Consider the following 54152-nt stretch of genomic DNA (forward strand, 5'->3'; position numbering starts at 1 on the left):
ACCCCGGTTACCGCCGTGAAAGGGCGATGTCCTAGGCCTCTAGACGATGGGGACTGAATTTTGGTGGAGGTAAGCGGGATCGAACCGCTGACCTCTTGCATGCCATGCAAGCGCTCTCCCAACTGAGCTATACCCCCACAGATACTGCACCCTTCCGGGCTTCTCTCGGGACCCTTCGGTCTCGACAGGAAGCGAACTATACCTAGGCTTTTCCGGCCGCGCAAGGTTTTTTGAAAAATATTTTCAGAGCCCGGCGGCGGGAAGAATGCGCCTTTGGACGATTCCGAGAATATCCGGCCTGAAAACGGCGTTTTTTGATTTTTTCCTGTTTGCGGACAGCCATCCTCGCCGATGTTTCGCCCCAATCATCGCGGGGCGATGGGCGCGCGCTAGGCCAGCGCATTTTTCTTGGAAAAATAAGGATTTTCCTATTCCAAGTCATTGGGGAGTAAAGGATAAAATAATCAAAAACAGTTCAGGCCCGATATTCGCACAAAGTTTTAGTGCATGGACGGGCGTTAATGTCTGCTGAAAAGCGGCTGCAACGATGTATGGCGTAGACATGGGCTTGCAATGACAACAGCCGGCTGGAGAAGGCCGGCGGCTTGGCATGCTTAAGGAGGTGTTATGGATAAGAAGGTGCTGATCAACGAGGAACTGCTGGTTTCATGCTCGGACCAAACGCTGAAGGACGCGGCGGTTTTTCTGTTGAATACGCTGACGGATCGCATTCAGCTGCGCCAGCAAAAAGGCATAGAGGAAATCGAACGGCTGGCCACGGCTTACGGCTTGATTCTGCCCAAGCTGTACGCCAAGAACGGCGTGACGCCCAAGTATCAGAACCCGGCGATGCCGCATCAGACCTGGTCCGGCCGCGGCCGGCCGCCGGTTTGGCTGGTCGAGGCGGAAGCGCGCGGCGAGGATAGGGAAAAATTCGCCATCAAAAGGCAGAAAAAAATCAACGCCGGCTAAGCCGCGGATCACGATACGCTGCGCGTCGCGAATTGTGGCGCGGTGAGTGCGGCTTTGAATGCTCCGCCGCCGCATCTGGTCTCGCGCTGGCTCGCGAGAGCGCCAGTGCCCGCTGAGCCGTTGCATATCCCGCCGCGGGCGGGGCGACTTTGAACCGGCTCCAAGCGGCGTGGGCGGTTCTCGCTTGTGTCCTGAACTAAGCGCCTGTTCAAAGTCTCGCGAGCAAGAGCGAGACATGGCGTTGCGGCTGAGAAAGCGGAATGTACACGTGGTAGATGAGCCTTTCGAAGCGGTACTCACCGTGCCACGTCTCACGAAGCGCAGCAGACTATGAACAGGTTCTAAGGGCGGTTGGCCGGGGGCTTGGATTTCTCGCTCAGGGCAGGTCCAGCTGTTCCAGGCGCAGCCGCGCCTTGGCGTCGCGCTCGGCCTGCCGCTGCTGCGTGCGCAGCGTGGTGGCGACGAAGTCCAGATGGGTTTCCACCGCCTGTTGCGCGGCGTCCGGCTGTTTTTCGCGAATGGCCTCCCAGATGGCCAAATGCTGAGCGCGCAGTTCTTCCGCCACTTCGCCCACCGCGAACAAGTCGGCGATATTGTCCTTGACGTGCCGGTGCAGCATGGCCAGCAGGCTGCCGCTCAGGTGGGCGAACAACACATTGTGCGAAGCCTCGGCCACTGCCTGGTGAAAACGCACATCGGCCTGCGCCTGCTGGGCCAGGTCGCCGCCATCGTAGGCGTTCTGCAATTGGTCCACGCAATGTTCCAGGCGCAGTAGATCGGCCGGCGTGGCGCGGGTGGCCGCGCCGCGCGCCGCCGCGCCTTCCAGTACCCGTCTGAACTCCAACAAGTCTCCGTGCAAGTCCTGATGCTGGTTCAGCAGTTTTTCCCAGGGGTCGGAAAACGCGGTTTCCAGCCGATCCGTCACCCAGGTGCCGCCGCCCTGGCGGCTGCTGAGCAGGCCGCGCGACGCCAGTTGCTGAATCGCCTCGCGCAGCGAGGGACGGGACACGCCGAATTCCTCGGCCAGCTGCCGTTCCGGCGGCAGGCGGTCTCCCGGCTTGAGCACACCGTCCAGGATGCGTTTTTCCAGTTGTTCGACGATGACGTCGGAGAGCTTGGGGATGTTCAGTTTGGGATAGGCCATGGCGCCGGGCTTGTCGCTTCGGAAAAATTGGTCAGACCAGAGTGAGTGCAGCTTACCACAGCCGGCGCGGGAATCCGCGCTGTCATATTGACGGATTCAAGCAATCACTCTAGAGTTGTTTTGATAAAAATAATTGGTCTTACCAATTTACAAAGGAAACCGGATGAAGCCTGCCAACGTTTATTTGTTCGGCACCTGCCTGCTCGACCTGTTTTTGCCTCAGGCCGGTGTCGATGCCATCGCCTTGCTGGAAGGGCTGGGCTTGCGGGTGCACTTTCCGCAGCAGCAGAGCTGTTGCGGCCAGCCGGCCTATACCAGTGGCCATCCGGCGGAGGCGCTGGCGGTGGCGCGGGCGCAGCTGGACTGTTTCGCCGAGGATTGGCCCATCGTGGTGCCGTCCGGTTCCTGCGGCGGCATGATCAAGCACCATTGGCCCAAGCTGTTCGCCGGCCAGCCAGACGAGGCGCGCGCCTGCGCGGTGGCCGCGCGAGTGGTGGAGTTCAGCGATTTCCTGCTCAACCATCTGGACTGGCGGCCGCAAGACCAGGGGCCCAAGGTGAAGGTGGCGGTGCATACCTCCTGTTCCGCCCGCCGCGAAATGAATGTGCATCTGTCCTGTTGGGCCTTGCTGGAGCGGCTGGCCAATGTGGAACGGGTGGTGCACGACCATGAATCCGAGTGCTGCGGTTTCGGCGGCACTTTTTCGATCAAGCATCCTGACATCGCCGGGGCGATGGTGACGGACAAGGCCGCCGCGCTGCGGGATAGCGGCGCGGTGGAGTTCATCACCGCGGACGGCGGCTGTCTGCTCAATATCAACGGTAAGCTGGCCAAGGAGGGCAGGGCGTTTCAGGGCCGGCATCTGGCCAGCTTTCTGCTGGAGCGGGTGGGGGGCAAGGCATGAGCGCCCGCGACGCCATCCTGGCCAAGTTGCGCGCCGCGCCGCGCGAGGAGCTGCCGCGGCCGGAGCTGGACGCGCATTTCCGGCGCTTCGCGCCGCCTCAGCACAGCCTGGATGCCTTGCGCGGCTGGGCACGGGCGATGCGGGCGGTGAAGACCGAGGTGCTGTGGGTGCGCGCCGACGACTGGCACACCCGGCTGGCGGTGTGGATCGCGCAGCGGCGGCCGGTCTCCATGCTGTTGTCCGACACTGCGCACGGCCGCCGCGCCGAGGCGGCGCTGCAAGGCTTGCCGACGCCGCCGGCGCTGCGTTTCTTCGACCGCGCCGTCGACGACTGGAAGGCCGAGCTGTTCCAGATCGAGGCCGCGTTCACCACGGCGCGCTGCGGCATCGCCGCCACCGGCACCCTGGTGTTGTGGCCGGACGCTCAGGAGCCGCGAACCATGAGCCTGGTGCCGCCGCTGCACATCGTCCTGTTCGACACCGCCACGCTTTATCCCGATTTCTATAGCGCGATGCGTTGCGAAAACTGGCAGGACGGCATGCCCAGCAACGCCTTGCTGATTTCCGGCCCGTCCAAGACCGCCGACATCCAGCTGACGTTGGCCTATGGCGCGCACGGCCCGCGCGAACTGCTGGTGCTGGCGCAACTGCCCGAGCACATCGATCCGGCGCAGCTGGAGCAGATGGAGGTTCGGCCATGAGCGAGCACAAGATCGAGCTTTATCCGTCGCGCCAATTCAAGCAGCAGGCGCGCGCGGCGCTGGCCGACGGCGAACTGCGCCACAGCCTGCGCGGGGCGATGGATTTCCTGATGGCCAAGCGCTTGTCTGCCTTCGACGATCCGGCGGAACTGGACGCATTGCGCGCGCTGGGAGAAGCCATTCGCCAGCGTTGTCTGTCGCGGCTGCCGGACTTGCTGGAGCAGTTGGAGGCGCGGCTGAGCGCCAACGGCGTGCAAGTGCATTGGGCCGAAACCGCGGACGAGGCCAATCGCATCATCCACGGCTTGGTAGAGGCGCGTTCCGGCCGCTTGATGGTCAAGGGCAAGTCCATGGTCAGCGAGGAGATCGAACTCAACCATTATCTGGAAGCGCGCGGCGTCACCGCGGTGGAAAGCGATATGGGCGAGTACATCGTGCAACTGGCCGGCGAAAAGCCCACCCACATCATCATGCCGGCGATACACAAGACCAAGGCCGACATCGCGCGCTTATTCCACGACAAGCTGCCGGACACGCCCTACACCGAGGACGTGGACGAGCTGATACAGATAGGCCGCGGCGCGCTGCGTCGGCTCTATCTGGACGCCGACGTCGGCTTGTCCGGCGTCAACTTCGCGGTGGCGGAAACCGGCACGCTGTGCCTGGTGGAGAACGAGGGCAACGGTCGCATGTGCACCACGGTGCCGGACTTGCACATCGCCATCACCGGCATCGAGAAAGTGGTGGAGAAGCTGGCCGACGTGCCGCCCTTGTACAGCCTGCTGACCCGCTCCGCCATCGGCCAGCCCATCACCACCTATTTCAATATGATCAGCGGTCCGCGCCGCGCCGGCGAAAAAGACGGCCCGCGCGAAGTGCATCTGGTGCTGCTGGACAACGGCCGCAGCCAGGCCTACGCCGACGCGCAATTGCGCAAGACGCTGCAATGCATACGCTGCGGCGCCTGCATGAATCATTGCCCGGTCTACGCCCGCATCGGCGGCCACGCTTACGGCACCACCTATCCGGGGCCGATAGGCGAAATCATCTCGCCGCATCTGCTGGGCCTGGAAAACACCCGCGATCTGCCCACCGCCTCCAGCTTGTGCGGCGCTTGCGGCGAGGTCTGCCCGGTGAAGATCCCCATCCCCGAGATGCTGATGCGGCTGCGCGAGGAGAGCCAGCGCCCGGCTGAGGAGGCGGTCAGCCATCCGCTGCGCGGCCAGGGCGCGGCGGCGAGCGCGGCGGAGCGGATGGCCTGGAAGGGCTGGCGCCAGGTCAACGCCTCGCCGCGGCTATACCGCTGGTTCGGCTGGGGCGCCACCCGGCTGCGCAAGCTCGCGGTCGGCGGCCAGTTGGGCTGGACCCAGAACCACGCGCCGCTGACGCCGGCGCCCAAGACCCTGCACGAACTGGTGCGCGAACGCGAAGCGCGCCGCGCCGCCGGGGAGCGGCCATGAGCATGAGCCCGGCGCATCAGGCTTTCCATCAGGATTTGCTGGCGGCGATGCCGGCGGCGCGCATTTACACCGATCCGCTGTCCACGCTGGCTTACGGCACCGACGCCAGTTTCTACCGGCTGCGGCCGCAAATCGTCGCCCGCGTCGACAGCGAGGCGGAAGTGGCGGCCATCCTGGCGCTGGCGCGCCGTCACCGGGTGGCGCTGACCTTCCGCGCCGCCGGCACCAGCTTGTCCGGCCAGGCGGTCAGCGATTCGGTGCTGGTCTTGCTGGGCGATGGCTTCAACCATGGCCAGGTCTTGGACGACGGCGCGCGCGTCCGGCTGGGGCCGGCGATGATAGGCAGCCACGCCAACGCGCTGCTGGCGCCTTACGGCCGCAAGATCGGCCCGGACCCGGCGTCGATCAATAGCGCCAAGATCGGCGGCATCGCCGCCAACAACTCCAGCGGCATGTGCTGCGGCACCCGCGACAACAGTTATCACACGCTGGCGGCGATGCGTCTGTTGCTGCTGGACGGCGCGGCGCTGGATACCGGCGACGCCGCCAGCGTGGCGGCTTTCCGCCAGTCCCACGCCGCGCTGCTGGCCGGCTTGTCCGGCCTGGCGGCCGAATTGCGCGCCGACGCGGCGCTGGCCGAGCGGGTGCGCCGCAAATACCGGCTGAAGAACACCACCGGCTACGGCATCAACGCCTTGCTGGATTTCGACGACCCGGTGGACATGCTCAGCCATGTGCTGATCGGCTCCGAGGGCACGCTGGGCTTCATCAGCGAAATCACTTTTCACAGTGTGATCGAGCATCCGCACAAGGCCTCGGCCTTGCTGCTGTTCGACGCGCTGGAACCCTGTTGCCGAGCGGTGTCGGCGCTGAGCGCGGCCGCGGACGCCCACGGCGTGGCGGCGGTGGAGCTGATAGACAGCCGCAGCCTGCGCGCCTTGCACGGCAAGCCGGGGCTGCCGGATTTCCTGGCGCGGCCGTTTGGTCCGGAGGAGGCCTGTTTGCTGATCGAGGCGCGCGCCGGTTCCGAGGCGGAACTGGAGCGCCATTGCGCGGCGATAGACCAGCTGCTGGTCGGTTTCGCGCCGCGCCTGTCCAGCGGCTTCAGCCGCGAGGCCGCGGTCTGCGACAGCTATTGGGCCTTGCGCAAGGGCCTGTTTCCGGCGGTGGGCGCGGTGCGGCCGCTGGGCAGCACCGTGGTGATAGAGGACGTAGCGTTTCCGATTCCGCAGCTGGCCGACGGCGTGGCCAGGCTGACCGTCTTGTTCGATCGCCACGGTTATCACGAGGCCTTGTTGTTCGGCCACGCCTTGGACGGCAATCTGCATTTCGTGTTCGCGCCCAGTTTCGACAGCGAGCGCGAGGTGGCGCGCTACGACGCTTTCATGCAGGACGTCAGCGCGCTGGTGGCCGGCGAATACGACGGCTCGCTGAAGGCCGAGCACGGCACCGGCCGCAATGTAGCGCCCTTTGTGCGCCAGGAGTGGGGCGACGCCGCCTGGAACATCATGCGCCGCATCAAGGCCTTGTTCGACCCGGACGGCCTGCTCAATCCCGGCGTGATCATCACCGACAACGAGCGGCTGCACCTGGAAAACCTCAAGCCCTTGCCGGCGGCCGATCCCCTCGTCGACCGCTGCATCGAATGCGGCTTTTGCGAGGCGGCCTGTCCGTCGCACGGGCTGACGTTGAGCCCGCGCCAGCGCATCGTCGCCTGGCGCCGCATCCAGCAATTGAGCCGCGACGGCGGCGCGGCGGAGGAGTTGGCCGCGCTGCGCGCCGATTTCCGCTACCGCGCCATCGACACCTGCGCCGCCACCGGCATGTGCGCGACGCGCTGTCCGGTGGGCATCAATACCGGCGAATTGATGAAGCGCTTGCAAGGCCCGTCGCCGCGGCCGCGCGCCGCGCGTTTCGCCGCTGGTCACATCGGCGCCGCCGCGTCCGCCGTCCGCGTCGGCCTGGCGCTGGCGCATCTATTCGGTCCGGAGCGGCTGCATCGCATCAGCTTGCGGCTGCGCCGCCGCCACAAGGTGATTCCCTTGCTGCCCGTGCAGCTGCCGCGGCCGGCCGGCCGTCTGCCCGCCGCCGGCGGCGATGGCGAGCCGGTGGTGCTGTTTCTCAGCTGCGTCAACCGCGCGCTGGCCGCGGACGCCGACGGCGGCAACGCCGCCGCGCCCACGCTGGCGCTGCTGCGCCGCGCCGGTTTCAGCCCTCGCTATCCGTCCGGCCAGGATGGCTTGTGCTGCGGCCAGCCCTTCGCCTCGGCCAATGCCGCGGAGGCGTTGGATATCAGCCAGAACGCGCTGAACCTGGCCTTGCTGGCCGCCAGCGAAGACGGCCGCCATCCGGTCTACCTGGACAACGGGCCGTGCGCGGCGCGCATCCTGTCCGCTCAGCGCCAAGGCCGGCTGGACGCGCGCCTGCGCCTGTTCGACGCGGCTCGTTTCCTGGACGCCTTCGTCGCGCCGCGGCTGGCGGTGACGCGCAAGCTGGCGCAACTAGCGCTGCATATTCCCTGCAGCGCCGCCGAGATGGGCGCGGCGGACGCGCTCAAGCGGCTGGCTGGCCGCTGCGCCGAGCGGCTGACCGTGCCGGATATCGCCTGCTGCGGCTTCGCCGGCGACAAGGGTTTCACCGTGCCGGAACTGAACGCGCACAGTCTGCGGCGCTTGCCTCCGGCCTTGCCCCAGGGTTGTCGCCACGGCGTGTCGATGAGCCGAACTTGCCAGATCGGCCTGAGCGAACACGCCGGCTTTGAATACCGCAGCATCGAAGCGTTGCTGGATTTTTGCACCACCCCTGGAAGCGGCCCGCTATGAAGGCCGCATCGTTGGCGCCGCCGCCCGGGCGGCCGGCGCCGAGTTGAAACGCCCGTAAACATCCTTCCCTGAACGCATTCCGTCCACACGGCCGCGGCTAGCCCGCCGCCGCGCGGATGTTTGTGCGCGCAAGAAGAAGGAGAGACTGCAGAGGAGACATCATGATCTGGACCCAAAACTACTTCCCTTCCGGCGGCATGGCGCTGTCGGCGCTGATGGCGGCGCTGCCCATCATTTTCTTTTTCCTGGCGCTGGCGGTGTTCCGGCTCAAGGGCCATGTCGCCGGCAGCCTGACCGTGCTGCTGGCGCTGCTGGTGGCGATCTTGTTCTACGGCATGCCGGCGGGCATGGCGCTGGCCGCCGCCGGTTTCGGCTTCGCCTACGGTCTGTGGCCCATCGCCTGGATCATCATCGCCGCGGTGTTCCTGTACAAGATCACCGTCAAGACCGGGCAGTTCGACATCATCCGCGCCTCGGTGTTGTCGGTGACCGAGGATCAGCGCCTGCAGATGCTGCTGGTCGGCTTCTCCTTTGGCGCCTTCCTGGAGGGGGCCGCCGGCTTCGGCGCGCCGGTGGCCATCACCGCCGCGCTGCTGGTGGGCCTGGGTTTCAATCCGCTGTACGCGGCCGGCCTGTGCCTGATCGCCAATACCGCGCCGGTGGCTTTCGGCGCGATGGGCATCCCCATCATCGTCGCCGGCCAGGTGACCGGGCTGGATCCCTTCGCCATCGGCGCCAAGGCCGGACATCAGCTGCCGTTTCTGTCGGTGCTGGTGCCGTTCTGGCTGGTGATGATGATGGACGGCCTCAAGGGCGTGCGTCAGACCTGGCCGGCGGTGCTGGTGGCCGGCGGCTCCTTCGCCGTCACTCAGTATTTCACCTCCAACTACATCGGGCCGGAGCTGCCGGACATCACTTCGGCCCTGGTCAGCCTGGTGTGTCTGACGCTGTTCCTGAAAGTGTGGCAGCCGCGCGAGATCTTCACCTTCGCCGGCCGCCGCGCGCCCAGCCCGCGCCGGCCTTCCGGCTTCGGCCTGGGCCGGATCGCCCGCGCCTGGGGGCCGTTCCTGATCCTGACCGCGCTGGTGACGCTGTGGAGCCTGAAACCGTTCAAGGCCTTGTTCGCCAAGGGCGGCGCGCTGGAGCACTGGGTGCTGAAGTTTCATGTGCCCCACCTGGACAATCTGGTGATCAAGACCGCGCCCATCGTGGCCGCGGACAAGCCTTACGAGGCGCTGTACAAGCTGGACCTGCTGTCCGCCGTGGGCACCGCCATTTTTGTCGCGGCCTTGCTGTCCATCGTGTTGCTGCGCTTCCGGCCGGCGCAGGCCGCCGCCGCCTTCGGCGAAACCCTGCTTGAACTGAAGCGGCCCATTCTGTCCATCGGCATGGTGCTGGCCTTCGCCTTTGTCGCCAATTATTCCGGCATGTCCAGCACGCTGGCCTTGTGCCTGGCCAACACCGGCAAGGCCTTTCCCTTCTTCTCGCCCTTCCTGGGCTGGCTGGGGGTGTTCCTGACCGGTTCCGACACCTCGTCCAATGCCTTGTTCTCGGCGCTGCAGGCGTCCACCGCGCATCAACTGGGCGTGTCGGACATCCTGCTGGTGGCGGCCAACACCACCGGCGGCGTGACCGGCAAGATGATTTCGCCGCAGTCCATCGCCGTGGCCTGCGCGGCGGTGGGGCTGGTGGGCAAGGAGGCGGATCTGTTCCGCTTCACCCTCAAGCACAGTCTGATCTTTTGCAGCATGGTGGGGGCGATGACTTACGCGATGGCGTATTTCTGAGAACCTGTTTACGACCTGCTGCGCTGCGGCGATACGGCGTTGAAAACGACTTCGAAATGCTCATGTACCATATGTACATTCCGCTTTCTCAGCCGTTTTCGCCTTGTCTCGCTCTTGCTAGCGAGATCGTAAACAGGTTCTGATAGTCCGGCTCAAGGCCCGGCGGCGCGGACGCGCCGGGCCGGGCTCACAGGATTTCCTGGGTTTCGCAGAAGAAGCTGATCGAGTCGAAGTTGACCTGGGTGACGTGCCGGGTCACCGGCACCATATTGATCAGGTGGCGGGTGCCGATGTCGAAGATATGGTATTCGCTGGCCAGGCTGCCGTACTCGGACGGCGACTTGGTCTTCTTGACGATGGTGACCGCGTTGGCTTCGCCGTTCCAGCCGTAACTGGTGTTGAATTGCAGCAGGCGGTTGATGTAATCGCCGGTGGGCGAATGCAGAAAGAAATGGATGGTCTCGTTCTTCATGTCCAGGTCGATGAAACCGCTGGTGGTGGCGATTTCGCCGCTGTGGCGCGGGAAACGTAGCTCGGAAATGCGCGCGGTGCACAGGGTGCGGCTGTCCATGATGTAGTTGTGGCCGGCATAGCCCAGGTAAAGCGTGAGCAGGAACAGGCCGAGCACGATCAGAACACGATTTTGTTTTTGCAATTGAGATCGCTCCCGTATTTTTTATCGCACAGATAGCTGGCGGTGCATTTGCCGCTCTTGATGAAAAACGCGTCGCCGCCGCTTTCCGGCAGCTTGGGCGCGTCGCGGTAGACATTGCCCACCACGAACAGGCTGCGCGCGCCATCGGGCATTTTGTGGATATTCATCTGCGGGATCAGCCAGGACAAATGCCAGCCGGCCACCAGGCCCAGCGCCGCCGCGCCGGCGCAGCAGGCGGCCAGCCCGCGGCCGATGCGGAAAACCGGCCATCGGCGCGGCCGCTGCGGCGGGCAGGGGATGGCGGGGGGCTGCTCGGCGGGCGCGGCGGCGTCCTCGGCCGGGGGCGTGTCGTTGTCGGCTGTGGCCGGGGCATCGTCCAGCGGCGTGAAGACGCCGACGAACTGGCAGCCGCGGCGTGGAATGGTCTTGACGATCTTGGGGTCCAGCCCGCTTTTTTCCAACTGCGCGCGCAGGTCGAACACCAGCTTGTGATAGCTGGAGTCGGTGACGACGGTCTTGCCCCACACCTTGTCTATCAGCTCGTTCTTCTCGAACAGACCGGACAACAGCAGTTTCAACAACTGCGCCTCATTGTATTTCAGGATGATTTTTTCCTGATCGCCGGGCTGCAGGCTGCCCGCGTCGGGATCGAATATCACCTTGTCCTCGATATGAAATCTCATTCTTATAATCTTTCTTATTTACGCCAGGCTTAAACCTTCAAAGCCGGCGCGCCGCTGTCCCGGCGGCCGCGCCGATGGCGCTTGATTTGGCGATATTTTAAATGGCTCGCTAGATAATTTGCTCTAGATGGATTATAGGCGGCAACATTCCGCTGCCAAGCAGCGCCTTGCAAAGTGGAGTTGCGTGAATCCGGGAAGATGAGCGGAAAATGACAAGAGCGCTGGACGCGCTCTTGATTTGATGCGGTTCATTCTCCAACAGAATGTGGCCAGGTTCAAGAGGATGGCGCTGCCGCGCGCCGACTGCGGTGGCGGACAAAATGCGGGCTTGGCGCTGGAGTTCAGGCCTGACTTGGGCTGCAGCGCTGAATGAGGTACCGGGGGGGCCTGGAAAACCGCCGTTGTCTGAGCGCAACGAGGAGGGGAAATCCGGGCTTAAGCTGGCCGGATCGGAGCTTATTTCAACGCCGCCGGAATTGTAGCAAGCCGATTACAGCGTCGGAACGAGGGCGATGAATGCCATCGGGGCAGGATTGAATCCGGCGAACGGCCGGCGGCAAAACCCATGGGGAATGGATGGGCGCCGGCCGTATTGGCTTGCCGGGGAAGAAAACCGTGCGGCGCTTTAATGCGTGGAGCGCAAATTCTGAATTTCCCGCCTGGCGGTTTCCAATTCCTGTTCTATGGCATTGATTTGCTTGTCCCTGCTTTTCAACTCGCTCAATAACTGCTCGCTCAATAACTGTGCCTGGTCCAGGCACATCAGCAAGGCGGATAGTTTTGCGGTATTGGCGATGGAGTCGAGCATGGATGCGCCGGCCTGGTTTTGGTCTTTGTTTTTATATTGCATGCGTATGATGATGTGGTGTTGTTGTTCAATACACGGATTGGAAGCGGTCTGTCGCCGTTCCAGTGCTACCGAGGCGAAATCATAGCATGCCGCTTGGATGGCAGGGGCTGTCAGCCCGGTAAATTAAGCTTTTGGACAGGGGCGATAAGGAATGGTAATGATTGCCGCGCGCCGCGACGCATGGCGGCGTATGGCTTTCCTGGCCGTTGCGGATGCTTGGATGCGGGGCAAACGATAATCATTTCTAATAAAACGCAAAGAATTGTTCTTATTTAGATAAAGACTTTCAGTATCAATGCCGGATAGGATGGCCTTCAATTATTTTTGGAGCAAAAAGTCATGCCGGCAGCGAGCGGTTCGAGAATTTTGGAAAGCCTGGCGCGAGGGAGCGCGGTGGTTTGGTCGCGCGATTTGGAAAGTCTGGCTATTTATATTGAAAACCTGATTCGCAAAACCAGCGCAATGGGCGCGGTGGTGCCCAGCTTATATAGAGCCTTGAGAATATGCAGCGTGGCGTTGAAAAGCAGTAGCGCCGGCGGCAAGGTGTATTTGACGCGCAAAGAGCGGCTGGATATTTATTGGGCGGTGAAGTCGGAGTCATTTTCGGTGTAGTTTGGCGTAGTGGTCGATTCTTATTGCTGAATGGAAGTCGATAAATAATGTCTTTGGTCAGTTTTGTTTGTTATCGGGTATTGAGCATTGCTCTGTTCTGGTGCGTGATGAAAACGCTGGGTATCGGTGTTTTGCTGCTGCTATTGCATTTAGGCAAGGAAGGCGCGCAGCAAGCGCTGTCGCAGCGCAGCTGATGGCAGGCGCGCGGCTTGTGGCAGCACGCCGCGCGCGGTCGATGGAGAATAAAGAGTCAGCGATTTTGGAATGGGAAATGCAAACAGGGCCGCGTTGCGATAACGCGGCCCTTTGCATGGATGATGCTCAGAGCCTGTTCAAAGTCTCGCGAGCAAGAGCGAGACAAGGCGAAAACGAGCGAAAAAGCGGAATGTACAGGTGGTACATGAGCATTTTGAGCTCGTTTTCAACGCCGTATCGCCGAAGCGTAGCAGACTTTGAACAGCTTCTCAGAATACGCGCCGGCCGGCGTTCCACACTTGGCGCACCAAAGGGATGCCGTCATGCTCGCGCGCCTGGACCAGATCGGCGCGCTGGCCGACGGCGATGGCGCCGCGATCCGCCAGCCCCACCGCCCGCGCCGGATTGACGCTGACGGTGGCGATGGCGCGGCTCAGGCCCCAGTCCGGCTGGCGGCCCAGCAAGTAGGCCGCGTGCAAGAGGCTGGCCGGCACATAGTCCGAGGACAGGATGTCCAGCAGGCCGTGGCCGGCCAGCTCCAAGGCGGCGACATTGCCGGAGTGGGAGCCGCCGCGCACGATGTTGGGCGCGCCCATCACCGTCATCAGGCCCTGTTCGCGCGCGGCGCGCGCGGCGGCCAGCGTGGTGGGGAATTCCGACATGGCCACGCCGTCGCGCACCGCTTCGTCGATATGACCGAGTTCGGTGTCGTCATGGCTGGCCAGCGCGATGCCGCGCGCGCGCGCCAGTTCCACCACCGCCTGGCGATGGCGTCCGGCGTACTGCCGCTGCTTGAGCTTGCGCTGCTCCACCGCGGCGAGGAAGGTGTCATCGTTCCAGCTGACGTTCTTCTTGGCGTAATACTTGCGGTATTGCGCCAGGTCGCGGTACTGGCGTTGGCCGGGGGTGTGGTCCATCAAGGACACCAGGCGCACCGCCGGGTGGTCGAGCAGGGGCGCGAGCGCGTCCAGCAGCGTCGGATAGGCCAGCTCGCAGCGCAGGTGGAACAGGTGTTCGGCGCGGAACACGCGCTGGCGCATGCCGGCGTCTATCGCGTCGAAGGCGCTTTGCAAGGTGTCCAGCCGCACGCTGTCGCCTTCCAGATCGCCCACCGACAGCGCGTCCAGCACCGTGGTGATGCCGGCGGCCACGCATTGCGCGTCATGGGTGACCACGGCCGGCAGTGTCGGCCACAGCACGCCGTTGCGCGGCATCAGGTGTTTTTCCAGATTGTCGGTGTGCACTTCCACCAGGCCGGGCAGCAGATCGTCGCCGTCCAGGTCTTCGCTGTGCGGCGGCGGCGCGCTCAGCGCCTGGGCATGGACGGCGGCGATCACGCCGTTGTCGATTTCCAGCGCGCCGCGCTCGACGACGCCATCGGCCAGGATCAGCCGGGCATTGTTCAGGATTCGTTTCATGCTTGGTGTTCCGGTTTGTTTGCCAGCGGTACTTCGAACACGCGGTCGGCGACGGCGTCGCGGGTGGGCTCGTCGTGGAAAATGCCCACCAGCGCCGCGCCGCGCGCCAGCGCTTCGCGCATCAATTCAATCACTACCGCGCGGTTGGCGGCGTCCAGCGAGGCGGTGGGCTCGTCCAGCAGCAGGATGGGCTGCGGCGCTATCATGCCGCGCGCGATATTGACCCGCTGCTGCTCGCCGCCGGAAAAAGTGGCCGGCGGCAGCCGCCACAGCCGTTCCGGGATGTTCAGCCGCGCGAGCCAAGCGCCGGCCTCGCGTCGCGCCGCATCGGCGTCCATGCCCCATTCGCACAGCGGCTCGGCGACGATGTCCAGCGCCGCCACCCGCGGGATGGCGCGCAGGAATTGGCTGACATAGCCCAGGGTGTGGCGGCGGACGTCGGCGATCTCGTGCGGCAAGGCGGCGGCCATGTCCAGCCAGGCGTCGCGGTGGCGGATGCGGATGCTGCCGCCTTGCACCAGGTAGTTGGCGTACAGCGCCTTGAGCAGGGTGCTCTTGCCGGCGCCGGAAGGACCTGCCAGCGCCACGCATTCGCCGGCGGCCACTTGCAGCGAAACATCGTCGAGCACCGGCAGTGCCAGGCTGTCCTGCTGGTGCAGGGTGAAGGTTTTGCTCAAACGGCTAGCGTCTATCAACAAGTTCATCGCGTTCAGGCCTGCAGAATGGAGGATACCAGCAGCTGGGTATAAGGGTGCTGCGGATCGTCCAGGATTTGATCGGTGAGGCCGGCTTCCACCACCCGGCCGCGCTGCATCACCAGCGTGCGCTGCGCCAGCAGCCGCGCCACGCCCAGGTCGTGGGTGACCATGATGACGGCGATGCCGCTGTCGCGCACCAGTCTTCGGGTCAGGTCCAGGAAACGGGCCTGCACCGAGACATCGAGGCCGCCGGTGGGTTCGTCCATGAACACCAGCCGCGGATGGGTGGCCAGGCTGCGGGCGATCTGCAGCCGCTGCTGCATGCCGCCGGAAAAGGCGCTCGGTGCGTCGTCCAGCCGCTCGCGGCCGATTTCCACCCGCTCCAGCCAGTCGCCGGCGGTCTGGCGCAGCCGGCCGTAGTGACGCTGGCCCAGCGCCATCAGCCGCTCGCTGATATTGGCGCCGGCGGAGACGTCCATGCGCAGGCCGTCGCGGGCGTGCTGGGACACGAAGCCCCATTCGCTGCGCGCCAGCCGGCGGCGCTCGGATTCGGCGATGGCGGTGAGTTCGTGCTCGCGGCCGTCGCGGTCGCGGAAGCGCGCGCTGCCGGCGTCGGCGGCCAGCTTGCCGGCCAGCGCGGCCAGCAGCGTGGATTTGCCGGAGCCGGATTCGCCGACCACGCACAGCACTTCGCCGGCGTAGAGCTCGAAATCGACGCCGAAGCAGCCATTGCCGTTGCCGTAGTCCTTGCCGAGGCCGCGGACGCTGAGTAGGGGCGGATTCATTGCGGGCTTTCCTGTGTGTCGCGGCGCTGCCGGCAGTGGTCGCTGTCGGAGCAGACGTATTGGCGCGCGCCGGCGTCGTCGGTGATGATTTCGTCCAGATAGCTGTCGCCGGCGCCGCACAGCGCGCAGGCCTGTTCCCAGCGCTGTACCTGGAACGGATGGTCGTCGAAAGCCAGGCTTTCCACCCGGGTGTGCGGCGGGATCGCGTACAGCCTTTTTTCGCGGCCGGCGCCGAACAGCAGCAGCGCCGGACTCAGGTGCAGCTTGGGGTTGTCGAATTTGGGGATGGGCGAGGGCGAAGCCAGGTAGCGGCCGTTGACCAGCACCGGGTAGTCGTAGCTGGCGGCGATGTGGCCGTAGCGGGCGATGTCCTCGTACAGCTTGACGTGCATCAGGCCGTATTCCTGGTGGGCGTGCAGCTTGCGGGTTTCCTGCTCGCTGGCTTCCAGCGTGCGCAGCGGCTCCGGTTCCGGCACCTGGAACACCAGCACCTGGCCGGCGCGCAGCGGGGTTTCCGGGATGCGGTGCCGGGTCTGGATCAGGCTGGCTTCGGCGCTGCGGGTGGTGGTGGCCACGCCGGCGACGCGGGCGAAGAAGCGGCGGATATTGACCGCGTTGGTGGTGTCGTCCGCGCCCTGGTCTATGACCTTGAGCACGTCGTCGCGGCCGATCACGCTGGCGGTCAGCTGGATGCCGCCGGTGCCCCAGCCGTAGGGCAAGGGCATTTCGCGGCTGCCGAACGGCACCTGGTAGCCGGGGATGGCCACCGCCTTGAGCAGCGCGCGGCGCAGCATGCGCTTGGTGTTTTCATCGAGGAAGCCGAAGTTGTACGCCCATTGCGTGGCGGTGCTCATGCCTGTTTCTCCTTGTCGGCGGCGTGCTCGCGGCGCAGCTGGCGTATCAGCGACAGCTCGGCCTGGAAATCGACGTAGTGCGGCAGCTTGAGGTGCTGGACGAAGCCGGAGGCTTCGACGTTGTCGCTGTGGCACAGCGCGAATTCCGGCTGCTGCGCCGGCGCGTGCGCCGTTTCGCCCAGCTCGGCGGCGCGCAGGCTGCGGTCCACCAGCGCCATCGCCATCGCCTTGCGCTCGGCTTCGCCGAAGCTCAGGCCGTAGCCGCGGGTGAATTGCGGCGGCGCGCTGCGGCTGCCGGCGAACTGGTTGATCATCTGGCATTCGGTCAGCGTGATTTCGCCGATATCGATATCGAAGCCCAGTTCTTCCGGGCAGACCGTCACGCTGACTTCGCCCATGCGGATTTCGCCGGCGAAGGGGTGGCTTTCGGCGTAGCCGCGCTGGGTGGAATAGGCCAGGCCCAGCAGCCAGCCCTCGTCGCCGCGCGCCAGGTTTTGCAGCCGGGCGGCGCGGCCGGCCGGGAACAGCAGCGGCTCGCGCGTCAGGTCGGCCGGTTCCGGATCGCCCGGCGGCGGCGTTTCCGGCTCGATCAGGCCTTCCTGCGCCAGAGTGTCCAGTACGCAGGGCAGCCGTTCCGGCAGCGGCGCGTCCGCCAGCGTCGGCAGCGGCGGCTCGCCGGCCTGGGCCAGGTCAAAGTCCAGCAGCCGCTGGGTGTAATCTGCGGTGGGGCCCAGCACTTGGCCGCCGGGCACATCCTTGAAGGTGCCGGACACGCGGCGGCGCACCCGCATCGCCGCGGTGTCCAGCGGCCGGCTGGCGGCGAAGCGCGGCAGGGTGGTGCGGAAGGCGCGCAGCAGGAAGACCGCTTCCACGCAATCGCCGGCCGCCTGCTTCAGCGCCAGTGCCGCCAGTTCCTCGTCGTACAGCGAGCCTTCCTGCATCACCCTGGCCAGCGCCAGCCGCAATTGGCCGCGGATCTGCGCGAGGCTCAGTTCCGGCGTCGCCGCGTCGCCGCGGCGCTTGGCGGCCAGCAAGTCCCAGGAGCGGGCGATGGCGGTTTCTCCGCCTTTGACGGCTACATACATATCAACCCTCCTTGACGCGGGTGCTGCGCGGCAGGCCGGCCACGCGCTCGCCGCTGATCAGCAAGATGTCCACGCCCAGCGGAAAGCGGGCGTGATTGTCCCGCCATTGCCGCCAGAAATCGTCCGGCGCGCCATTCATGCCGAAGCGGCGCGGCGCGGCGAAACCCGGGCCGCAGGCTTCCACCTGCTCGGCGTTGAAGCCGGCGGTTTCCAGCAGCACGGTGGCGGAGCGGTCGGGGTATTCGGGCTCGCCGGCCTTGAGCGCGGCCAGCGGCGGCAGCGGCGCGCCCAGCGGCAGCACCACGAAGTCGGCCTGTTCCGGCGCGGTGGCCAGGCGCAGGCCGGTATGAAAGCGCAGGCTGGCCAGGGTGTCCGCCGGCAGCGGCGGCAGCCAGACGCTGACGTCCTGATCCAGCAAGGTGTAGAGCAGGGCGGCGGTGGCCGGCATCAGGCCCGGCAGTTCGGCCGGCAGCGCCGGCAGCGTCTGCGGTTGCAGGGGTTCGGCCAGCGCGGCCAGCGTGGCGCGGAAGCAGCGTTGGCTGTCGTGAACCGGATCGGCGAAGGCGGCGCGCATTTCGTTCATCTTATTCCCCCCTGACCATGGTGAAGAACTCCACCTTGCTGGCGGCGGCTTCGCGCGCCGCCTGTTCGCGGCGCTCGGCGCGCTCGGCGCGCAAGGGCGCGATCCATTGCGCCAGCAGTTGTTCTTGCCGCGCCGGGTCTTGCAGCAGCGCGTCGGCCTGGGCGATCAGTTCGGCGTGTTCGCCATTGCTGCCCAGCGTCCAGCCGTGGCCCAGGCGGCCGTCTATCCGGCAACTGGCGCGGCTGACGCTAGCCTCGCCCAGGTTGAAGCGGGCGCCGCTGCCGCCGGCGCGGCCTTGCAGCATGATGAGTCCGGTTTCGGCGCGGCGCAGCCATTCCACCCGCGGCGCCGGCGGCAGCAGCGGGGTCAGCAGCCGGCGCAGCCGCGGCGGCGGAGTGTGGGCCAGCAGGCTGAGCCAGTCTTGCCTGGTCGAGGTTTCCATATCGGGTATCGCCCTATGTGGTTTCAACAAAAATTCATATAAACGTATAGACGTATCCATGATAATGGCCTGTGACTAAGCGCAAACAGCATGCGGCGATGAAGGTTTTGTGACGATTGGGTGGCGGCGCTAGACCTTGGCCGCCGCGGGAGAGAAAGGGCTTGAAAGATGATTGAACGCGGTTCCGGCGTCGCCGTCTGGCGGCAGATAGAAAACAGTCTGGCCGAGCAGATCGCCGTCGGCGCCTTGCGCGCTGGCGAGCGGCTGCCCACCGAGCTGCAACTGGCGGAGCGCTTCTGCGTCAACCGCCATACCATCAGGCGCGCGGTGGCCACGCTGGTGGAGCGCGGCCTGCTGCGGGTGGAGCAGGGACGCGGCACCTTCGTGCAGGACAATGCGATCGACTACGCGATCAGCAAGCGCACCCGCTTCTCCCAGAACATGGCCAGCCAGAACCTGAACTCGGACATCGATATCCTGGCCAGCGATACGGTGCCGGCCAATGCCGAACTGGCCGACTTGCTGCAAGTGGCGGTGGGCGAGCCGCTGCTGCGCATCAAGACCCTGAGCCGGGTGGAACTGCGGGTGGTGGACTGGGCGACGCTGTTCTTTCCGGCGGCGCGTTTTCCCGGCCTGCCGGAAATCTACCGGCGCGAGCGCTCGGTGACGCGCGCGTTGGCGCATTTCGGCATCGACGATTACACCCGGCGTTTTTCCCGCGTCACCGCGCGGCTGCCGGACAGCGAAACGGTGGACTACCTGGGCATTCCCAAGAACCGGCCGGTGCTGCATGTGAAGTCCTTGAACGTCGATACCGAGGGGCGGCCGGTGCAGTACGGCGTCACCTGTTTCAACGGCGACCTGGTGCAACTGGTGATGGAGGACGCTTGATGCGCTACGCCCTGTATTACGCGCCGCGCCCGGACAGCGCCTTCTGGCGCGCCGGCAGCGGCTGGCTGGGCCAGGACGCGCACAGCGGCCTGCAAGTGTTGCAGCCGCACGCGCCGGGCATGGATGCCGAGGCCCTGGCGGAACTGACGACGGAGCCTGCACGCTATGGATTTCACGCCACCTTGAAAGCGCCGTTCGCCTTGCGCGCCGGGGTGGAGGAGGCGGCGCTGCTGGAGCGCACCTCGGCGCTGGCGCAACGCTTCCAGCCCTTCGAGCTGGAGCTGGAGGTGGGCTGGCTGGCGGATTTTCTGGCGCTGCGGCCGGCGGAGCCGCCGCCGGAACTGGCCGAGCTGGCCGCCGCCTGTGTGATCGAGCTGGACGCGCTGGCCGACCGCGAGCGGCCGCTAAAGGCGCGCGCCGGGCTGGACCCGCGCCAGGAGCGCTTGAACCTGCGTTGGGGCTATCCCTATGTATTCGAACAGTACCGTTTTCACCTGACGCTGAGCGGCCGGCTGGCGCCGGACAGCGCGGCGGGACGAGCGCTGGAGCAGGCGGCACGGCGGCAGTTCGCCGTTTTTTCCCACGCGCGGGTGGACGGCGTGGCGCTGTTCGCGGAGCCGGCGGCGGGCCAGGCCTTCCGCTATCTGGCGTACTGCGGTTTCGACGGGCAGGTGGCGCGCTATGAAGTCTGAGCCCGGAGTGCTGTGGTATGTGATCGGCCCGTCCGGCGCCGGCAAGGACAGCCTGCTCGCCTATGTGCGGGCGCGGTTGCCGGCCTCCGGGCGGCTGGTGTTCGCGCATCGCTACATTACCCGGCCGGCCGACGCCGGCGGCGAGAACCATGTGGCGCTGAGCCGGGAGGAGTTTGAACAGCGCGAACAGGGCGGCTGTTTCGCCTTGAGCTGGCGGCGGCATGACCTGGCCTATGGCCTGGGCGTGGAGGTGGCGCTGTGGCTGGAGCAGGGCCTGGACGTGGTGGTCAATGGCTCGCGTTCGGCGCTGCCGCTGGCGGCGCGGCGCTTTCCCGGCTTGCGCCCGGTGTGGATAGTCGCCAGCCCCGAGGTGCTGGCGGCGCGGCTGGCCGGCCGCGGCCGCGAATCGGCCGAGCGCATCGCCGCGCGGCTGGAAGAAGCGGCGGCGCTGCAAGCGCCGCCGGGCGCGGCGGTGTTGCGCAACGACGGCGAATTGGCCGAGGCCGGCGAGCGGCTGCTGCGGCTACTGACGGACAGTTTAAGTGAGAACTGTACTTAATGATGGGAAAACGGCGGCGGCGTCAGCGCCGCCGCTTGCTATAACCGGGGCAGTTCGCCGGCAGCGTCGCGGCGGACCGCGCACCGGTCCCGCCGCGGAACGCCTGGGCCGGCGCAGCCGCTCTAGCGCGTTCCGCCATTGGCTGGAGAATGGACATGGCTTTGCAATCAAGAAACTGGCATGCCTGGCTGAACGCGATGCCGGGCCACCCCAAGAGCTTGCACGTGCTGGGCGACGTGGTGGTGGCCAATCCCGGGGTGGACGCGGTGCTGACCATGCGCGAGCCGCAGGGCATCAACCCCGCCATCCTGATGCTGGACCTGCACCTGGTGCAGAAACCCGGCATGTGGCCGCAGGTGCTGGCGGTGGCGCACGCTCGTTACGACAGGGTATTGCCGCCGGGCGCGCCGCCGTACAAATCGGTGGAAGTGCTGCACAATAATGAGCGGGTGGCCTTTATCGAGCACATCCCGGAAATCGTGTAGCCACGGCTTGTTCCGGTGGCCTGGCAGGACCGCCGGGTGCTTAGAACCTGTTTACGATCTGCTGCGCGTCGGCGGGATGGATAGAAATGGGCGTTGAAACCAAGCTCAAAATGCTCATGTACCACTTGTACATTCCGCTTTTTCGCCCGTTTTCGCCTTGTCTCGCCTTAGCTCGCGAGATCGTAAACTGGTTCTTACAGAGTGATGGTTTCGCAGCCGCTGCGGCCGGACTTCTTGGCCCGATACATCGCCTGATCCGCCGCCTGCAGCAGGCTGTCCGCGCTGCTGGCGCCGCCGCCCAGCGCAATGCCGATGGAGATGCCCAGCTGACGCTGTTCTCCGACGATGTCGAACGGCTCCTGCATCGCCTCCAGGCATTTGGCGGCGACGATGCGCGCCACGTCCTCCGCATCCGCGCCCAGGTCGCCTATCAGCAATACGAACTCGTCACCGCCGATGCGCGCCAGCGTATCGGTCTGGCGCACGATGCCGCTCAGCCGCTGCGCCGCCTGCCACAACACCTTGTCGCCGGCCTTGTGGCCATAGTTGTCGTTGATCAGCTTGAAACCGTCCAGGTCCAGGAACAACAGGCCCAGCTTTCTCTCATTGCGCTGCGCGCGCGCCAGCGCCATGTTCAGGCGGTCCGACAGCAGCGCGCGGTTGGGCAAGCCGGTCAGCGCGTCGTGGTGGGCCATGCGCGCCAGCTCGGTCTGTTGCTGGTTGAGTTTGTTCAACAGCCGGTTGAAGGCGGCGATCAAATGGCCAACCTCGTCGTTGCGCGTTAGCGGCAGTGGCTCCAGCGGCAGCTCGCCGCGGGTCATGCGATCGGCGTGGCTGGCGGCGCGGAACAGCGGGCGGAACAGTAAATAGAGGCCGATGCCGGCCGCCACGCCGAAGATCAGGATGGCGATCACCGCGTTTTTCAGCAGAAAGGCTTGCGCCCTGCCCACGGTGGCGAAGGCCTCGCTGCTCGGCAGCCGCGCCACCACGAACCAGCCGGTGCTGGGCACCGAGGCGATGGCGGACACTTCCTCGCGTCCCTTGGCGTTGATGGTGATGCCCACGCCGCGGAAGCCGGCCATCGCCCGATCATGCAAGGGATTGATGCCCGCCGGCGGCGTGGGTTTGAGCACCATGTCCGGTTGCGAGGAGGCGACGAACAGCTTGTCCTGCGGCGAGATCAGCAAAAAGCCGCTATTCGGCCTGCCGATGTGGGAAGCCAGCAGCAAATCCATGAAGCCCGGCGCGGCCAGCGCGGTGATGCCGGCCAACGCGCCTTGCGGGCGGCCATCGCGCCACGGCAAGGCCGCGGCCATGGGCAGCACCGGTTTTTTGCTGGCGCGGCCGATGACGGGGCGGCCGATGACGATGCGGTCCAGCCTGGCCGGGGCGGACAGCGCGGCGCTGATATAGTCGCGGTCGGAAAAGTCGCTGCCGACACGGCCGGGCAAGGGCGGGTAATCGGCGATGGCGCGGCCCTCCTGCGTCACCACGAACAAGCCCTGAGAGAACGGGCACTGGAAATCGCAATGCAGGCGCAGCCAGGCCTGCAGCTCGGCCGGCCGTTGCAGCAGCGCGGCGGGCAGCGAGCTCGCCAGGCGCCGCAGCAGCGCCTGGCGCTGTTCTATCTTGAAGTCCACGTCGCGGGCGACATAGCTGGCCAGCGCCATCTGCTGATTCTGCACCACCGTGCTCAGATCTTCGCGCAGGAAATGGCTGAGCGCGTAGTAACGCGCCACCGCGCCCAGGGTCACGATGCACAGCGCCAGCAGCAGCAGGCGGGTCACGATGCTAGAGAAGATGCGGCGCAGATTCATGGTCGCAAAATATGGCAGTCATTAGCATAGTCTAGACAAGACTTTGCGTTTTGTATGTTGGACATGCGCCGCTGGCGATCAGCGCGGCAGCAGGCCGGCGCAGCACAAGGCCACCGCCGCGCGGGTGCGCGCGCCCAGATCGCTGTCCGGTAGCGGCGGGGTCAGGCCCAGCGCCATCTGGCGCAGCGGTTCGGCGATGGTCAGCGCCAGCAGCAGTTCGGCGGTCTGCATCGGGTCCGGGCAGCGGATCAGGCCGCGCGCGGCCTGTTGCTCCAGCCAGCCGGCCAGCAAGGCGGCGCAGCGCCGCACGCCGTGCTCGGCGTATTGTTCCAGCGCCCGCTCCTTGCCGGGAAAATCGCCCACCAATAAGCGGAACAGTCCCACCGCTTCGCGCGACAGCACCTTGGCCGCCACTGTGTTCAGCAAGGCTTCCAGCGCTTGCGGCAGATCGGCGGCGTCCGTCAGCGGCGCCTGCATCGGCGCGACGAAGTCATCGGTCCAGCCGTGGATCACCGCGCCCAGCAATTGCTCGCTGTTGTCGGCGAAACGGTACACCGTTTTCTTGGCCACGCCGGCCCGCTGCGCCACCGCCGCCATGGTGGCGGCCTGATAGCCCTGGTTCAGCAAGAGTTCAGTGGCGGCGTCCAGCACCTGTTGGCGCAATTCCTGTTCCGGCACGGCGGGGCGGCCGCGCGAGCGCGGCGCCTGGTCCTGGCTTGACATCTGAATGAGCTTTCCTTAATATGGAAACGCATAACGTTTCTTAATTTGTGGAGGCGCGTCGCCGCGCCATGGTCTTTACCTGTCCAAGGAGTGTACTGTGAATCAGACTACGGAAACACGCCCGCGCCATGCGGGCATTTACGATGAATTGCTGCAGCCGGGCCCGCTGGCCCTGGAAACCGGCGTGCGCCGGCTGGACGACGGCAGGCTGTTGGTGGCGGTGCGTACCGAGCTGCCCGGCTGCGCCGGCCGCATGTTCGACTGGTGGTTTAACTTCTTCGACACCACCCAGCATATCCGCTGGTGGCATCCGCACGATCATGTGCAATTGCACGGCTGGAGCGAGTCGCGCCGGCAGAGCGGCGGCTATGTCGGCGCCACGGTGCGTGCGGTGGAGGCCTTGGGCGAGATCCCGCCGGTGTCGGCGGTGCTGAAATTCCACCCGGCGGAAAGCTTTTTCGGCGCCGGCCTGCTCAAGGCGGCGCGCGCTTGCGGCGATGTTTCTGCCGCGGTGTGTGCGCGCATCGCCTTTGGCGACGAGCCGCGGCTCAGCGCCGATGGTGATCCGCTGGACGGGGAGATGGTGCATCTGACGCGCGACACCGCCCATGGCGCGGTGCTGCGCAGCCGCTTTCTGCTGGGCGCGGCCGATGGCTGCGGCGAAGCGGTGCCGGAACAACTGGGCCTGGAGCTGATGCGCCATTGCTACAACGAGTTCAGCTGCCTGGCGCGGCTCTTGCCATCGCTGTATTACGGCGAGCACGCCAACGGCGAGAAAGGACCGCTGGCCTGGTAGGCCGCTTGCCGGCGGCAGGACATCCAGCTGCGCAAGACAAGCTTCACCCGGCCGTCACCGCGCTGTCATCGACGCGTCGTAAGGTGGCGGCTGATTCACGGATGGTGTGCGGACCATAAGGTCTATACATCTAAACCCATTGGAGCGATGTCGATGAAACAGCAGATTGTCCTGGCCGCCGGCCTGGCCTTGTCCAGCCTGATGGCCCCGCTGGCGCAGGCCGCCACCACCCTGACCGTGTACACCGCGCTGGAAGCGGACCAGGTCAAGGAATACAAGGAGGCTTTCGAGAAGGCCAACCCGGACATCGAGATCCGCTTCGTGCGCGAATCCACCGGCATCATCACCGCCAAGCTGCTGTCCGAAAAAAACAATCCGCAGGCCGACGCGGTGTGGGGCCTGGCCGCCACCAGTCTGATGATCCTGGACCAGCAGGGCATGCTGCAGCCGTACGCGCCCAAGGGCGTGGAAAAGCTGAGCCCGGCCTTCGTGGACAAGGCCAAGCCGCCCAAGTGGACCGGCATGGACGTGTGGGCGGCCACCATCTGTTTCAACACCGTGGAAGCGGCCAAGAAGAACCTGCCCAAGCCCGAGAGCTGGGCGGATCTGACCAAGCCGGCCTATAAGGGCCAGATCGTGATGCCGCACCCGGCGTCCTCCGGCACCGGCTATCTGGACGTGTCCGCCTGGCTGCAGATGATGGGCGAGAAAAAAGGCTGGGATTATATGGACAAGCTGCACGCCAATATGGCCCAGTACGTCCACTCCGGCTCCAAGCCGTGCAAGATGGCCGCCGCCGGCGAGTACCCGATAGGCATCTCCTTCGAATACCGCGGCGCCCAACTGAAGGAAAAGGGCGCGCCGATAGACCTGATCTACCCGAAGGAAGGCCTGGGCTGGGACCTGGAGGCCACCGCCATCCTCAAGGGCAGCAAGAAGCTGGCTGCCGCGCAAAAGCTGGCGGACTTCTCGGTCAGCCTGCCGGCGATGCGCCTGTATGAAAAGAACTATGCGGTGCTGGCCATGCCCGGCGTGGCCAAGCCCAATCCCTTCATCCCCGCCGACTACGCCAAGCGCCTGAGCAAGAACAACTTCGCCTGGGCCGCCAAGCAGCGCGAGGCCATCCTGCAGGAATGGTCGCGCCGCTATGAAAGCAAGGCCGAACCCAAGAGCTGATCCGGCTTCCTCTGTCACGCCGCCCGTCCGCCGGGCGGCGTCGTCCCATTGCAAGACATCCTGGAGTTGCGCATGAAACCGGCCGATAGCCTCAGCGGCTTGTCCGAACACCTGTCCGTCCGCGGCCTCAGCCGCCGTTTTGGCGGCTTCACCGCGCTGGACGGCGTATCGCTGTCCATACGCAAGGGCGAATTCGTCTGCCTGCTGGGCCCGTCCGGCTGCGGCAAGACCACCTTGCTACGCCTGATCGCCGGGCTGGACCAGCCGGACGCCGGCAGCGTTCATCTGCTGGAGCGTGACATCACCCGCGAACCGCCGGCGCGCCGCGATTACGGCATCGTGTTCCAGAGCTATGCGCTGTTCCCCAATCTCAATGTCGCCGACAATATCGCCTACGGCCTCAAGCCGCGCGGCGGCGGCGCGCGCCACGCTCGCCGCGTGCGCGAACTCCTGGACCTGGTGGGCCTGCCCGGCGCCGAGGACAAATACCCGGCCCAGCTGTCCGGCGGCCAGCAGCAGCGGGTGGCGCTGGCGCGCGCGCTGGCCACCTCGCCCGGCCTGCTGCTGCTGGACGAACCGCTGTCCGCCTTGGACGCGCGGGTGCGCGACAAGCTGCGCGACGAACTCAAGGGCCTGCAAAAGCGCCTGGGCGTCACCACCTTGATGGTGACCCATGACCAGGCCGAGGCGCTGGCCATCGCCGACCGGGTGGTGGTGATGAACGCCGGCGGCATCGAGCAGATCGGCACGCCGGCCGAAATCTACCGCCGGCCGGCCAGCCGCTTCGTCGCCGAATTCGTCGGCGCCGCCAACTGGCTGCCGGCGCGGCGGCGGGACGCGCACAGCGCCGCCGTCGGCAATTGCCTGCTGCGGCTGGACGCGCCGCTGCCGCACAGCGAGGCGCTGACCCTGTTTCTGCGGCCGGAAGACATCATCGTCAAGGCGCGCTGGGACGGCGCGCCCAACACCTTGCTGGCGCGGGTGGACGACGTCAGCTTCGGCGGCGCGATGACCCGGCTGCGCCTGCAGCCGGAAGCCATGCCCGGCCTGGTGTTGCATGCCGAAATCTGCCCATCCATGCTGCAGCGCCAGCCGCTGGCGCCGGGCGAAGTGGTGCCGGTGGAACTGCCGTCCGCCTTGTTGCGGGCCTATGCCGGGGAGGGCGCATGCTGACCCGCGCCTTGAACGGATGGCGCGCCGCGCCGGCCGGCGCCGCCAATGGCGAACGGCGGCTGGCTTCCGCGCTGGTGTGGACGTTGGCGGCGCTGCTGGCGCTGGCCTTGGGCCTGCCGCTGCTGTTCATCTTCGGCAAATCGGTGTTGGACATGGACGACGGCTTCGTTGGCCTGGCCAACTTCGTCCAGGTGCTGGACAGCCCCGGCCTGATGCGCGCCGCCCGCCACAGCCTGTGGCTGGCGCTGACCGTCACCGCGCTGGTGCTGCCGCTGGCTTTCGCCTTCGCCTGGGGGCTGAGCCGCAGCCGCGTTTGGGGCGGCGGGGTGTTCCGCCAGATCGCCCTGTCGCCGCTGTTGGCACCGTCGCTGATGCCGGCCATCTCGCTGGTGTATTTGTTCGGCAACCAGGGCCTGCTCAAATCCTGGCTGGCCGGCGCCAGCATTTACGGCTTCTGGGGCATGGTGCTGGGCGAAGCCTTCTACACCTTTCCGCACGCGCTGCTGATCCTGCTGACCGCGCTGTCGGCATCGGACGCGCGCTTGTACGAGGCCGGCCGCGCGCTGGGCGCCGGCGCGCTGCGCCGCTTCCTCACCATTACCCTGCCGGGCGCGCGTTATGGGCTGGTGTCGGCGGGCCTGGTGGTGTTCACCCTGGTGATCACCGACTTCGGCGTGCCCAAGGTGGTGGGCGGCGACTACAATGTGCTGGCGGTGGAAGCCTTCAAGCAAGTGGTGGGGCAGCAGAACTTCCCGCGCGGCGCGGTGGTGGGCCTGATGCTGCTGCTGCCGGCGGTGTTTTCCTTCTTCATCGAACGGCGCATGGCGCGCCGCCAGCAGGCGGCGCTGAGCGCGCGCGCGGTGCCGTTTTCGCCGGGCCGCGGCTTATGGCGCGACCTGGCCGCCTGGCTGCTGCTGGCGGTGATCTCGCTGCCGCTGCTGGCCTTGCTCGGCGTCGGCATCGTCGCCTCCTTCATCAAATACTGGCCCTACGATTTGAGCCTGACGCTGGCGCACTACCAGTTCGACAGCGTAGACGGCGGCGGCTGGAGCGCCTATTTCAACAGCTTGAAGCTGGCCGCCATCACCGCCGGCATCGGCAGCCTGCTGGTGTTCGCCGGCGCCTACGCCTGCGAGAAGCTGCCGGCGGCGCCGCTGGGCCGCGCGCTGTTGCGCTTCTTCGCCATGCTGCCGATGGCGGTGCCCGGCCTGGTGCTGGGCCTGGGTTATGTGTTCTTCTTCAATCATCCGGCCAATCCGTTGCATGTGCTCTACGGCGGCATGACGCTAATGGCGGCCTGCACCATCGCCCACTTCTACACCACCGCCCACCTGACCATGAGCACCGCGCTCAAGCAGCTGGACGGCGAATTCGAAGCGGTGGCCGCCTCGCTCAAAGTGCCGTTCTGGGTGACGCTGCGGCGGGTGACGCTGCCGGTGTGCCTGCCGGCGCTGCTGGACGTGATGCGCTATCTATTCGTGTCGGCGATGACCACGTTGTCGGCGCTGATCTTCATCGCCAGCCCGGACAACAGCCTGGCCGCGGTGGCCATCGTCACCATGGACGATGCCGGCGACACCGCGGCGGCGGCGGCGATGGCCAGCTTGATCGCCTTGAGCTCGGCCGCGGTGTCGCTGCTGTTGCTGGGGCTGGAACGAGTGCTGGGCCGGCGCGGCCAGCGCTGGCGCGGCCGCGCTTGACGGCACTGGGCTTTGGCGTGACGATGTCATTTCATTTTCCGCCAGAGCGAGGAGACGCCGCATGGGATGTCCGCAAGTATGCATGGGCGCGATGCTGCAATGCAGTTTCGGCGTCGCCCCCAGCAGCCTGGTGGTGTTGCCGGTTAATCGAGTGATGGCCGGCGGCGTGCCGGCGGCCAATATCATGGACCACGTGCCCATGCTCAACATCATGCCCTTCGGCATGTGCCAAAGCCCGGCCAACCCTATGGTGGCGGCCGCCACCGCCGCCGCGATGGGCGTGCTGACGCCCATGCCCTGCATCCCGGTCACCGCCGCGCCATGGACCCCGGGCGCGCCCACGGTGCTGATCGCCAATATGCCGGCGCTGGACAGCAACAGCATGCTGATGTGCAACTGGGGCGGGGTGATCAAGATCAACGCGCCCGGCCAGTTCACGGTGATGATTCCCTGAGAGCCTGTTCAAAGCCCGCTGCGCTTCGTGAGATTCGATACGGTAAGCTCCGCTTCGGAATGCTTATGTACCACTTGCAGATTCCGCTTCTTCAGCCGCAAGGCCTTGTCTTGTTCTTGCTCATGGTCGTGCGCGTCGGCGCCGACAGCTGACGCTTGTGCATCAGCCCATAGGCCAGGGCCGGCGCGGGCCGCGGCTTGATTGAAATCAAACGTTCAATTCAATTGGAATATTAATTTATTGGCTTCTTGCCGATTGGCATGAATCAACCTTCTCAAGCAAGGAGCCATCATGACCTTATCCCATCGTCTCGCCATCGCCGCGCTCAGCCTGGCCGCCGCATCCGCCTTTGCCGTCACCATCACTCCGCCCGGACCCGGCGGCGCGCCTATGCCGTTTTCCGCGGTGGGGCCGGCCAAGGTGGGTAAGTTCGGCATCGATCTGGACTGCAAGGCGGTGTTCAGCGGCACCGTGGACGGCTATGGCAATGTCGCCATCACCAGTGCCTCCTTCAGCGGCGGCGCGCTGTGCAAGCTGATCAAGCCCAGCGCCTCGGTCACCTCGCCGTGGACCGGCCATGTGGATACCGCCACCCAGTTGACGCTGGATAATGTGGCGGTGAACGTCAAATCGCCGATCGCCGGCGGCTTGTGCGGGCCCAGCAAGATTGTCGGCAGCGTCGCCGACAATGGCAGTGAAACCGTGATCGGCCTGGACGCGGCGCAGTTGTCCGGCGGTTGTACCATCAGCGCGACGCTGAGTACTACGCCGTATATGCGGGTCACGCCTTAGACCCGCTAACAAAACCCCTGATCCTGCGTTGCGCCTCCTTGTCGTACTACTTGTACTGCCTGCGTCGGCGCGCCTTGGCTCAGGTGCGCTGCGCGGTTTTGTTAGCGGCTCTTAGAACCTGTTTACGATCTGCTGCGCGTCGTGAAACGTGACACGGTGAGTACTGCTTCGAAATGCTCATGTACCTCGCGTACATTCCGCTTTCGCAGCGGTTTTCGCCTTGTCATGCCCTAGTGTGCAGGACTTTGAATAGACTCTCCGTTACCGGAAAACCCCTGTGCATCGCAAGACGGCGTCAGGGGTTTTGTCCGTGGCGTTTGTCCAAACAGAAGCCCGGGCGCTCTCAACGGGCCGGCGCCTGGAGAAAGCGCTCGACGATGCGTTCGGTTTCGCCGGACTGCTTCATCGCCTGCAAGGTGGCCGTCAGTCTGCCGGCCAGCGAGGCCGGGTCCAGCCGCAGCGGGTAGTTGTCCGGGCTTAAGGGCTGGTCGGCGCGGTAATCCGGATTGGGCTGCGCGCGGTAAAAGCGGGAGTGTTTGGAAAAGCCCATATGCATGGCTTGCCAGGGCTCCAGCGACGGGTGCAGCGTCAGCCCGGTGGGCCGCAGCCGCTCCCAGTAGAAACGCAGCGTGAGTTCGTCGTAGATGTAGAAATCTCCCTTGCCGGCGCTGATCAGGCGGAAGGCGCGTTCCACATCCAATTCGGGCACTTGCAGTACCTTGATGCGCGCTTGCCACGACAGGGGAATCAGGTCCGGGTTGCCCAGGTTGCGCAGTTCCACGCCATTGCCCAGATCGGCGTAGCCGCGTACGGCGGGGTGGCTGGCGCGGGTAATGACGACATGGCGCTCGCGCAGGCCGTTGGGCAGGAATAGGGCGATGGGCTCGCGCTCCGCGTTGTAGGTGTAGCCGGGATAGAAGTCCACCTCGCCCTGCGCCAGTGCTTGCAGCACGCGCTTCTTTGGCAGGCGCACCACTTTCAGCGTGCAGCCGATTCTTTGGCAGGCGCGGCTGTACAGGGTTTTATAGATGCCTTCGTCGTTGTCGTCGTCGATATAGGGACGCCGTTCATTGGTGCGGTAGCCCATCACCAGTTCTGGATCTTGCGCCAGGGCCAGGCGGGCCTGGGCCGCGATGACGGCGATGATGATGCAAAGCGCGAGACGCATGCCGGTCCCTCCTGTATTCCGTCTTCAGCTTATGTCATTCTTTCCGCCGGCGCGCGGCGGCGGCAAATGCATGATAGAAATTGATAGGTTTCCGCAAAATTCATCGCTTTTTTAAATGCATGTCCGCTTGCACAATGCCAAGCACGGCCATGTGGCTGGAAACCGGCCTTGGAGACACGGCGATGAGCACTAGACGACAATTCCTGGGCGCAAGCCTGTTGACGGCGGGCGGCATGATGGCCGCCCGCGCTTGGAGCGCGGAGCCGAGCGCGGCCGGCTATCGCATGCCGGACGAGGGCGAAGGCCACGCCGCCACCTGGATGGCCTTCGGTCCCAGCCTGGAGGTGTGGGGCACGAGCTTGCTGCCGGTGGTACGGCGGGATTTGGCGCGAGTGGCCCAGGCCATCGCCGCCCACGAGCCGGTGCGCATGCTGACGCGGGCCGAGGACATGGCGCTGGCGGCCAAGCTGTGCGGACCCAAGGTGGAACTGGTGGAGCAGCCGCTGGACGATCTGTGGATACGCGACAGCGGCCCGATCTTCGTCAAGGGCAAGGACGGGGCGGCGGCGGTGGATTTCAACTTCAACGGCTGGGGCGGCAAGCAGGCGCACCGTAGGGACGCCAAGGTGGCCGCCGCGGTGGCGACCAAGGCCGGCGTGCCCGTCGTGTCTACCCGCTTGGTGCTGGAAGGAGGCGGCATCGAGGTGGATGGCGAAGGCAGCGCCATCATCACCGAAAGCTGCGTGCTCAACGCCAACCGCAATCCCGGCTGGAGCAAGGCGCAGTGCGAGCGCGAGCTGCGCCGCTTGCTGGGCGTGGAAAAAGTGATCTGGCTGCCCGGCATCGCCGGCCGCGACATCACTGACGGCCACACCGATTTCTACGCCCGTTTCGTCCGCCCCGGCGTGGTGGTGGCCGGGCTGGACACGGACCCGCAGTCCTACGATTACGCGGTCACCCGCCATCACCTGAGCCTGCTGCGCCAGGCGCGCGACGCGCGCGGCCGCAAGCTGGAGGTGGTGGTGTTGCCGGGGCCGGAGCGGGTACGGCCGGAGTACGAAGGCCACGAGATGGCCGCCGGCTATATCAATTTCTATGTCTGCAACGGCGCGGTGATCGCGCCGGAGTTCGGCGACGCCAAGGCCGACCGCAACGCGCGCGCGGCGCTGCGCGAGCTGTTTCCGCAGCGGGAGGTGGTGCAGCTGAATATAGACGGCATCGCCGCCGGCGGCGGCGGCATCCACTGCGCGACACAGCAGCAGCCGGCTTGAATCGGTGTGGAGGCCGGCCCCGCGGGGTCGGCTTTTTCACGCGCTCAAGACAGCGCGCCTTTCTGGCGCAGCACTTGTTCCAGCGCGGCGAAGCAGGTGGCGTCGATGGCGCTGCCCAGGTGCCGGCGCATGATGTCCAGGGTTTGCGGCGCCGGGGTGGCCGGGTGGTAGGGGCGTTCCGCGTTGATGGCGTCGAAGATGTCCGCGGCGGTGATGATGCGGGTTTCCAGCGCGATGGCGTCGCCGGACAGGCCGCGCGGGTAGCCGCCGCCGTCCGGGCGCTCGTGGTGGGCGCCGGCCACCCAGGCTAGTTCGGCGAAGTGTTCGATGCGGCCCAGAATGGCCTCGGTGTAGCCGGCGTGGCGTTTGACCGCCTCCCATTCATCCGCCTCCAGCTTGCCGGGCTTGTCCAGTATGGTGTTGCTGACCCCCAGCTTGCCCACGTCGTGCAGAAGCGCGCCGCGTTTCAGCCAGCGCCGTCGCTCCAGGCCCAGTTCCAGCTCCGCGGCGATCTGGTCGGCGTAATGGCCCACTCTTTGGCTGTGGCCGGCGGTGAACGGGCTTTTGGAATCCACCACCTGGCCGAAGCCTTCGGCGATTTCATCCAGATAGTCCTCGTCCAGCGGCACCGCGCATTGGGCCGGCTCCAGCCTCAGCACCGCCTGGTCGATGTCGTCGGCCTCCAACTGCCGCCAGAAGTCCGACCGGGCGCCCACGCGGCGGAAGGCGGCCACCAGTTCCGGATCGAACCAGCCGCCGGCGCGGCGCAGCGCCTGCTCCAGCACCGCCTGGCGGCCGTGGGTGATGTGGAACACGTCTATCACCTGGGCCAGCAGCGCGATGCGCGAATTCAGCGGAATGGCGTCGCCGCGCAGCCCCAGCGGCCAGCCGGAGCCGTCCCAGTGCTCGTCCAGAGATTGAATGCCGCGCGCCACGTTTTCATTGAAGCGCAGCTGGCGGGCGATGTCGGCGCCGCGGTGGCAGCGGGTGTTGATCAGTTCACTCGCCATCGCCCGGCCGTGGCGCAGCACTTTGAGGATGGAGGCCGCGCGCCGCGCCCAGCCCTCGCTGTGGGTGCCGGTGTTCTTGAGCACGAAGCCCAGCAGCTGCGGCAGGCCGGCGCCCACATGCTTGAAGTCTTGCTTGAAGCTGCGATCGTCGGTCTGGTACAGCGCGCAGATCCGCGCCGCGTTGCTGCTGCAGCCCAGGTCCTTGAGCAGGATGGCGTAGTACAAATCCCATAGCCGTTGCGGCGGCAGGCCTATGCATTGGCCGATATGCATGCCTATCCAGCAGCTGCGGATGCCATGGCCCTCGGGTTGGCCTTCGGTGATGTCCAGCGCGTAGCTCAGCGAGCTGATCAGTTCGGACAGCTTCAGGGTGGCGGCCATGAGCGCTCCACGGAATTGAGGCGGGCAGAGAGGCAACGGCAATCTACTTGGCGCCGCTCACTCAATCTCGCAGAGAGCCAGAGACAAGGCGCGCAGACGCGGGCCGCGCATCAACGGCGAGTCGTCGCGGCGCGGTCTCTTTAGTGAGCGGCTCCACCTTCTTTATCCTCGGCGGAACGCGCTTTTTCAATCCCGTCGCGCGCGTTCGTGGCTCAGCCGCGCGATGACGTCCACCAGCCGCGTTTCGATGTCCTGGTCCAGCGGCAAGCGCTCGCTGGCCAGTTCCGCCAGCCGCGGATGGGCGCCCACCTGCACCGAGTGGCCGGCGTCCAGGAACATGCTGACATCGTTGCTATCGTTGCCGAAGCAGATCAGCTCCTCGGCGGCGATGCCGCATTGGCGCAGCGCGGCCATCTTGCTGACGCCGGCGGCGGTGATGTCGAAGATCTGCTCATCGGAATGGTGGTGCAGTTCCACGCCGGCGTGGGCGTCCAGCTCCTGGCGCAGGCCGTGGACGTCGGCGCAGGCGGTGATCAGCAGCTTGGTTGGTTGGTGGATGTCTTCGGCGCCGACATGGCTGGCCAGTTTGCCGGGGTCCACCTTGTTGAGGAAGGGGTGGCTGGCATCGCCGCTGTAGTGGTAGTTCCAGCTCAGGTCCACCAGGTAGGACGCGGCGAAGCGTTGTGCCAACTGGGTGATGTCGGCGAACACCGGGTCCGGGATGGGGTTCAGCCGGTGCAGCTGGCCTTGCCGGTGGCTCATCGCGCCGTTGGCGCCGATGATCAGCGCGTCGTGGAAGCGGGCATCAAGCAAGGGCAGGATGTCGCGGTAGGGGCGGGCGGAAGCGAAGCCCAGCTGGTGGCCGTGCTGGCGCAGGCTGTCCAGCGCGTCCTGGATGGCCGGGCTGATGGTTCTGCCATTGAAGCAAATGGTGCCGTCGATATCGAAGATGAAGTGCATGGAGTCTCGCTGCGGGGAGGTGGCGGCGGCGGGTTTTTGGCGCCGTTTTATGATGTTTGTATTCTAACTGTCTTGCCTGCTCGGGTGAAGCCGCCGCGACAAACTGGCGGGCCGCGGGCTTGTGAATGCCGGCAGTTGTCCGCATTGTCTGTAGGTGATCCCATGAAACCCGGAGTATGCCGCGCATGAGCCAAAACGTTTGTCTGGAGCCATTGACCCCCGCCGATTTTCCCGTGCTGGCCGAGTTGGCCGGCGAGATCTGGCATCAGCATTTCATCAGCATGATCAGCCGCGAGCAGATCGAATACATGCTGGCCGGCCGTTATGTCCCGGAAAAGCTGTCCGCTTATCTGGACGCGCCGGACCGCTGGTTCGGGCTATTGAAGCTGGATGGCCGGGCGGTGGGCTATTGCAGTTACGCGCTGACGGCGACGCCGGGGGAGATGAAGCTGGAGCAGCTGTATCTATTGGAGGAGACGCGTGGCCGCGGCCTGGGCGCTTATATGCTGGACGCGGCGGAAGACGCGGCGCGCCGGCACGGCTGTCATACCTTGGTGCTGACGGTGAACAAGTACAATGCCGGCGCTATCGCGGTGTACAAGCAGCGTGGTTTTACCTTGCGGGAGGAGGCGGTGTTCGACATCGGCAACGGCTTTGTAATGGACGATTATGTGATGGCGAAGCGCTTGGCTTGAGTCGCCAGCGTTCGTCGCGAACGCGGATCGGAAAACAGCGCAAGGCGATGGGCCTTGCGCTGTTTGCGTTTCAGCGCCTAGGCGCGGAGGACGCGGTGACGGTTAGTTCTAGGACGCGGTGGCCTTGGCGCGGGCTTCGTCCCGCCACATCGCGTCCAGGTAGTTGTGGTATTCGTCGGCGATCCAGCTGGCCGCTTGGCACAAGCCTTTCAGCTGTTCCAAGTCCGGCTGCGGCGCGGCGATCTGCTGGCGCATGCTGGCGAGCAGCGGGCGCAACAGATTCAGCGCTTCCAGGCCGTTGGCCAGCGCGTCCGCGGTTTCGAGTTTGGAGATGGAAGGCGTGGGGATGGGATGTTTATCCATGATGAACTCCTGGCATGGCATTCCTCGTCCGCATTGGCGGGATGGGGAATATGACTGAGAAGCCGCGACTGACGAGCGCGGGTTCCGCCTGACAGGTGTGTTCAGCACCAAGGCCGGAATGTAGCAGTGGAGCAAGGGGCGGGTCAACGCTGCAAGAACCTGTTCACGATCTTTCCTGCAGATTGCTCTAAAGCATTGAATCCGCTTTGCGGATAATGATTTAGGGCCGGTTCCGCCCGGCAAACGGAAAGGGAGATTTGCGCGGCCAAATCTCCCTTTACCCTAAAGGCCGCCCTGCAAGCCTGGCCTCCGGCTTCCCGTCGGGGCCCGTCAGGCCCGAGGCGCGGCTGAACTCGCGATTTGCTAACGTCAAATCGCTCAAACAAAGCAGCCGCTTAAGACCTCGGGCCTGCCACCCGACGGCAGGCTTGAAGGGAGTGGGGGCACATCGGGTACGCGGTTTCCTGTGCACCTAAATCAGCAATTCAACACACTGAAAAAAGATCGTGAACAGGCTCTAGGGCATAAGCGTGCAGAATCGCTAGGTTGGTTTCATGGTTGCAGGCCGGAGCCGTTGAATTTGAGCCCAAGAGGGGTAGCGGGGTGGACATGGATGCGAAACAAGGGCAAGCCGCCAGGCTTGCCCTTGTTGCGTCAGGGTGTACTTAGGTGCCGCAGAAGGTCCGATACCCTTGTGCCACTTCCGGCGCGGCCGGCAGCGTGTAGCGCTCCAGGCCGGCGCGTTCGGTGTAGGGCTGGCGCAATACGTCCAGCAACGCCAGTGTCGGGCCCATGTCGCCGTGGTCGCTGGCGGCGGCCAGCGCTTCTTCCACCAGGTGGTTGCGCGGGATGTAGAGCGGGTTGGCCTGGCGCAGCGCGGCGGCGCGTTCGGCGGCGGTTTGCGGTTCGGCGTCCAGCCGCTGGCGCCAGCGCGCCAGCCACGGCGCGGCGGCGGCCGGGTCGTTGAAGAGTTGAGTCAGTGTTTGGTCTTGGCCTTCGGCGGCGTCGGCCAGCCGGCGCCAGGCCAGGGTGTGGTCTGCGTCCTGGCGCGCCAGCAGCGCCAGCCAGTCTTCGGCCAGTTCCTGGTCGATGTCCTGCGCCTGGCTCAGGCCCAGCTTGCGGCGCGCCTGTTGCAGCCAATGCGCCTGGTAGCGTTCGGCGAAGTCTTCGATGACGGCGGTGGCCGCCGGCACCGCGTTCTTGGGCTCGTCCGGGTCCAGCAGCGGCAGCAGGGTTTCCGCCAGCCGGGCCAGGTTCCATTGGGCGATGGCCGGCTGGTTGCCGTAGGCGTAGCGGCCGCCGCTGTCGATGGAGCTGAACACGGTGGACGGATGATGGACGTCCATGAAGGCGCAGGGGCCGTAGTCTATGGTTTCGCCGCTGAGCGCCATATTGTCGGTGTTCATCACGCCGTGGATGAAGCCGGCGTGCATCCAGCGGGCGATCAGTTCCGCCTGGCGTTCCGCCACCGCTTGCAGCAGCGCCAGATAGGGTTGTTCGGCGCCGGCCAGTTCGGGGTAGTGGCGCGCCAGGGTGTAGTCGGCCAGCCGGCGCAGCATGTCGCGCTCGCCGCGGAGGGCGAAGTACTGGAAGGTGCCGACGCGCAGATGGCTGGTGGCGACGCGGGTCAGCACCGCGCCGGGCAGCGCTTGTTCGCGGTAGACGGTTTCGCCGGTGGCGGTCACGGCCAGCGCGCGGGTGCTGGGGATGGCGAGCGCGTGCATGGCTTCGCCTATGATCAGTTCGCGCAGCATCGGCCCCACCGCGGCCTTGCCGTCGCCGCGGCGCGAGAACGGAGTGCGGCCGCTGCCCTTGAAGGCGATGTCGCGGCGCTGGCCGTTGCGGTCGATGACTTCACCCAGCAGCAGCGCGCGGCCGTCGCCCAGCGACGGCGACAGGCCGCCGAACTGGTGGCCGGCATAGGCTTGGGCCACGGGCTTGGCGCCGTCCGGCAAGGCGGCGCCGGAGAAGGCGGCGGCCAGCTCGGCGGCGTCGGCTTGGCCGCTGTCCAGGCCCAGCTCTTGCGCCAGTTCGGCGTTCCAGTACAGCAGGGCTGGCGCGGGCGGGCGTTCGGGCTGCACCGGCGCGCAGGCGTCGGGCAGGTCGCGGGCGTAGCTGTGGTCGAAGTCGATGTGGATCATGGCGGGCTCGCTGGGCGGGGGTATTGGATTGAGACGCCGGTGGCGCGGCAAAGTGCCCGGCCGCCGGCCGGCAAAAAGCCGCCCGTGGGCGGCTGGATTCAACGACTGCGGCCCTTGCCGGCCGGCTTGCTGACGGGTTTGCTGCCCGGTTTGTTCGCGGGCTTGCCGCGTCCGGCCGGCGCTTGGCCGGCGCCGGGCTTGGCCATGGCTTTGGCCTGCGAGGGCTTGCCGCGCTGTCCGTGGCTGGCGGGGGCGGCGGCGCGCTGGCCTGGGGCCTTGTTGCGCGACAGCGGCGCGCCCATGCGGTGGCGCACGGCGGCGGCCTTGTCGCCCGGCGGCGTCGGCGGAATCAGGCAGTGCTTGCTGTGGCCGATCAGGTCGCTGCGGCCCATCTGGATCAGCGCGTCGTGGAGGATCTGCCAGTTGTCCGGGTGGTGGTAGCGCAGGAAGGCCTTGTGCAGCTTGCGGCGGTAGCCGTCGCGCACCACGTCCACTTTTTCCGAGCTGCGCGACAGGCGCTTGAGCGGATTGCGGCGGGTGTGCCACATGGTGGTGGCCATCGCCATCGGCGTGGGGGTGAAGGTTTGAACCTGATCCAGGCGGAAGTTGTTCTTCTTCAGCCACAGCGCCAGGTTCATCATGTCTTCGTCGCTGGTGCCGGGGTGGGCGGCGATGAAGTAGGGGATCAGATACTGTTCCTTGCCGGCCTGGCGGCTGAAGCGTTCGAACAGTTCCTTGAACTTGTCGTATGCGCCCATGCCCGGCTTCATCATCATGGACAGCGGGCCGTCCTCGGTGTGTTCCGGGGCGATCTTCAGATAGCCGCCCACGTGGTGTTGCACCAGTTCCTTGATGTATTCGGGCGAGCGCACGGCCAAGTCGTAGCGCAGGCCGGACTGGATGTTGATCTTCTTCACGCCCGGCAGCGCGCGCGCCTTGCGGTAAAGCTGGATCAGGTGGCTGTGGTCGGTGTTCAGGTTTTCGCAGATGTCCGGGAACACGCAGGACAGCTTCCTACAGGAGCGCTCGATCTTCGGGTCCTTGCAGGAGAGGCGGTACATATTCGCGGTCGGGCCGCCCAGGTCCGAGATATGGCCGGTGAAGCCCGGGGTCTTGTCGCGGATTTCCTCGATTTCCTTGAGGATGGATTCCTCGGAACGGCTCTGGATGATGCGGCCTTCGTGCTCGGTGATGGAGCAGAAGGTACAGCCGCCGAAACAGCCGCGCATGATGTTGACCGAGTACTTGATCATTTCCCAGGCCGGGATATTGGCGTCGCCGTAGCTGGGGTGCGGGTTGCGGGCGTAGGGCAGGCCGTAGACGTGGTCCATCTCTTCGGTGGAGAGCGGAATCGGCGGCGGGGTCAGCCACACGTCGCGCTCGCCGTGCATCTGCACCAGCGCGCGGGCGTTGCCGGGGTTGGATTCCAGGTGCAGGGTGCGGCTGGCGTGGGCGTACAGCACCGGGTCGTGGGCCACGGCCTCGTAGGCCGGGATGCGGATCACGGTCTTGGCGCGTTCGGCGCGGCGCTTGGCCAGGCGTTCTTCGCGGGATTCGATGCGGATCACCTGCGGCTTGGACGGGTCCTGGTCCTTGGTGGCTTCGGCCGCCTGTTCCGGGATTTCCTGGTAGGGGTTGAGGTGGGCGTCCACCTTGCCCGGCAGGTCCACCACGCTGGAATCCATTTCCTGCCATTCTTCGTCCGGGCGCCAGCCGTGCGGCACGATGAAGGCGGTGCCGCGCACGTCGCGGATCTCGCTGAGCTTTTCGCCCCTGGCGGCGCGGTGCGCCACTTCCACCAGCGCGCGTTCGGCGTTGCCGTACAGCAGCAGGTCGGCCTTGGAGTTGATCAGCACCGACGGCCGCACTTTCTCGCTCCAGTAGTCGTAGTGGGCGATGCGGCGCAGGCTGGCTTCGATGCTGCCCACCATCACGCCCACGCCGGGATAGGCTTCGCGGCAGCGCTGGGCGTAGACGGTGACGGCGCGGTCCGGGCGCTTGTTGGCCGCGGCGTGCGGGGTGTAGGCGTCGTCCGAGCGCGGGCGGCGGTCCGCGGTGTAGCGGTTGATCATCGAGTCCATATTGCCGGCGGTGACGCCGAAGAACAGGTTGGGCTTGCCCAGTTCGCGGAAGGCGTCCGCCGAGTGCCAATCCGGCTGGGCGATGATGCCCACGCGGAAGCCCTGATCTTCCAGCAGCCGGCCCACCAGCGCCATGCCGAAGCTGGGGTGGTCGATATAGCCGTCGCCGGTGATCAGGATGATGTCACAGGAGTCCCAGCCCAGCTGGTCCATCTCGGCGCGGGTCATCGGCAGGAACGGGGCGGCGCCGAAGCGGCTGGCCCAGTACTTGCGGTAGGAGGTGATCGGTTTGGCGGCGTGTGCGGTCGTCATGCTGGCTATGGACTGAAGTTCGAGCAACCCGACATTATGCCATAGTTGCGGCTTGCTTGTGGAATAAGCGCTTGTTTTTTATTGGGAATTGCCTGGGTTTGGAGTAGGGTTTTGCCGGGCGGCCGGATTTTTCCGTCAAATCAAGGCGCTGCGCCGCCTGTCCACAGGGACTGGCCGGACGCCGCTGGCATGACTTTGCCGCGCCGCGGGCGTATGCTGGCCGCCCATTTCGCTGCCGCGGTCGTGGCCGGCGAGGGCGGCGGCGCTGGGCGCCGCTGGAGGTGGGCGGCTATAAAGTCTATTCAAAGTCTTGTTTCGTCGGTGTCCGTCGCTTGTGCGGATGCCGGGCGTGGAAAAGATTTTGAACAGGTTCTCATGGCTGTGCCGGCGTGGGCCGGCGAGCTTTGCAGCCGCTTCTTGTGATCCATTGTTGGAGCGGGGAGCCGATTATGGCGAGCCAGATCGTATGGGTGGAGGATGCGGCGCAAGGCCGCTATGTGGATGAGCTGGAGCAGGGCAAGGTCTTGTATCTGCCCAGTTTCGATTTCAGGCTGCTGGACGAGGAGCGGGGTTTGTTGGACCCGGTCATCGCCGATCCCAAGCGCAAGAACATCAGCCTGGAGCCGGACAACGGCGCGCTGCACGGGGTGGTGGGCGGCGCGGAGCGGGAGGCCGCGGTGCGCGGCTTGATCGCGCGCTATCAGCGGGCCGCCGCCGATCTGGCCGCGCGGTTGCTGCCGGAGTACCAGGGCCGGCTGCGCGCGGCGCCCACCAGCCTGCGGCTGTTGCGGGTGGAGGGACGCCGGACTTCCTGGCGCAAGGACGACAGCCGCTTGCACGTGGACGCGTTTCCATCGCGTCCCAATTACGGCGAGCGTATTCTGCGGGTGTTCTGCAATATCAACCCCGATGGCGAGCCCAGGGTGTGGCGGGTGGGCGAGCCCTTCGCCGACATGGCGCGGCGCATGCTGCCGAGGGTGCCGCGGCAGTGGCCGGGCTCGGCGGCCTTGCTGGCGGCCTTGAAAATCACCAAGCGCAAGCGCAGCGCTTACGATCACATCATGCTGCATCTGCACGACGCGATGAAGGCGGATCTGGAGTACCAGGGCCAATGTCCGCAGGAAACCATGCCGTTTCCACCCGGCTGCGCCTGGGTGTGCTTTTCCGACCACGCGTCGCACGCGGTGATGTCCGGCCAGTTCATGCTGGAGCAGACCTTCTGGCTGCCGGCGGCGGCGATGAGCGATTCGAAACGCTCCCCGCTGAGTTTGTTGGAAGGCATGATCGGCAAGTCACTGGTTTGAGGATGAAAATGGTGTTTAGGTGGCTGAAAGAATGGCTGAGTGGGTGTGCGGTGCCTGTATCCGAAATATCCACCAAACTGTCAATGAATCCGAAAGGGTTCAGCGAGGAGCTGCTGCGTTGTTTGGGGGAGGCTGCTGATGATCACGTTTGGGACAACCGTGATGAAGTGATGGCCAGTCGGGAGTGCATCTGTACCGCGTGCTACTTCCGCTTCCCTCCCTCTGCTGTGCTGAGATGGCAGGATGATGGCCGTTCTGCGATCTGCCCGAATCCGGACTGCGGTTTTGGTGGGTCGGTATTGGGAGATGCATCCGGTTTGAACCTGGACGACTACGATTATTCAATGTTTGCCGATAGGCGGAATTGACGCGTTGCCAGGTAGCAAAAACGTTGGCGTGCGGGGTCTCAAGTATTGGGCAAAAATCGGTTACAATCTTCGATTAGTCATAAATCGCACGGCACAAAACGAATGAGCACGGAAAACAACGCGCCGGTTGTCAGCAATTTCATCCGCAACATCATTGACGAGGATCTGGCTTCCGGCAAGCACAGCAGCATCGTCACCCGCTTCCCGCCGGAGCCCAACGGCTTCGCCCACATCGGCCACGCCAAGGCCATCTGCTTGAACTTCGGCCTGGCCGAGGACTACCAGGGCAAGTGCAATCTGCGCATGGACGACACCAACCCGGAGAAAGAGTCGCCGGAGTATGTGCAGTCCTTCATCGACGACATCAGTTGGATGGGCTTCAAGTGGGATGGCGACGTGCGCTTCGCCTCCGACTATTTCGACCGCCTGTACGGTTACGCGGTGGAGCTGATCCAGGCCGGCAAGGCCTATGTGGACGATCTGTCCGCCGAGGAAATGCGCCAGTACCGCGGCAGCCTGACCGAGCCGGGCAAGAACAGCCCCTACCGCGAGCGTAGCGTGGAGGAGAACCTGGACCTGTTCGCGCGCATGAAGAACGGCGAGTTCGCGGACGGCAGCAAGACGCTGCGCCTGAAGATAGACATGTCTTCCGGCAACATCAATCTGCGCGATCCGGCCATCTACCGCATCCGCCGCGCTCACCATCACCGTACCGGCGACAAGTGGTGCATCTACCCGATGTACGACTACACCCATTGCATTTCCGACGCCATCGAGGGCATCACCCACTCGCTGTGCACGCTGGAATTCGAAGATCACCGCCCGCTGTATGACTGGGTGCTGGACAATATCAGCATCGGCTGCCACCCGCGCCAGTATGAGTCCTCGCGTCTGGAGCTGCTGTACACGCTGACTTCCAAGCGCAAGCTGCTGGCGCTGGTGAACGAAGGCGCGGTGAGCGGCTGGGACGATCCGCGCATGCCCACCGTTGCCGGCATGCGTCGCCGCGGCTACAGCCCGGCCGGCATCAAGCTGTTCGCTCAGCGCATCGGCGTGTCCAAGAGCGAGAACATCATCGACATGGCCATCCTGGAAGGCGCGGTGCGCGAGACGCTGGAAAACGAATCGCCGCGCGTGATGGCGGTGGTGAATCCACTGAAAGTGACGCTGAGCAATTACGACGCCGCCGTCACCGCCAGCCGCAGCGCGCCTTTCCATCCGCATCATCCGGAGTTCGGCGAGCGCGAAGTGCCCATCGCCCGCGAGATCTGGATCGAGCGCGACGATTTCGCCGAAGTGCCGCCGCCCAAGTGGCAGCGCCTGACCGCCGGCGGCGAAGTGCGCCTGCGCTACTCCTATGTGATCAAGTGCGAGGAAGTGGTGAAGGACGCCGCTGGCGAGATCATCGAGCTGAAGTGTTCGATCGACCACGACACCCTGGGCAAGAACCCGGAAGGCCGCAAGGTCAAGGGCGTGATCCACTGGGTGTCGGCGGAACACGCGATTGAGGCCGATGTGCGCTGGTATGACCGCCTGTTCACCGAGCCGCGTCCGGACGCGGTGCGCGGCGAGGATGGCGAATACGTGGACTTCCGCCAGTTCCTGAACCCGGAATCGCTGAAACTGGTGCCGACCTATGTCGAGGCCTCGGTGCTGCAGGCGGCGCCGGAGTCGCGCTTCCAGTTTGAGCGCCTGGGCTATTTCGTCACCGACCGCTACGAGCACCAGCCTGGCGTCAAGGCGGTGTTCAACCGCAGTGTGGGTCTGAAGGACAGCTGGAGCAAATAAGCTCGAGCGCCTGGCCGGATGTTCCGTGCGTTCGGCGAGGACATGACTTTCAGCAATGGCGGGCCCGCGGGTCCGCCATTTTTGCAGCCCGCACCCGCGCCGCCACATGCCAATAAAAATCAAGGATTAACGATGAAACTGTCCGTGAAACCGCTTGCCCTGTCCCTGCTGGCGGCCAGCCTGCTTTCCGCCTGCGCCGCCACCCCCGGCAAGGGCAATTATGTCGAAGACAAGACTTACAAGATCACCATCCTGCATACCAATGACCATCATGGCCGCTTCTGGCCCAATAGCGACGGCGAATACGGCCTGGCCGCGCAGAAAACCTTGGTGGACCAGGTGCGCGCCGAGGTCAAGGCCGCTGGCGGCTACACCCTGCTGTTGTCCGGCGGCGACGTCAATACCGGGGTGCCGGAGTCCGATCTGCAGGACGCGGAACCGGATTTCCGCGGCATGAGCCGCATCGGCTACGACGCGATGGCGGTGGGCAACCACGAGTTCGACAAGCCGGTGCCGGTGCTGATGAAACAGCGCCAGTGGATCAACTTCCCCATGCTGTCCGCCAATATCTACAAGGACGGCCAGCGCATGTTCGACCCGTACACGATGTTCAACCTGGGCGGCGTGCGGGTGGCGGTGCTGGGCCTGACCACCGACGACACCGCCAAGATGGTGAACCCGGAGCAGGTCAAGGGCATCGAGTTCCGCAGCCCCATCGCCGAGGCCGGCAAGCTGGTGCCGGAGCTGCGCCAGAGCGCCGACGTCGTCATCGCCGCCACCCATATGGGTCACTATACCGACGGCCAGCACGGCGTGAACGCGCCGGGCGATGTGGAAATGGCGCGCGCGGTGAAGGGGCTGGATTTGATCGTTGGCGGCCATAGCCAGAACCCGGTGTGCATGAAGGCGGAAAACCTGCGCGACGACGCCTATGTGCCGGGCATGCCCTGCGCGCCGGATCGCCAGAACGGCGCCTGGATCGTGCAGGCGCATGAATGGGGCAAATACGTGGGCCGCGCCGATTTCGAGTTCCGCAACGGCACGCTCAAGCTGACCCAGTACCGCCTGCTGCCGGTCAACCTCAAGAAAACGGTCAAGGGCGCGGACGGCAAGGACCAGAAAGTACCCTACACCCAATTGATCGAGGAAGACGGCAAGCTGCGCAACTTCCTGCAGAACTATCAGAACAAGGGCCAGGCGGCGCTGGAGGTGCCGGTGGGGCAGAGCAGCGCCAAGCTGGACGGCGACCGCGGCTCGGTGCGCAGTCAGCCCACCAATCTGGGGGTGTTCATCGGCCAGGTAATGATGGCCAAGGTCAAGGCGGACTTCGCGGTCAATAATTCCGGCGGCATCCGCGATTCGCTGCCGGCGGGCGCGATCAATTACCGCGATGTGCTGAAGGTGTATCCCTTCGGCAGCACCCTGGTCTATGTGGACCTGAACGGCCAGGAAGCGCTGGATTACCTGAAAGCGGCCGCGCGCATGACGCCCGGCGCCGGCGCCTTCGCCCAGTTCGCCGGCGTCAAGCTGCGCATCGTCGGCGGGCAGTTGCAGCAGGCGCTGATCGGCGGCCAGCCCATCGACCCGGCCAAGACCTACCGGATGGCGATCAACAGCTTCATCGCCGCCGGCGGCGACGGCTACCCGCTGATGAACAAGCATCCGGGCTTCGTCAATACCGGCTTCGTCGACGCCGAGATGCTGCGCGAGTACATCGCCGCGCACTCGCCCATCGACGCTGCGGCTTATGCGCCGGGCGACGCGGTGACGCGCAACTGAGTGCGGCCCTGCATGGATAGTCAGGCCGCGGCCCTGGTCGCTGCCATGTGAAAGAGCATCATGGATTACCAAAACTTGAGCCGGACCGTGTCACACGCGCTGCGTCACGAACCTTGGCTATATGAACTGGAACTGGACGATGCCGGCTGGGTGCCGCTGACAGCCTTGCTGGCGGCCCTGCGCGTGGAGCGTAGAGAGTGGCGCGATCTGGGGCTTGCCGATCTGCTTGAAATGATCGCGCGCTCCGAGAAGAAGCGACATGAGATCGATGGTGACCGCATCCGCGCGTTTTATGGTCATTCGCTGCCGGGAAAATTGTCAAAACAGCAAAGCGCGCCGCCGGCGTGGCTTTATCATGGAACTTCGCCGGAAGTCGCGGAGTTGATCCAGCGGGAAGGCCTGCGGCCGATGGGGCGGCAGTATGTGCATTTGTCGGTGGATACGGCAACCGCGATGCAGGTGGGTGGCCGCAAGGCCGCCGCGCCGGTCTTGCTCAAGGTGGACGCCACCGCCGCCTATGCGGCGGGAGCGGCGTTCTATCACGGCAATGAGATGGTGTGGCTGGCGGGTGAGGTGCCGGCCGAATTCATTATGTTGCAGGCGAAATAAGCTGGCTTCTGTGTTGCGGCTTGGACAAAGCCCCCTTCAAGGGGGCTTTGTCGTTTGGGTCGCGGCTTAGTCTTCCAGCGTTTCGTGGCTGGCGGCCCGGCCTTCGCGCCAGTAGCTGGCGGCGCGGATGCGGCTCTTGTCTATGCCGCGCTCCTCGCGCAGATGCACGCGCACCGCGCGGATGGCGTGGTATTCGCCGGCGGCCCAGACAAAGCCTTCGCCCGCCGGCAAGGCCAGGGATTTGAGCGCGGTGAGCAGCGCCGGTTCGGCGTCGGCGCCTTGGTGCACCCAATGGATGTCGGCATTGGGATGAGCGGGCAGTTCGCAGCCTTGGCCCGCCTCGCTGCTTTGCAGCAGGGCGATGACCTTGGCGGTGGGTGGCAGCTCGGCCAGGCGGCGGCGGATGGCCGGCAGCGCGGATTCGTCGCCGATTAGCAGATGCCAGTCAAAAGCCGCCGGAATGACCAAGGAGCCGCGCGGGCGCGCCTATGCCCAGGTATTGGCCGGGCTTGGCCTGGGCCGCCCAGCTGGTGGCGGGACCGGCCTCGTGCAGCGCGAACTCCAGGTCCAGTTCCTGGCGTTCCGGGTCGAAACGGCAGGGGGTGTAGTCGCGAGCGGTCGGGCGCGGCTCGCCTTCCGGGTAGATCAGGGTTTCGTCCACCAGCGCCGGCAGCGCCGGCTTGCCGTCCGGGTGCTCGGGGAAAAACACCTTGAGGTGGTCGTCGAAGGAGGCGGAGGTGAAGCCGGCCAGCTCCTCGCCGGCCAGGGTGACGCAGAGCAGTGTGGGGCCGAGCGGGCGGATGGCGCGCACTTGCAGCAGGCGGAAGCGCAGCGGGTGGCGCAGGCGTTGAACGGTCAGATCGGATGTGGTCATCGGGAGTCCTGTCTTTGAAGTCATGGCTGGGCGCTTGGAGCCGTAAACACTCTCTCTAGCCGGTATCGCCCAGAATTTGCTCACAGGCTTGCCTCAGAATGGCGGCGATGCGGCGCTGTTCGTTCTCGTCGACGTTGGCGGTGCGCATCAGCGCTTGCTTCAGCTCGCCGCGGGCCCGGGTCAGCTCCGGAATCCAGCTGCCGGCGGCATCATCCGGCGGCGGCATTTCCCCGGTCAGCGCGCGACGGATCGAGTTCATCTTGCGCGCGATGTGCTGCAGCCGCGCCATCATCCATTCCACTTGCTCGCGGTTCTGTTCCAGGTAGTCGCGGCCGGCCGCCGTCAGCGCATAGCATTTGCGCTTGCCTTCCTCGCTCACCGAGATGCGGCCCAATTCTTCCAGATAGGTCAGCGCCGGGTAGACCATGCCGGGGCTGGGGCTGTAAAAGCCGTTGCTGCGGCTCTGCAGCGCCTTGATCAGCTCGTAGCCGTGACTGGGCTGCTGTTCCAGCAGGGCCAGCAATAACAGCTGCAATTCGTCGGAGCTGAATTTGCGGCCGCGGGTCAGGTTCTCGTCGTCGCCGCCGCCGAAGCCGCCAAAGCCTCCATGCCGGCCATGAGCGCCGCCGTGGCCGTGGCGGGCCATCGCGTGGAGACGATGATGTGCATTGCGTCCGCTCAGTTGGCGGAGCAGGGTGCCAAGAGGGTGATGCATGGCGGCTGTCCTAAAGAAAATATATCTTAAGATATGTTTTTAAATAAGATAAAGTCAAGCCGACCCAGCAAGGACAACGATGATTTGTGGCGTTTTTGGCACGATGCCCGCATCTGTCCACGCTCTCGCGAGCGCGACAATAGGAATACGGCTGAGATGGTGGACGGCGCTGGTGGCGTATGAGCATTCAAGGCGTTGCTCACCGCGCAGCGTCTCACGGCGAGCAAGGGGGCATTGAAGCAGCGCTAAAGGAAAAGCCGCCCGGAGGCGGCTGGAGGGCGGCGGGGCGGCTTAGTCGCCGCTGACCACGTCCACCCCCTTGGGCGGCACGAAGGCGAAGCGGGAGGCGGCCAGCGCCGGGTTTTTCTGCGGCGCGCTGAAGCTGACCTTGGTGTGGTTGCCGAAGCTGTCGGTCAATTCCATTTCCACCAGCATATTGGCCTTGAAGCCCATGCGGATGGCGCTGAAGCTGTTGTCGGCCTGCTTGGGGCTGGCGGACAGCCATTCCACCTCGCCGGTCTTGCCGGCTTCCTTCAGCTGGTAGTTCTGTTCGATGGCGTTGCTGCCGGCCAGCAGCGCCGCCGGGCTGGAGCCCAGCGCCGCGCCCTGCGCCTTGCGGGTGACCTGGGCCAAGTCCTTGTCGTAGACCCACAGCGTCTTGCCGTCGCCGACGATCAATTGCTCGTAGGGCTTGCTGTATTCCCAGCGGAATTTGCCGGGGCGGGCGATTTCCAGCCGGCCGCTGGCTTCCTCGCGCTTGCCCTTGTTGCTGACCACTTGCTTGAAGTCGGCGCTCAGGGTCTTGTTGCCGTTGACGAAGGCCTTGAGCTGGGCGATGGCGGCGGCGTGGCCGGCGGCGGGCAAGGCCAGCGCGGCGATGGCGAAAGAGGCGGAAATCAGTGTTTTCATCTTCATGCGGTTCTGGTCCTTGGCGCGGCGCGCGGCCGTCGCAAAGCAGGTGAGACTGCCGCCGCCGGCCGCGGTTTCCGGTTGTGGACGCGGCGGCGGCGCCTTTTGTGTTAGAACCTGTTTACGATCTGCTGCGCGTCGTGAGACGTGACACGGTGAGTACCGCTTCGAAATGCTCATGTACCACTTGTACATTCCGCTTTCTCAGTGGTTTTCGCCTTGTCTCGCCTTAGCTCGCGAGATCGTAAACACGTTCTTAGCGATTATTGCGCGGCGGACGCATCCGGGGCGGTTTCGGCCGCGCCCTCGCCGGCGGCCGGCGGCTGGTCGAGCGCGCGCAGCGCCAGGCCCAGCGGCTTCAGCCATTCCGGCTTCTCCAACTGCTCCAGGTCCACGATGTCGGCGGCGCCAGGCTGGAAGGCGAACACCGGTTTGCCTAGATGGCTGTAGCGGATGTCGGCGTGCGCCTGGCCGCGGAAGTCCGGGCTGTTGAAGCGTATGGTCTGGCGGATGGCGAGCAGGTCGCCGCCACGGCTGACATAGAGATCGCTGACGGTATTGCTGTTCAGCGGGTTGGCCTCGGTAACGCTGAGCAGGCTCTTGATCAGCTGCAGCAGGCTTTCGCTGCCCAGCGGGCCGGGCTTGAGCTGCGGCTTGCGCGCGGCTTCCTGCTGCGCGACCTTGATCAGGCCGTCGACGATATGGGCGGCCAGCTGATTTTCCTGGGCATGGTTCATGGCGATGCGCAGCTGGTAGCGCGCGCCCAGTTCGCGCGCGCGCTCATCCAGCGGCTGGAAGCTGAACGCCTGCTTGTCCACCTTGGCGTAGGCTTCGTCCAGCAGCTTCGGCATCGCCTGGTACATGGCCTTGAGCGGGAAGTTGTCGGCCACGCGTTGCGGCAGGCGCACGCGCAGGAACTTGCCTTCATAGGGGCGCAGGTCCGGCAGGAACAGATAGGCGGCGGACGGGTCCACCAGCAGCGACATGTCCTTGGCGTGGAATTGCAGCGGCAGTTGCACGCTGACCAGCAGATTGCGGCGTTCCAGCCGCAGCGCCGGGATCAGTTCCAGCCTGCCGCCGGACGCGTCCAGCGCGCCCTTGACGCTGAAGCGCATGCTGCGCGCGACCTGATCCATCACCTCGGTCATTTCCAGCTCGCTGACTTCTTCGTCGGCGTGCTTGGGCTTGGCCATGCGCAATTCGTCGAAGCCGATGTCGGCGTCGATATTGTAGCCGCGGCTGTTCCAGTTCTGGATCACCACTTTGCGGGTGGCTTCGTCCGCGCTCTTATTGGTCAGCGGCGATGCGCAGCCGCCCAGCAGCGCCAGTGCGCACAGCGCGGCGCAGAGGCCCGTTTTTTTTAGTTGCATGCGATTTCCTAAGCGAAGGTCCGGCGCCGGCTCCGGGGTGGCGGACCGGCGCGAGCCGGACATTTTAACGCATCCGGCATCGCCGATGTCATGTCGTCCGTCGCGGACTTAGCTGAATTTATTGGTGATCGGGTAGCGCCAGTCCTTGCCGAAACCGCGATGGGTGACGCGCGGCCCCACCGGCGCCTGGCGGCGCTTGTATTCGTTGATCTTCAGCAGGCGCACCACGCGGCGCACATCGGCCTCGGCATAGCCTTCGGCGATGATGGCGTCGGCGGACAGGTTTTCCTCGACATAGCGCGCCATGATGGCGTCCAGCACCTCATAGGGCGGCAGGCTGTCCTGATCGGTCTGGTCCGGCCGCAGCTCGGCCGACGGCGGCCGGGTGATGATGCGCTCGGGGATGATCTCGCCTTGCAGATTGCGCCAGCGGCACAGTTCGAACACCAGGGTCTTGGCCACGTCCTTGAGCACGGCGAAGCCGCCGGCCATGTCGCCGTACAGGGTGCAGTAGCCGGTGGTCATTTCCGATTTGTTGCCGGTGGTGAGCACCAGCTTGCCGCTCTTGTTGGACAGCGCCATCAGCAGGGTGCCGCGGATGCGCGCCTGCAGGTTTTCCTCGGTGGTGTCCTCGGCCAGGCCGGCGAAGCTGGGCGCCAGCGCTTGCACGAAGCTTTCATACATCGGCCAGATTTCGATTTCCTCGTATTTCACGCCCAGGCGGTTCACCATGTCACGGGAATCGGTCACCGAGATATCGGCGGTATAGCGCGAGGGCATCATCACCGCGTGCACCTTGTCCGCGCCCAGCGCGTCCACCGCCACCGCCAGCGTCAGCGCGGAGTCTATGCCGCCGGACAGGCCCAGCAGCGCGCCGGGGAAGCCGTTTTTGCCGATGTAGTCGCGCACGCCGGTCACCAGGGTGCGGTAGACGCTTTCCAGCGGGCCGGGCAGCGTCGCCTTGGCGCCGGGCAGCAGATCGCCGCCGTCGAAATCGACGATCAGCAGTTCGTCGTCGTAGGCTGCGGCCTGGGCCACCACTTCGCCGGCGCGGTTGACGGCGAAGGAGGCGCCGTCGAACACCAGTTCGTCCTGGCCGCCGGTCAGGTTGACGTAGGCGAAGGGCAGGCCGGTTTCCTCGGCGCGGTAGCGCAGCGCTGCGTGGCGGGTTTCTATCTTGTTGCGATGGAAGGGCGAGGCGTTGAGCACCACCACCACGTCGGCGCCGGCGTCGGCGGCTTCGGCGGCCGGGTCCACCGACCAGACGTCCTCGCAGATCAGCACGCCCACCTTGGCATCGCCCTGCTGGAACACCAGCGGCGCGGCCCCGGGAGTGAAGTAGCGGCATTCGTCGAATACTTCGTCATTGGGCAGCTGCATCTTGTGATACTGGCCCAGGCGGTTGCCGTCGCGCAGCACGGTGGCGGCGTTGAAGCGTTCCGCGCCCATGCGCGCCGGGTGGCCGATCACCAGGGTGATGCCGTCCAGTTCCAGCAGCTCGTCCAATGCCTGTCCGCAGGCGCGGTAAAAACTGTCGCGCAGCAGCAGGTCTTCCGGGCTGTAGCCGGTCAGCGCCAGTTCCGGCGTGACCAACACGTCGGCGCCCTGGGCGATGGCGGCATGGGCGAGGTCGAGGATTTTGCGGGTGTTGCCGGTGATATCGCCGACAACGGGGTTGAACTGGGCGAGCGCGATACGCATCTTGATAGGGAACCGAATGTTTCGAGATAGATGGAATTTTACCTGATAGATGGCGCAAATGCCCGAGAGGAATCATGGTGTCACTGCAACTGCGTGAGGGAGTGGGCGCCTGGAGCGCGGAACAATGGGCCGCGCTGGAGGCGGGCGGCAATCTGTTCACGGCTTGGCGCTGGCTGCAGGCGCTGGAACAAGCCGGCTGCGTGGGCGAGGCCAGCGGCTGGCTGCCCTTGCCGCTGAGTCTGGAGCTGGATGGGGAATTGCGCGCCTTGGCGCCGGCCTATTTGAAGCGGCATCCGCGCGGCGAATACGTGTTCGACTGGGCCTGGGCCGAGGCCTATGCCCGCGCCGGCCTGGACTATTATCCCAAGCTGGTGGTGGCTTCGCCGTTCAGCCCGGTGAGTGGCCGCCGCTTGCTGGGCGACGCGGCGGCCTGGCCGCAGTTGATCGCCGGTCTGGAGCAGGTGGTGGAGGAGCATGGCCTGTCGTCGGCCCATGTGCTGTTTCCCTCCGACGAAGAGGCGCGCGCCCTGGAGGAGGCCGGCTGGCTATTGCGCGAGGGCGTGCAGTTCCACTGGCGCAACCGCGGCTATGCCGACTTCGACGCCTTCCTGGCCACGCTGAGCCGCGACAAGCGCAAGAAGATCCGCCAGGAGCGGCGCAAGGTGGCCGAGGCCGGCGTCAGGGTGAGGACATTGCGCGGCGAGGCGATCAGCGCCGAGGACTGGGCGTTGTTCTACCGCTGCTACCGGCAGACCTATCTGGAGCGCCGCTCCGCGCCCTATCTGAATCCGGCCTTCTTCGCGCTGCTGGCGGAGCGGCTGGGGCCGCATTGCCTGATGTTCGTCGCCGAGCGCGACGGCGCGCCGCTGGCGGCCAGCCTGTGCCTGGTGCAGAACGGTGTGCTGTATGGGCGATACTGGGGCGCGCTGGCCGATATTCCCTGCCTGCATTTCGAGCTGTGTTATTACCAGGGCCTGGAGTATGCGATCCGCGCCGGCCTGCATTGTTTCGAGGGCGGCGCGCAGGGCGAGCACAAGCTGGCGCGCGGCTTTGAGCCGGAGCGCACCTGGTCCGCCCATTATATTGCCGATCCGCGTTTTCGCGGCGCGATAGCCGGCTGGCTGCGGCGCGAGCGGGAAGGGGTGGACGAGTATGTCGACACGCTTTTTTCTCATTCCGCTTACAAAACACTTGCGCCGGATGAGTAGGGCTTATATACTGCGCAGCCTCTGTGAACGAAACGCCAAGCGCCTTGTTTCACAGGGATTCTGGAGAGGTGGATGAGTGGTTTAAGTCGCACGCCTGGAAAGCGTGTTTAGGGTAATACCCTAACGGGGGTTCGAATCCCCCCCTCTCCGCCAGAATTGACAAAAACTGCCCTGGCGGTTTTTTTATTGCTCCGGTTCCGCCGGCGCAAACTAGCAAGACACCTCCGGAGAGGTGGATGAGTGGTTTAAGTCGCACGCCTGGAAAGCGTGTTTAGGGTAATACCCTAACGGGGGTTCGAATCCCCCCCTCTCCGCCAAAGCAAGCAAAAAGCCCTGACTTTTCAGTCAGGGCTTTTTCGCGTCTGGCGCTTCTCAATCCAGCGCCTGAAAATCCTCGGTGCGCTCGGCCCAAGCGAAGATGGCGCCCAATTCCGGCGGCGGAGTGGTCAGCTTGCGCAGTGTCAGGTCTATCCATGAGCCGCTGATCTCGTGGCGCGCCGCCAGGCGGCCGTCTTCCTTATAAATCTCGTGGCGGATGCAGAAGCGCTTGCTATCCTGGCTCAGGGCGGCAATGGCCAGCCGCACGTGGATGCGCTCGCTCAGCCGCAGTTCCTTGAAATACTCGGTCCACTCTTTGAAAATGACCGGGCCGAAACCCTGGGCCTGAAATTGCTCGAAACCGAAACCCTGGCCGCGCAGCCATTCGATGCGGGCATGGGTGCAGAAATCGGCATAGGCGGTATGGCGGACATGCTGGTTGGCGTCGCAGTCGGACCAGCGCACTTCTAGCGGGTGGCAAAACGGTTCCAAGCCAATCTCCTTGAGCAGCAGCGGTTTAGCGCATGAAGGGCGGGGGTGGATTCATGATCTTGGCATTGCCTGCGCGCGAGGGTCAAGCGCTTTGCCGTGACAATCGGGCCAAGAACCGCTCAAACCTGGAAAGTCCGCTGTTGCCACTCGGGGCTCGTGCGTACGATCTCGCTCTGGCGCGCGAGACTTTGAACAGGCTCTGAGAACGTGGTGGATCATGAATTGTTGATATTAAGTAATGCATGGGTGGTGTCAACCCACGGCCGGGAGGGAGCTATGCCTGCGTGGTTTGCAGCAATGCTGTGTTCGGCCCTGCTGGCCGCCGAGGCGCTGGCGGGGCCTGGTCTGCTCATTGCCGTCGAGGACGATTGGCCGCCGTATTCCGCGCGCGGCGCGGTCAGCTCGGCGCCGCGGGGGCTGGCGCCGC

At 65.3% G+C, this 54152-nt stretch carries 53 protein-coding genes and 3 tRNA genes (1 of these 56 running past the window's edge); 29 read left to right on the forward strand and 27 right to left on the reverse strand.

Annotation, left to right across the window (positions count from 1 at the left end; all coding sequences use genetic code 11):
* Nucleotides 1-61 precede the first annotated feature (61 nt).
* Nucleotides 62-137: transfer RNA gene (locus ACE3QM_RS17190), tRNA-Ala, on the reverse strand.
* Nucleotides 138-627: 490 nt separating this feature from the next.
* Between ACE3QM_RS17190 and ACE3QM_RS17195 the strand changes: the two genes are divergently transcribed.
* Complete coding sequence (locus ACE3QM_RS17195; protein ID WP_053074579.1) at nucleotides 628-972, forward strand: H-NS family nucleoid-associated regulatory protein; 345 nt, start codon at nucleotides 628-630, stop codon at nucleotides 970-972.
* A gap of 376 nt (nucleotides 973-1348) precedes the next feature.
* On the opposite strand, the gene ACE3QM_RS17200 is transcribed toward ACE3QM_RS17195, so the two are convergent.
* Nucleotides 1349-2116 (reverse strand): FCD domain-containing protein, encoded by a 768-nt coding sequence (locus tag ACE3QM_RS17200; protein WP_374423572.1) that lies wholly within the window; start codon nucleotides 2114-2116, stop codon nucleotides 1349-1351.
* 163 nt (nucleotides 2117-2279) lie between these two features.
* On the opposite strand from ACE3QM_RS17200, the gene ACE3QM_RS17205 reads away from it, so the two are divergent.
* From ACE3QM_RS17205 to ACE3QM_RS17225, 5 genes are all read left to right on the forward strand, one after another.
* Nucleotides 2280-3020: a (Fe-S)-binding protein gene (locus ACE3QM_RS17205; protein ID WP_231462357.1), complete on the forward strand. Its 741-nt coding sequence runs from the start codon at nucleotides 2280-2282 to the stop codon at nucleotides 3018-3020.
* Nucleotides 3017-3721 carry a lactate utilization protein C gene (locus tag ACE3QM_RS17210; RefSeq protein WP_374423574.1) on the forward strand — a complete coding sequence of 235 codons (705 nt, stop codon included), beginning with the start codon at nucleotides 3017-3019 and terminating at the stop codon, nucleotides 3719-3721. The genes ACE3QM_RS17205 and ACE3QM_RS17210 overlap by 4 nt, the downstream gene beginning before the upstream one ends.
* Nucleotides 3718-5181, forward strand: coding sequence for a LutB/LldF family L-lactate oxidation iron-sulfur protein (locus tag ACE3QM_RS17215; protein WP_374423576.1), 1464 nt, complete (start codon nucleotides 3718-3720; stop codon nucleotides 5179-5181). The genes ACE3QM_RS17210 and ACE3QM_RS17215 overlap by 4 nt, the downstream gene beginning before the upstream one ends.
* Entirely contained in the window at nucleotides 5178-8003 is a 2826-nt protein-coding gene (locus tag ACE3QM_RS17220; RefSeq protein ID WP_374423578.1) for an FAD-binding and (Fe-S)-binding domain-containing protein, read from the forward strand. Before ACE3QM_RS17215 ends, ACE3QM_RS17220 begins: the two co-directional genes overlap by 4 nt.
* A gap of 158 nt (nucleotides 8004-8161) precedes the next feature.
* A complete protein-coding gene (locus tag ACE3QM_RS17225) occupies nucleotides 8162-9790 on the forward strand; it encodes a lactate permease LctP family transporter (protein ID WP_374423657.1) in 1629 nt (542 codons plus the stop codon).
* Between the two features lie 187 nt (nucleotides 9791-9977).
* Here ACE3QM_RS17225 and ACE3QM_RS17230 read toward each other — a convergent pair whose 3' ends face one another.
* The 3 genes from ACE3QM_RS17230 to ACE3QM_RS17240 all read right to left on the reverse strand — a co-directional run bounded on the left by ACE3QM_RS17230 (nucleotide 9978) and on the right by ACE3QM_RS17240 (nucleotide 11936).
* On the reverse strand, nucleotides 9978-10445 hold the full coding sequence (locus ACE3QM_RS17230) for a hypothetical protein (protein WP_156183990.1): 468 nt from the start codon (nucleotides 10443-10445) through the stop codon (nucleotides 9978-9980).
* Nucleotides 10421-11128, reverse strand: coding sequence for a transcriptional regulator (locus ACE3QM_RS17235; RefSeq protein ID WP_374423580.1), 708 nt, complete (start codon nucleotides 11126-11128; stop codon nucleotides 10421-10423). The genes ACE3QM_RS17230 and ACE3QM_RS17235 overlap by 25 nt, the downstream gene beginning before the upstream one ends.
* 625 nt (nucleotides 11129-11753) lie before the next feature.
* Nucleotides 11754-11936 (reverse strand): hypothetical protein, encoded by a 183-nt coding sequence (locus tag ACE3QM_RS17240; RefSeq protein WP_231463273.1) that lies wholly within the window; start codon nucleotides 11934-11936, stop codon nucleotides 11754-11756.
* Nucleotides 11937-12317: 381 nt separating this feature from the next.
* Here ACE3QM_RS17240 and ACE3QM_RS17245 point away from each other — a divergent pair, with 381 nt between their 5' ends.
* On the forward strand, nucleotides 12318-12590 hold the full coding sequence (locus ACE3QM_RS17245; protein WP_048411839.1) for a hypothetical protein: 273 nt from the start codon (nucleotides 12318-12320) through the stop codon (nucleotides 12588-12590).
* Nucleotides 12591-12637: 47 nt separating this feature from the next.
* Nucleotides 12638-12784, forward strand: a complete 147-nt coding sequence (locus ACE3QM_RS17250) for a hypothetical protein (RefSeq protein WP_156183991.1) — start codon at nucleotides 12638-12640, stop codon at nucleotides 12782-12784.
* A gap of 270 nt (nucleotides 12785-13054) precedes the next feature.
* Here ACE3QM_RS17250 and ACE3QM_RS17255 read toward each other — a convergent pair whose 3' ends face one another.
* The 7 genes from ACE3QM_RS17255 to phnG are packed head-to-tail and all read right to left on the reverse strand — an operon-like array spanning nucleotide 13055 to nucleotide 18650.
* Nucleotides 13055-14203: an alpha-D-ribose 1-methylphosphonate 5-triphosphate diphosphatase gene (locus ACE3QM_RS17255; RefSeq protein WP_374423583.1), complete on the reverse strand. Its 1149-nt coding sequence runs from the start codon at nucleotides 14201-14203 to the stop codon at nucleotides 13055-13057.
* Complete coding sequence (phnL, locus tag ACE3QM_RS17260) at nucleotides 14200-14907, reverse strand: phosphonate C-P lyase system protein PhnL (protein WP_374423585.1); 708 nt, start codon at nucleotides 14905-14907, stop codon at nucleotides 14200-14202. The genes ACE3QM_RS17255 and phnL overlap by 4 nt, the downstream gene beginning before the upstream one ends.
* Before the next feature lie 5 nt (nucleotides 14908-14912).
* Entirely contained in the window at nucleotides 14913-15686 is a 774-nt protein-coding gene (gene phnK, locus ACE3QM_RS17265) for a phosphonate C-P lyase system protein PhnK (protein ID WP_374423587.1), read from the reverse strand.
* Nucleotides 15683-16540, reverse strand: a complete 858-nt coding sequence (locus tag ACE3QM_RS17270; RefSeq protein WP_374423589.1) for an alpha-D-ribose 1-methylphosphonate 5-phosphate C-P-lyase PhnJ — start codon at nucleotides 16538-16540, stop codon at nucleotides 15683-15685. Before ACE3QM_RS17270 ends, phnK begins: the two co-directional genes overlap by 4 nt.
* On the reverse strand, nucleotides 16537-17625 hold the full coding sequence (locus ACE3QM_RS17275) for a carbon-phosphorus lyase complex subunit PhnI (RefSeq protein WP_048411844.1): 1089 nt from the start codon (nucleotides 17623-17625) through the stop codon (nucleotides 16537-16539). The genes ACE3QM_RS17270 and ACE3QM_RS17275 overlap by 4 nt, the downstream gene beginning before the upstream one ends.
* Nucleotide 17626: 1 nt before the next feature.
* Entirely contained in the window at nucleotides 17627-18208 is a 582-nt protein-coding gene (phnH, locus tag ACE3QM_RS17280) for a phosphonate C-P lyase system protein PhnH (protein ID WP_048411845.1), read from the reverse strand.
* A 1-nt stretch (nucleotide 18209) separates the two neighbouring features.
* Nucleotides 18210-18650, reverse strand: coding sequence for a phosphonate C-P lyase system protein PhnG (phnG, locus tag ACE3QM_RS17285; RefSeq protein ID WP_374423591.1), 441 nt, complete (start codon nucleotides 18648-18650; stop codon nucleotides 18210-18212).
* A gap of 168 nt (nucleotides 18651-18818) precedes the next feature.
* Between phnG and phnF the strand changes: the two genes are divergently transcribed.
* The 4 genes from phnF to ACE3QM_RS17305 all read left to right on the forward strand — a co-directional run bounded on the left by phnF (nucleotide 18819) and on the right by ACE3QM_RS17305 (nucleotide 21277).
* Nucleotides 18819-19541: a phosphonate metabolism transcriptional regulator PhnF gene (phnF, locus tag ACE3QM_RS17290; protein ID WP_374423593.1), complete on the forward strand. Its 723-nt coding sequence runs from the start codon at nucleotides 18819-18821 to the stop codon at nucleotides 19539-19541.
* Nucleotides 19541-20233, forward strand: coding sequence for a DUF1045 domain-containing protein (locus tag ACE3QM_RS17295; RefSeq protein ID WP_374423595.1), 693 nt, complete (start codon nucleotides 19541-19543; stop codon nucleotides 20231-20233). The genes phnF and ACE3QM_RS17295 overlap by 1 nt, the downstream gene beginning before the upstream one ends.
* The gene (gene phnN, locus ACE3QM_RS17300) at nucleotides 20223-20792 is read left to right on the forward strand and encodes a phosphonate metabolism protein/1,5-bisphosphokinase (PRPP-forming) PhnN (protein WP_048411849.1); all 570 of its coding nucleotides are present in this window, start codon (nucleotides 20223-20225) and stop codon (nucleotides 20790-20792) included. Before ACE3QM_RS17295 ends, phnN begins: the two co-directional genes overlap by 11 nt.
* A gap of 155 nt (nucleotides 20793-20947) precedes the next feature.
* Nucleotides 20948-21277 carry a hypothetical protein gene (locus tag ACE3QM_RS17305; protein WP_231465218.1) on the forward strand — a complete coding sequence of 110 codons (330 nt, stop codon included), beginning with the start codon at nucleotides 20948-20950 and terminating at the stop codon, nucleotides 21275-21277.
* 194 nt (nucleotides 21278-21471) lie between these two features.
* Here the strand turns inward: ACE3QM_RS17305 and ACE3QM_RS17310 are convergent, their stop codons facing one another.
* Both ACE3QM_RS17310 and ACE3QM_RS17315 read right to left on the reverse strand, forming a co-directional pair.
* Nucleotides 21472-23094, reverse strand: coding sequence for a diguanylate cyclase domain-containing protein (locus tag ACE3QM_RS17310; protein WP_374423598.1), 1623 nt, complete (start codon nucleotides 23092-23094; stop codon nucleotides 21472-21474).
* Between the two features lie 78 nt (nucleotides 23095-23172).
* A complete protein-coding gene (locus ACE3QM_RS17315) occupies nucleotides 23173-23817 on the reverse strand; it encodes a TetR/AcrR family transcriptional regulator (RefSeq protein ID WP_374423601.1) in 645 nt (214 codons plus the stop codon).
* A 97-nt stretch (nucleotides 23818-23914) separates the two neighbouring features.
* Between ACE3QM_RS17315 and ACE3QM_RS17320 the strand changes: the two genes are divergently transcribed.
* The 6 genes from ACE3QM_RS17320 (at nucleotide 23915) to ACE3QM_RS17345 (ending at nucleotide 29908) form a co-directional block, all read left to right on the forward strand.
* Nucleotides 23915-24613: a DAPG hydrolase family protein gene (locus ACE3QM_RS17320; RefSeq protein WP_374423603.1), complete on the forward strand. Its 699-nt coding sequence runs from the start codon at nucleotides 23915-23917 to the stop codon at nucleotides 24611-24613.
* Between the two features lie 153 nt (nucleotides 24614-24766).
* Nucleotides 24767-25789 carry a putative 2-aminoethylphosphonate ABC transporter substrate-binding protein gene (locus ACE3QM_RS17325; RefSeq protein ID WP_374423605.1) on the forward strand — a complete coding sequence of 341 codons (1023 nt, stop codon included), beginning with the start codon at nucleotides 24767-24769 and terminating at the stop codon, nucleotides 25787-25789.
* Between the two features lie 72 nt (nucleotides 25790-25861).
* A complete protein-coding gene (locus ACE3QM_RS17330) occupies nucleotides 25862-26962 on the forward strand; it encodes a putative 2-aminoethylphosphonate ABC transporter ATP-binding protein (protein WP_374423607.1) in 1101 nt (366 codons plus the stop codon).
* Entirely contained in the window at nucleotides 26956-28662 is a 1707-nt protein-coding gene (locus ACE3QM_RS17335; protein ID WP_374423609.1) for a putative 2-aminoethylphosphonate ABC transporter permease subunit, read from the forward strand. Before ACE3QM_RS17330 ends, ACE3QM_RS17335 begins: the two co-directional genes overlap by 7 nt.
* Before the next feature lie 61 nt (nucleotides 28663-28723).
* A complete protein-coding gene (locus ACE3QM_RS17340) occupies nucleotides 28724-29116 on the forward strand; it encodes a DUF4280 domain-containing protein (protein WP_048411856.1) in 393 nt (130 codons plus the stop codon).
* Nucleotides 29117-29407: 291 nt separating this feature from the next.
* Nucleotides 29408-29908: a hypothetical protein gene (locus ACE3QM_RS17345; RefSeq protein WP_231462431.1), complete on the forward strand. Its 501-nt coding sequence runs from the start codon at nucleotides 29408-29410 to the stop codon at nucleotides 29906-29908.
* 343 nt (nucleotides 29909-30251) lie between these two features.
* Here the strand turns inward: ACE3QM_RS17345 and ACE3QM_RS17350 are convergent, their stop codons facing one another.
* The gene (locus ACE3QM_RS17350; RefSeq protein ID WP_374423612.1) at nucleotides 30252-31076 is read right to left on the reverse strand and encodes a substrate-binding periplasmic protein; all 825 of its coding nucleotides are present in this window, start codon (nucleotides 31074-31076) and stop codon (nucleotides 30252-30254) included.
* Nucleotides 31077-31258: 182 nt separating this feature from the next.
* Here ACE3QM_RS17350 and ACE3QM_RS17355 point away from each other — a divergent pair, with 182 nt between their 5' ends.
* Nucleotides 31259-32347, forward strand: a complete 1089-nt coding sequence (locus tag ACE3QM_RS17355; protein ID WP_374423614.1) for an agmatine/peptidylarginine deiminase — start codon at nucleotides 31259-31261, stop codon at nucleotides 32345-32347.
* Between the two features lie 44 nt (nucleotides 32348-32391).
* Here ACE3QM_RS17355 and ACE3QM_RS17360 read toward each other — a convergent pair whose 3' ends face one another.
* Both ACE3QM_RS17360 and ACE3QM_RS17365 read right to left on the reverse strand, forming a co-directional pair.
* Nucleotides 32392-33738: an HD-GYP domain-containing protein gene (locus ACE3QM_RS17360; RefSeq protein ID WP_374423616.1), complete on the reverse strand. Its 1347-nt coding sequence runs from the start codon at nucleotides 33736-33738 to the stop codon at nucleotides 32392-32394.
* Between the two features lie 186 nt (nucleotides 33739-33924).
* Nucleotides 33925-34698: an HAD-IIB family hydrolase gene (locus tag ACE3QM_RS17365; protein ID WP_374423618.1), complete on the reverse strand. Its 774-nt coding sequence runs from the start codon at nucleotides 34696-34698 to the stop codon at nucleotides 33925-33927.
* 185 nt (nucleotides 34699-34883) lie between these two features.
* Between ACE3QM_RS17365 and ACE3QM_RS17370 the strand changes: the two genes are divergently transcribed.
* Nucleotides 34884-35393 carry an N-acetyltransferase family protein gene (locus tag ACE3QM_RS17370; protein WP_374423620.1) on the forward strand — a complete coding sequence of 170 codons (510 nt, stop codon included), beginning with the start codon at nucleotides 34884-34886 and terminating at the stop codon, nucleotides 35391-35393.
* Between the two features lie 108 nt (nucleotides 35394-35501).
* Here ACE3QM_RS17370 and ACE3QM_RS17375 read toward each other — a convergent pair whose 3' ends face one another.
* The 3 genes from ACE3QM_RS17375 to ACE3QM_RS17385 form a co-directional block, all read right to left on the reverse strand.
* Nucleotides 35502-35756 carry a hypothetical protein gene (locus ACE3QM_RS17375; protein ID WP_374423622.1) on the reverse strand — a complete coding sequence of 85 codons (255 nt, stop codon included), beginning with the start codon at nucleotides 35754-35756 and terminating at the stop codon, nucleotides 35502-35504.
* 665 nt (nucleotides 35757-36421) lie between these two features.
* Complete coding sequence (locus ACE3QM_RS17380; protein ID WP_374423624.1) at nucleotides 36422-37897, reverse strand: YdiU family protein; 1476 nt, start codon at nucleotides 37895-37897, stop codon at nucleotides 36422-36424.
* Nucleotides 37898-37995: 98 nt separating this feature from the next.
* Nucleotides 37996-40290: a YgiQ family radical SAM protein gene (locus ACE3QM_RS17385; RefSeq protein WP_374423626.1), complete on the reverse strand. Its 2295-nt coding sequence runs from the start codon at nucleotides 40288-40290 to the stop codon at nucleotides 37996-37998.
* Nucleotides 40291-40739: 449 nt separating this feature from the next.
* Here ACE3QM_RS17385 and ACE3QM_RS17390 point away from each other — a divergent pair, with 449 nt between their 5' ends.
* The 5 genes from ACE3QM_RS17390 (at nucleotide 40740) to ACE3QM_RS17410 (ending at nucleotide 46138) form a co-directional block, all read left to right on the forward strand.
* Complete coding sequence (locus tag ACE3QM_RS17390) at nucleotides 40740-41594, forward strand: Kdo hydroxylase family protein (RefSeq protein WP_374423628.1); 855 nt, start codon at nucleotides 40740-40742, stop codon at nucleotides 41592-41594.
* Nucleotides 41595-41596: 2 nt separating this feature from the next.
* The gene (locus ACE3QM_RS17395; RefSeq protein ID WP_374423630.1) at nucleotides 41597-41962 is read left to right on the forward strand and encodes a hypothetical protein; all 366 of its coding nucleotides are present in this window, start codon (nucleotides 41597-41599) and stop codon (nucleotides 41960-41962) included.
* Between the two features lie 102 nt (nucleotides 41963-42064).
* On the forward strand, nucleotides 42065-43750 hold the full coding sequence (locus ACE3QM_RS17400) for a glutamine--tRNA ligase/YqeY domain fusion protein (protein ID WP_048411867.1): 1686 nt from the start codon (nucleotides 42065-42067) through the stop codon (nucleotides 43748-43750).
* Between the two features lie 132 nt (nucleotides 43751-43882).
* Nucleotides 43883-45529, forward strand: a complete 1647-nt coding sequence (gene ushA / locus ACE3QM_RS17405) for a bifunctional UDP-sugar hydrolase/5'-nucleotidase UshA (protein ID WP_374423633.1) — start codon at nucleotides 43883-43885, stop codon at nucleotides 45527-45529.
* A gap of 60 nt (nucleotides 45530-45589) precedes the next feature.
* A complete protein-coding gene (locus ACE3QM_RS17410; RefSeq protein ID WP_374423635.1) occupies nucleotides 45590-46138 on the forward strand; it encodes an RNA 2'-phosphotransferase in 549 nt (182 codons plus the stop codon).
* 66 nt (nucleotides 46139-46204) lie between these two features.
* Here ACE3QM_RS17410 and ACE3QM_RS17415 read toward each other — a convergent pair whose 3' ends face one another.
* The 6 genes from ACE3QM_RS17415 to ACE3QM_RS17440 all read right to left on the reverse strand — a co-directional run bounded on the left by ACE3QM_RS17415 (nucleotide 46205) and on the right by ACE3QM_RS17440 (nucleotide 51707).
* Complete coding sequence (locus ACE3QM_RS17415; protein WP_374423638.1) at nucleotides 46205-46606, reverse strand: siderophore-interacting protein; 402 nt, start codon at nucleotides 46604-46606, stop codon at nucleotides 46205-46207.
* Nucleotides 46584-47012: a siderophore-interacting protein gene (locus tag ACE3QM_RS17420; protein WP_374423640.1), complete on the reverse strand. Its 429-nt coding sequence runs from the start codon at nucleotides 47010-47012 to the stop codon at nucleotides 46584-46586. Before ACE3QM_RS17420 ends, ACE3QM_RS17415 begins: the two co-directional genes overlap by 23 nt.
* Before the next feature lie 55 nt (nucleotides 47013-47067).
* Entirely contained in the window at nucleotides 47068-47727 is a 660-nt protein-coding gene (locus tag ACE3QM_RS17425) for a PadR family transcriptional regulator (protein ID WP_374423642.1), read from the reverse strand.
* A 291-nt stretch (nucleotides 47728-48018) separates the two neighbouring features.
* Complete coding sequence (lolA, locus tag ACE3QM_RS17430) at nucleotides 48019-48642, reverse strand: outer membrane lipoprotein chaperone LolA (RefSeq protein ID WP_231581085.1); 624 nt, start codon at nucleotides 48640-48642, stop codon at nucleotides 48019-48021.
* A gap of 257 nt (nucleotides 48643-48899) precedes the next feature.
* The gene (locus tag ACE3QM_RS17435) at nucleotides 48900-50006 is read right to left on the reverse strand and encodes a hypothetical protein (RefSeq protein WP_374423644.1); all 1107 of its coding nucleotides are present in this window, start codon (nucleotides 50004-50006) and stop codon (nucleotides 48900-48902) included.
* A gap of 108 nt (nucleotides 50007-50114) precedes the next feature.
* Nucleotides 50115-51707: an NAD+ synthase gene (locus ACE3QM_RS17440; protein WP_374423646.1), complete on the reverse strand. Its 1593-nt coding sequence runs from the start codon at nucleotides 51705-51707 to the stop codon at nucleotides 50115-50117.
* Between the two features lie 74 nt (nucleotides 51708-51781).
* Between ACE3QM_RS17440 and ACE3QM_RS17445 the strand changes: the two genes are divergently transcribed.
* From ACE3QM_RS17445 to ACE3QM_RS17455, 3 genes are all read left to right on the forward strand, one after another.
* Nucleotides 51782-52915 (forward strand): GNAT family N-acetyltransferase, encoded by a 1134-nt coding sequence (locus tag ACE3QM_RS17445; protein WP_374423648.1) that lies wholly within the window; start codon nucleotides 51782-51784, stop codon nucleotides 52913-52915.
* Nucleotides 52916-52977: 62 nt separating this feature from the next.
* Nucleotides 52978-53068 (forward strand) — tRNA-Ser (locus ACE3QM_RS17450).
* Between the two features lie 73 nt (nucleotides 53069-53141).
* Nucleotides 53142-53232: transfer RNA gene (locus ACE3QM_RS17455), tRNA-Ser, on the forward strand.
* A gap of 55 nt (nucleotides 53233-53287) precedes the next feature.
* Here the strand turns inward: ACE3QM_RS17455 and ACE3QM_RS17460 are convergent.
* Entirely contained in the window at nucleotides 53288-53725 is a 438-nt protein-coding gene (locus tag ACE3QM_RS17460) for an acyl-CoA thioesterase (RefSeq protein ID WP_374423650.1), read from the reverse strand.
* A gap of 297 nt (nucleotides 53726-54022) precedes the next feature.
* Between ACE3QM_RS17460 and ACE3QM_RS17465 the strand changes: the two genes are divergently transcribed.
* Nucleotides 54023-54152, forward strand: the start of a protein-coding gene (locus ACE3QM_RS17465) for a substrate-binding periplasmic protein (RefSeq protein ID WP_374423652.1). 626 nt of this gene lie beyond the right edge of the window; only the first 130 of its 756 coding nucleotides appear in the window; its start codon is at nucleotides 54023-54025; the stop codon falls past the right edge of the window.

This window comes from Chromobacterium sp., from assembly GCF_041912965.1.
Classification (GTDB): domain Bacteria; phylum Pseudomonadota; class Gammaproteobacteria; order Burkholderiales; family Chromobacteriaceae; genus Chromobacterium; species Chromobacterium aquaticum.

What these genes read in the sequence shown, in the direction of transcription:
- phnH (WP_048411845.1), bottom strand. Translation starts at nt 18,208, where the DNA reads ATGAACGAAATGCGCGCCGCCTTCGCCGATCCGGTTCACGACAGCCAA.
- ACE3QM_RS17245 (WP_048411839.1), top strand. Translation starts at nt 12,318, where the DNA reads ATGCCGGCAGCGAGCGGTTCGAGAATTTTGGAAAGCCTGGCGCGAGGG.
- ACE3QM_RS17400 (WP_048411867.1), top strand. Translation starts at nt 42,065, where the DNA reads ATGAGCACGGAAAACAACGCGCCGGTTGTCAGCAATTTCATCCGCAAC.
- ACE3QM_RS17275 (WP_048411844.1), bottom strand. Translation starts at nt 17,625, where the DNA reads ATGTATGTAGCCGTCAAAGGCGGAGAAACCGCCATCGCCCGCTCCTGG.
- ACE3QM_RS17380 (WP_374423624.1), bottom strand. Translation starts at nt 37,897, where the DNA reads ATGATCCACATCGACTTCGACCACAGCTACGCCCGCGACCTGCCCGAC.
- ACE3QM_RS17205 (WP_231462357.1), top strand. Translation starts at nt 2,280, where the DNA reads ATGAAGCCTGCCAACGTTTATTTGTTCGGCACCTGCCTGCTCGACCTG.
- ACE3QM_RS17335 (WP_374423609.1), top strand. Translation starts at nt 26,956, where the DNA reads ATGCTGACCCGCGCCTTGAACGGATGGCGCGCCGCGCCGGCCGGCGCC.
- ACE3QM_RS17435 (WP_374423644.1), bottom strand. Translation starts at nt 50,006, where the DNA reads ATGCAACTAAAAAAAACGGGCCTCTGCGCCGCGCTGTGCGCACTGGCG.
- ACE3QM_RS17200 (WP_374423572.1), bottom strand. Translation starts at nt 2,116, where the DNA reads ATGGCCTATCCCAAACTGAACATCCCCAAGCTCTCCGACGTCATCGTC.
- ACE3QM_RS17360 (WP_374423616.1), bottom strand. Translation starts at nt 33,738, where the DNA reads ATGGCCGCCACCCTGAAGCTGTCCGAACTGATCAGCTCGCTGAGCTAC.
- ACE3QM_RS17315 (WP_374423601.1), bottom strand. Translation starts at nt 23,817, where the DNA reads ATGTCAAGCCAGGACCAGGCGCCGCGCTCGCGCGGCCGCCCCGCCGTG.
- ACE3QM_RS17370 (WP_374423620.1), top strand. Translation starts at nt 34,884, where the DNA reads ATGAGCCAAAACGTTTGTCTGGAGCCATTGACCCCCGCCGATTTTCCC.
- ACE3QM_RS17425 (WP_374423642.1), bottom strand. Translation starts at nt 47,727, where the DNA reads ATGCATCACCCTCTTGGCACCCTGCTCCGCCAACTGAGCGGACGCAAT.
- phnN (WP_048411849.1), top strand. Translation starts at nt 20,223, where the DNA reads ATGAAGTCTGAGCCCGGAGTGCTGTGGTATGTGATCGGCCCGTCCGGC.
- ACE3QM_RS17195 (WP_053074579.1), top strand. Translation starts at nt 628, where the DNA reads ATGGATAAGAAGGTGCTGATCAACGAGGAACTGCTGGTTTCATGCTCG.
- ACE3QM_RS17295 (WP_374423595.1), top strand. Translation starts at nt 19,541, where the DNA reads ATGCGCTACGCCCTGTATTACGCGCCGCGCCCGGACAGCGCCTTCTGG.
- ACE3QM_RS17420 (WP_374423640.1), bottom strand. Translation starts at nt 47,012, where the DNA reads ATGACCACATCCGATCTGACCGTTCAACGCCTGCGCCACCCGCTGCGC.
- ACE3QM_RS17375 (WP_374423622.1), bottom strand. Translation starts at nt 35,756, where the DNA reads ATGGATAAACATCCCATCCCCACGCCTTCCATCTCCAAACTCGAAACC.
- ACE3QM_RS17215 (WP_374423576.1), top strand. Translation starts at nt 3,718, where the DNA reads ATGAGCGAGCACAAGATCGAGCTTTATCCGTCGCGCCAATTCAAGCAG.
- phnG (WP_374423591.1), bottom strand. Translation starts at nt 18,650, where the DNA reads ATGGAAACCTCGACCAGGCAAGACTGGCTCAGCCTGCTGGCCCACACT.
- ACE3QM_RS17240 (WP_231463273.1), bottom strand. Translation starts at nt 11,936, where the DNA reads ATGCTCGACTCCATCGCCAATACCGCAAAACTATCCGCCTTGCTGATG.
- ACE3QM_RS17325 (WP_374423605.1), top strand. Translation starts at nt 24,767, where the DNA reads ATGAAACAGCAGATTGTCCTGGCCGCCGGCCTGGCCTTGTCCAGCCTG.
- ACE3QM_RS17385 (WP_374423626.1), bottom strand. Translation starts at nt 40,290, where the DNA reads ATGACGACCGCACACGCCGCCAAACCGATCACCTCCTACCGCAAGTAC.
- ACE3QM_RS17330 (WP_374423607.1), top strand. Translation starts at nt 25,862, where the DNA reads ATGAAACCGGCCGATAGCCTCAGCGGCTTGTCCGAACACCTGTCCGTC.
- phnK (WP_374423587.1), bottom strand. Translation starts at nt 15,686, where the DNA reads ATGAATCCGCCCCTACTCAGCGTCCGCGGCCTCGGCAAGGACTACGGC.
- ACE3QM_RS17350 (WP_374423612.1), bottom strand. Translation starts at nt 31,076, where the DNA reads ATGCGTCTCGCGCTTTGCATCATCATCGCCGTCATCGCGGCCCAGGCC.
- phnL (WP_374423585.1), bottom strand. Translation starts at nt 14,907, where the DNA reads ATGAACTTGTTGATAGACGCTAGCCGTTTGAGCAAAACCTTCACCCTG.
- ACE3QM_RS17235 (WP_374423580.1), bottom strand. Translation starts at nt 11,128, where the DNA reads ATGAGATTTCATATCGAGGACAAGGTGATATTCGATCCCGACGCGGGC.
- phnF (WP_374423593.1), top strand. Translation starts at nt 18,819, where the DNA reads ATGATTGAACGCGGTTCCGGCGTCGCCGTCTGGCGGCAGATAGAAAAC.
- ACE3QM_RS17250 (WP_156183991.1), top strand. Translation starts at nt 12,638, where the DNA reads ATGTCTTTGGTCAGTTTTGTTTGTTATCGGGTATTGAGCATTGCTCTG.
- ACE3QM_RS17410 (WP_374423635.1), top strand. Translation starts at nt 45,590, where the DNA reads ATGGATTACCAAAACTTGAGCCGGACCGTGTCACACGCGCTGCGTCAC.
- ACE3QM_RS17390 (WP_374423628.1), top strand. Translation starts at nt 40,740, where the DNA reads ATGGCGAGCCAGATCGTATGGGTGGAGGATGCGGCGCAAGGCCGCTAT.
- ushA (WP_374423633.1), top strand. Translation starts at nt 43,883, where the DNA reads ATGAAACTGTCCGTGAAACCGCTTGCCCTGTCCCTGCTGGCGGCCAGC.
- ACE3QM_RS17345 (WP_231462431.1), top strand. Translation starts at nt 29,408, where the DNA reads ATGACCTTATCCCATCGTCTCGCCATCGCCGCGCTCAGCCTGGCCGCC.
- ACE3QM_RS17355 (WP_374423614.1), top strand. Translation starts at nt 31,259, where the DNA reads ATGAGCACTAGACGACAATTCCTGGGCGCAAGCCTGTTGACGGCGGGC.
- ACE3QM_RS17310 (WP_374423598.1), bottom strand. Translation starts at nt 23,094, where the DNA reads ATGAATCTGCGCCGCATCTTCTCTAGCATCGTGACCCGCCTGCTGCTG.
- ACE3QM_RS17255 (WP_374423583.1), bottom strand. Translation starts at nt 14,203, where the DNA reads ATGAAACGAATCCTGAACAATGCCCGGCTGATCCTGGCCGATGGCGTC.
- ACE3QM_RS17445 (WP_374423648.1), top strand. Translation starts at nt 51,782, where the DNA reads ATGGTGTCACTGCAACTGCGTGAGGGAGTGGGCGCCTGGAGCGCGGAA.
- ACE3QM_RS17395 (WP_374423630.1), top strand. Translation starts at nt 41,597, where the DNA reads ATGAAAATGGTGTTTAGGTGGCTGAAAGAATGGCTGAGTGGGTGTGCG.
- ACE3QM_RS17340 (WP_048411856.1), top strand. Translation starts at nt 28,724, where the DNA reads ATGGGATGTCCGCAAGTATGCATGGGCGCGATGCTGCAATGCAGTTTC.
- lolA (WP_231581085.1), bottom strand. Translation starts at nt 48,642, where the DNA reads ATGAAGATGAAAACACTGATTTCCGCCTCTTTCGCCATCGCCGCGCTG.
- ACE3QM_RS17305 (WP_231465218.1), top strand. Translation starts at nt 20,948, where the DNA reads ATGGCTTTGCAATCAAGAAACTGGCATGCCTGGCTGAACGCGATGCCG.
- ACE3QM_RS17440 (WP_374423646.1), bottom strand. Translation starts at nt 51,707, where the DNA reads ATGCGTATCGCGCTCGCCCAGTTCAACCCCGTTGTCGGCGATATCACC.
- ACE3QM_RS17220 (WP_374423578.1), top strand. Translation starts at nt 5,178, where the DNA reads ATGAGCATGAGCCCGGCGCATCAGGCTTTCCATCAGGATTTGCTGGCG.
- ACE3QM_RS17210 (WP_374423574.1), top strand. Translation starts at nt 3,017, where the DNA reads ATGAGCGCCCGCGACGCCATCCTGGCCAAGTTGCGCGCCGCGCCGCGC.
- ACE3QM_RS17270 (WP_374423589.1), bottom strand. Translation starts at nt 16,540, where the DNA reads ATGAGCACCGCCACGCAATGGGCGTACAACTTCGGCTTCCTCGATGAA.
- ACE3QM_RS17365 (WP_374423618.1), bottom strand. Translation starts at nt 34,698, where the DNA reads ATGCACTTCATCTTCGATATCGACGGCACCATTTGCTTCAATGGCAGA.